Here is a 56508-nt window from a genome sequence, read left to right on the forward strand (position 1 = left end):
GCGATGGGCCCTAAAGCTCATGCACGAATTCAGCAGAGCTCACAGATTGATCCCCTCCATGAAGCCCTGAAATCGCTTAAGTGAACAGCATTACGGCACAGCCGGGCGAGAGGCCCTGAGGTCGCCCCCCGCTATTCCCCTACCCTTGCTGAGCGCCTTCCTGCACCACACGGATCACCCGCTGCGGGAACGGAATGTCGATGCCCGCCTCACGCAGGCGGTCGCGCACTTCGAGGTTCAAGCGGTTGGTAATCCCGCCCAGGTCGCCGGAATTCACCCACAGGCGCAATTGCAGCGTGATCGAACTGTCGCCCAGGGTGGTGACCACCGCCTCGGGGGCTGGGTCTTGCAGTACGCGGGGGTCCTGGGTGAAGGCCATCAGCACGTCGATGGCCTTTTGCAGGTCGGCGTCGTAGTCCACGCCCACGTTGTACATGATCTTGCGCGTGGCCTGGCGGCTGCTGTTGGTGATGATGCCGTTCGACAGCTGCCCGTTGGGGATGATCACCGTGCGGTTGTCGCCGGTGCGCAGCACCGTGTGGAAAATCTGAATCGCATCGACCGTGCCCGACGTGCTGGAGATTTCGATCCAGTCACCGATGCGGAACGGGCGGAACAGCAAGATCAGCACCCCGCCGGCGAAGTTCGCCAGGCTGCCTTGCAAGGCCAGGCCGATGGCCAGGCCGGCGGCGCCAAGGGCGGCGACGAACGAGGTGGTTTCGATGCCGATCATCGACGCCACGCTGATCACCAGCATCACCTTCAGGGCAATGTTGGCGATGCTGCTGATAAAGCCCTGCAGCGCCAGGTCAACGCTGCGCAGCGCCAGCAGCTTGCCCACCCGGTTGGTGAACTGGTTGATCAACCACCAGCCGATGGCCAGAGTGAACACCGCCAGCAGCACCCGGCTGCTGTACTGCATGATCATCGGGATCCAGCCTTGCGAGGTGCGTACCAGGTGGTCGACTTCGGCGTTCAGGTCCATTTACGTCTCCTTCAGAAAAACAAAAGGCCCATGTTAGCCCATGGGCCTTGGTTACAAACCGCTCCGACGCCGCCCTGCGGCGAGGGTTCCCGTCAATCGCGGAAGTTGTTGAACTGCAGCGGCATGCCGAAATCGTGGCCGCGCAGCTTGGCGATGGCCTCTTGCAGGTCGTCGCGCTTCTTGCCGGTGACCCGCACCTGCTCGCCCTGGATAGCCGCCTGCACCTTCAACTTGGCATCCTTGATATGGCCAACGATCTTCTTCGCCAGCTCTTTATCGATGCCCTCGCGCAGGGTGGCTTCCTGTTTCATTTCCTTGCCGGAGGCGTAGGCGTCCTTGACCTCCAGGCACTGCACGTCGATCTTGCGCTTGACCAGGCTCAGGCGAAGGATTTCCAGCATCGCCTCGAGCTGGAATTCCGCTTCGGCGGTGAGGGTCACGGTGAGTTCCTTGAACTCGAAACGGCCCTTGCCACGCAGGTCATAGCGGCGGTCGAGTTCCTTGATGGCGTTGTCTACCGCGTTGGTGACTTCGTGTTTGTCGAGTTCCGACACCACGTCGAACGAAGGCATTGAATTTCTCCTGATGATGAAGGTTAAAAGGTGCCGCTGGCCGCCCGAATCGACCATTGAGCGTTTCGCTGTTGCAGGCGGCTTGACGATACGAACACCGGCTCATTATAACGGGTGCCAGCATTACGATATGCCGGGGTTTCACGGCTCAGCGCGTGGACAGCGTCGTTTCCGAGTATTGCGGCGGTATTCTTCCATTCCTTGCGAGCACCACATGCCCACAGCCCACCTGAGCCTTTTGCTGGTCAACGACGACAAAGACTTCAACACCCCGATGGCTGCCGTGCTGTACAGCGGCGGGTATGAAGACATTCGCCACTGCGACCACAACGCCGCCGCCCGCCACCTCGAGCTGCGCGCCCCGGCCGTGGTGATCACCGCCGGCCGCCCGGGCCTGGCCCTGGCCGCGCAGATCCGCCAGCTCGACGAGCGCCACGACCGCTACACCTACGTGATCCTCATCGACGAGCGCTCGAGCAACGGCCTGCTCGACCCCGACTCTGACCTCGACATCGACGATGTGATCGCCCCCACGCAACTGGCCGACCAACTGCTGCCGCGGGTGCACGCCGCGGCCCGGCTGAGCAACGTACTGCAACGGCTGCAAGGCGAAAACCGCCTGCTGCGGGAAAACCTCGCCAGCCTCGAGCAGCGCAACCAGGTCGATGCCACCACCGGCCTGGGCAACGCCCGTTACCTCAAGCAGCGCCTGAACGACAGCCTGCGGCAGATCCAGGCCCGCGGCGGCGCGCTGTGCTACCTGTTGATCGGCCTGCGCAACGGCGAGCCGCTGCTGGCCGAGAACGGCCGCGCATTCTACGACGATTTGATGCAGTCGGTGGGGCGCCGCCTGCAACAAATGGTGCGGCCGCTCGACACACTCGTGCGCCTCGACGACCACCACTTCGTTCTGATGACCCTGCCACCAGACCTCCAGGAGTGCGCGCCGAGCAGCTTCAAGCGGTTGTACGAAGGCCTCAACCAGAAGGGCTTCCTGACCCAGGCCGGGGTGATCGACATCGAGGCCGGTATCGCCCTGGTCGGGGTAGACGCCGCCTGCCTGCCGCTGGAGCCGGGCCACCTGCAACGCGAAGCCGCGCAACTGCTGTGCCGTTCCCATGCCACCGGCGTGGTCACCGCCAAGCGCCTGGTGCCCAAGGGCTAAGCGATGAACGCCTGGCACGTGCTCGGCGCCGGCAGCCTGGGCAGCCTCTGGGCGTGCCGGCTGGCCGCCGCCGGGCTGCCGGTCACCCTGCTGCTGCGCAGCGCCGCGCGGCTGGCGCAGTACCACGCCGCCGGCGGGCTGGCCCTCGAAACCGCCAGCGGCACCCAGCGCCACGCGCTGCCCGCCGAAGCCCTCGCCAGCCCCGCGCCGATCAGCCACCTGCTGCTGGCCTGCAAAGCCTACGACGCCGAAGCCGCGGCCCGGGCCCTGGGCCCACGGCTGCAACCCGGCGCCCAGGTGCTCTTGCTGCAAAACGGCCTGGGCAGCCAGCAAGCGGTGCGCGCCGCGCTGCCCCAGGCGCGCTGCGTGGCGGTGTCGAGCACCGAAGGGGCGTTCCGCCGCGGTGACTGGCAGGTGGTGCAGGCCGGCGCCGGGCAAAACTGGCTGGGCGACGGCCGCGCCGCGCCCACCTGGCTGGCCGACCTGCAAACCGCTGGCATCCCCTGCCAATGGACCACCGCCATCAGCAGCCGGCTGTGGCGCAAGCTGGCGATCAACTGCGCGATCAACCCGCTCACCGTGCTGCTGGGCTGCCGCAACGGCGAGCTGGCGCACTACCCGGGCGAGGTCAATGGCCTCTGCGCGGAGCTGGCGCGGCTGCTGCAACGCTGTGGCCAGGCCGATGCAGCCCAGGGCCTGGCCACCGAGGTGTGGCAGGTGATCACCGCCACGGCGGCGAACTATTCGTCGATGTACCAGGACGTCGCCCGCGGCCAACGCACCGAAATCGCCTTCCTGCTCGGCTACGCGCACGCCCAGGCGCAAGCGCACGGCTTGCCACTGCCCCAGCTCGATGGCCTGCACCGCCGCTTGCTCACCCACCTCGGCGGCCTCGGCCTGCCGGTGAACTGACCCGCGCTTTTGTTACACTCAGTGCCTGCCATTTTTGCCTGCGGATACCCCGATGACCCTGCGCCAGCGCCTTGAAAACCTACCCGTAGGGCAAAAGCTGCTCGCCGCCCTGCTGGCGCTGATGGTCACCGTGCTGGTGGTGGCCAACCTCACGTTCATCAGCGCCGCGTACTGGATCTCCCAGGAGAGCATGGCGCCCCAGGCACTGCAGACCATCGGCCGGCTGAGCAGCAACCCGGCCCTGGCGCAGCGCGCCAGCCTCGACACCGACGCGGCCAACGCCCTGCTGCACGAACTCGACAGCTACGCCCCCCTGCGCGCCGCCGCGGTGTACGGCAGCAGCGGCGAGCGCCTGGCGCAACTGCAGCACGGCGCCAGGCTGAGCCTGCCGCAGCACCTGGGCGACGTCGACGCCTGGCGCACCACGGAATTTCGCAGCAACCAGTTGGTAAGCCTGCCCGGCAACGGCCACCTGCTGCTGGTGGCCAGCAGCGAGCTGCCGGTGGCGTTCTACACCGGCACCCTGACCGCCAGCCTGGGCATCCTGGTGTTCAGCGTGCTGTTGTGGATGGTCATCGCCCGGCAGATCCGCCGCCTGATCACCGCCCCCATCTACCAGCTCGAAGAGCTGTCGCGGCGGGTGACCCGCGAAGAGAACTACGCCCTGCGCGCCCTGCCCGGCAACCACGACGAAATCGGCAGCCTGGCCGAGGCGTTCAATACCATGCTGACCCGCATCGAAGCCCGCGAGCAGCAGCTCAAGCGCGCCCGCGACGACTCCCAGGCCGCGTTCAACGCCGCCCAGGGCCTGGCCGAGGAAACCCGCAACAGCAACCGCAAGCTGGAGCTGGAAGTGCAGGTGCGCAGCAAGATCGAGAAGAAACTCACCGGGTTCCAGAACTACCTCAACAGCATCATCGACTCGATGCCCTCGGCGTTGATCGCGCTCGACGAACAGCTTTACGTGACCCAGTGGAACCAGGAGGCCAGCGCGCTCTCCGGCACGCGCCTGGACGAAGCGCTGAACCAGCCGATCTTTCTCGCTTTCGAGCCGCTCAAGCCGTTCCTGCCGCAGCTCAAGGCCAGCGTGGAGCAACACAAGGTGGCGAAGATCGAGCGGGTGACCTGGCCGCGCGGCGAGCAGCCGCACCACTACGCCCTCACCTTCTACCCACTCACCGGCAGCGCCGGGCGCGGCGTGGTGATCCGCATCGACGACATCACTCAGCGGCTGTCGCTCGAAGACATGATGGTGCAGTCGGAGAAAATGCTCTCGGTTGGCGGCCTGGCCGCCGGCATGGCCCATGAGATCAACAACCCGCTGGGGGCGATCCTGCACAACGTGCAGAACATCCGCCGGCGGCTGTCGCCGGAGCTGCCGCGCAACCAGGAGGTGGCCAGCGAGGCCGGGGTGCCGCTGGCCCAGGTGAACCACTACCTGCTGCAGCGCGAGGTGCCGCAGTTGCTCGACGGCATCCACAGCGCCGGCGCGCGGGCGGCGAAGATCGTCACCCACATGCTCAGCTTCAGCCGCCGCAGCAACCGCCAGATGGCCCCCTGCGACCTGCCCGGGCTGATCGACCAGGCGCTGGAAATCGCCGGCAACGACTTCGACCTGGCGATCGGTTTCGACTTCAAGGGCCAGGCCATCGTGCGCCAGTTCGACCCGGCGCTGGGCCCGGTGATGGGCACCGCCAACGAGTTGGAACAGGTGCTGCTGAACCTGCTGAAAAACGCCGCCCAGGCCATCCACCAGCGCCCCGAGGGCAGCGAGCCAGGGCGCATCGTGCTGCGCACCCGGGCCCGCGGGCCGTGGGCGGAGATCCAGGTCGAAGACAACGGCGTGGGCATGCCCGAGGCGGTGCGCAAGCGCACCTTCGAGCCGTTCTTCACCACCAAGGACATCGGCCAGGGCACCGGCCTGGGGCTGTCGGTGTCTTATTTCATCATCACCAACAACCACAAGGGCCAAATGGAGGTGCACTCCACGCCGGGCGTGGGCACCTGCTTCACCCTGCGCCTGCCACTGCACCCGCCGGAGGCTGCGAGCAGCCTTCTGCCGAACCTGGCCAACTGACCGAACAGGGCACCACCATGGGCTTTCGCCTCTCGAAGATCTACACCCGCACCGGCGACCAGGGCCAGACCGGCCTGGGCGACGGCCGCCGCGTACCGAAAAGCCACCCCCGGGTCGACGCCATCGGCGAAGTCGACACCCTCAACAGCCAGCTCGGGGTACTGCTCGCGGGCCTGGCCGCAGAGCCGGCGCTGAGCGAGGTCAGCGCGGTGCTCGCGCCCTGCCAGCACCGGCTGTTCGACCTCGGTGGCGAGCTGGCGATGCCGGCCTACCAAGCGCTGAACCAGGCCGAAGTGGAGCGCCTGGAGGCCGCTATCGACCTGTGGAACGCCGAAGTCGGCCCGCTGGAAAACTTCATCCTGCCCGGTGGCAGCCTGCTGATCGCCCAGGCCCACCTGTGCCGCAGCCAGGCCCGCACCGCCGAACGCCGCTGCCAGGCGCTGCACGAGGTAGAGCCGCTGGGGCCGGTGGCGCTGGCGTATATCAACCGGGTATCGGACTTGCTGTTCGTCGCGGCGCGGATCATCGCCCGCCGCCAAGGGGTGGCGGAGGTGTTGTGGGAGGCAGAGGCAAGGGGCAAGCCGTAAGCGGTAAGCTGAAGCGCTGTGCACTTGCGGCTTGCTCTTTGCCCCTTGCAACTTCCTACGCCATCCCGCCGTTGACCCGCAGCACCTGGGCATTCACCCAACGCCCGTCAGGGCCGGCGAGGAACGCCACCGCGCTGGCGATTTCATCCGGCTGGCCGATGCGCTCCAGCGGCGCCAGCTTGGCGATCTGCGCCACGGTTTCCGGGCTTTTACCGTTGAGGAACAGCTCGGTTTCCACCGGCCCTGGCGCCACCGCGTTCACCGTGATGCCGCGCCCGCGCAGTTCGTTGGCCAGCACGTGCACCAGGCCTTCGACCCCGGCCTTGCTGGCGATATACGGCCCATAGGCGGGGAACGCCTTGGCGATCACGCTGCTCGACAGCGCGATGATCCGCCCGCCTTCGCGCAGCCGCTGGGCGGCCTCGGCCAGCACCAGGAACGCCCCGCGCAGGTTGACGGCGAGCATCTGGTCCAGCGCGGCGAGGTGCTCGCTGGCGATCGGCGCCATGCTCATTACCCCGGCGCTGTTGACCACCACCTGCAGCTCGCCCAAGGCTTGGGCGGCGTCGAACAGGCGCGCCACATCGGCTGGCTGGCTGATGTCGCCCTGGATTGCCTCGGCCTGGGCGCCGGCCGCCCGCAGGGCGCGAACGGCCTCTTCGGCCTTGGCGGCGTTGCCGGCGTAGTTCAACGCCACGCTGAAGCCATCCGCGGCCAAGCGCTGGGCGATGGCCAGGCCAATGCCGCGCGAGCCGCCGGTGACCAAGGCAACAGGGGAAGTAGAAGTGCTCATGGGCCTTACTCCTGAACGGTTTGAAGTTGAGACCATTCTGCAGGTTGCTTTTGGCTGGATAAACAGGCCTATTTGGCCAACTCTATTCAACAGGCATCAACAATCATGGACCGCCTCGCCACCCTCGAGCTGTTCACCCGCATCGTCGAAAGCGCCAGTTTCAGCCGCGCCGCGGCGGGCCTGAGCATTCCCCGTGCCACCGCCACCCATGCCATCAAGCAGTTGGAAAGCCACCTGGCCACCCGCTTGCTCGAGCGCACCACCCGCCACGTGCGCCCTACCCCGGAGGGCCAGGCGTTCTATGAGCGCTGCGTGTTCATTCTCGGCGAGCTGGCCGAAGCCGAAGGCAGCCTGCGCAACCTGGCGAGCAACCCCAGCGGCGCGCTGCGGGTCGACCTGAGCAGCACTCAGGCCGCGCGCATCGTGCTGCCGCACATCGATGACTTCCACCGGCGCTACCCCCGGGTGGCGCTGACGATCAGCTGCAGCGACCGGCTGGTCGACCTGGTCGGCGAAGGCATCGACCTGGTGATCCGCGCCGGCGTGCCGCGGGACTCAACCCTGATCGCCCGGCCGCTCGCACAGATGCCGCAGGTGGTCTGCGCCAGCCCGGCGTACCTGGCCGCCCACGGCACGCCACAGCGGCCCGAAGACCTCGCCGAGCACCAGGCGGTACGCTTCGTGGCCGCCAGCGGCCAGCTGGAGTACCCCTTCGAGCTGTGGGTCGAGGGCGAGCTCAAGCGCTTCCCGGCCAAGGGCTGGATGGCCGTGAACGACGCCGAAAGCTACGGCGTGTGCGCCCTGCGCGGCTGCGGGCTGGTGCAGATGCCGCGTTACCACGTCGAAGACGACCTGCGCGCCGGGCGGCTGGTGGAAGTGCTCAGCGGCTGGGCAAGCCCGGCGATGCCGGTGACGGCGCTGTACCCTTATCGCAAGCAGTTGTCGGCGCGGGTGCGGGTGTTCGTGGAGTGGGTGCAGGGGGTGTATGGGCTGAGGTTTGGGTAAGGCTTGCGGGCCCCTCGCCCGGCACAGCCGGCCTCCCACTGGCTTTGTATTGCCTCTTTAATCAATGACTTACACAAATCTGGTGGGAGGCCGTGGTCCGGCACTCCGGCTGTGCCGGGCGAGAGGCCCTGAAGCCCTACGGATAATTCGGCACCTCACCCAACCGCCTCAACCCATCGAAATGCCCTGGGTCTTCGAGGTAGCGCAGCAGCACCTGGCGCCAGGTGGGGTCGGCGAAGGTTTGCACGTGCCCGCCACGGGTGAGTTGCAGCACGCGCGGCGGCGGCAGGGCTTTGTACAGGGTGATGCCATTGGCCAGCGGCACGATGGGGTCGTCGAGGCTCTGGAACACCAGCTTGGGCACCTCGGTAAGGGCCGGGGCGCCGTGCACCGCGCTGTCGCCGTCGGGCACGGCCCAGGCCAGTGGCACCTGCAGTGGCCAGGTCAGCCAGGAGGTCGCCAGCGCGGTGCGGGCGGCGCCGCGGTAGCTGGCGGGGGCGTCATCGAGCACCAGGGCCTTGAACTGCCGCTGGCGCTCGGGGTGGCTGGCCAGGTAGTGCACCGCCAAGGCGCCGCCGATGCTCTGCCCCAGCAGCACCCGCGGGGTGCCTTGCACCTCGGGGGCGGCATCGAGCCAGGCCAGGGCAGCGTCGATGTCCTGATACAACGCCGGCAGCGTGGGCTCGCCCTCGGACTGCCCATAGCCGCGGTAATCGACCATCAGCACCTGGTAACCCTCGGCCGGCAACCAGTACACCCCGCCCAGGTGCCAGGCCATGTTGCCGCCGTTACCGTGCAACTGCAGCACCGTGCCCTTCACCGCCACCCCCGCCTTGGCTGGCAGCCACCAGCCGTGCAGGCGCAGGCCATCGGCGGTGGCCAGGGTGACGTCTCGGTACTCGAGCTTGGCCCGCGCTGGGGTTAGCGGCACCGCGCGTTCGGGGTAGAACAGCAGGCTGCTGCAGCCGCCCAGGCACAGCGCCAGGCTGAGCCAGAGGGCGTTAGAGAATATTCGCGTAGTCCGCTTCAATCCGGTCCAGGCTCAGGTGGTTGAGGAAGTTCGAGAAACACATCCACGCCGACAGCGCGTTCATGTCACGGAACTGCTGCGGCAAGTACTTCGGTGGCACCACCAGGCCCTCTTCGACCAGTTGGCGCAGGGTGCGCATGTCTTCGAGGGTGGTTTTACCGCAGAACAGCAACGGTATCTGCTCAAGCTTGCCTTTGCGCACCGCCAACTGAATGTAGTTGTAGATCATGATAAAGCCCTTCAGGTACGACAAATCCTTGGTGAAGGGCAGCCCGGTCGGGGTAGAGCCGCGGAACACCCGGCTGGCGTTGCTGTAGCTTTGCGCCATGTCGAAGCCTTGCTCGCGGAAGAACTCGAACACCTGAAGAAAATCCGCGCCTTGCTCGACCATGTGGATCGCCCGGGTGCGGTTGGTGAGCTTGCGCAGGCGGCTGGGGTAGGAGGCAAAGGCGATCACTTCCATCAGGATGGCCAGGCCTTCCTGGGTCACCGTCGACGACGGCGGGCCCTTGGCCAGGAAGGTGCAGATGGGCTGGTTCTGGCCGTTGAGGGTGGTGCCCACGTGCACCAGGCCTTCGTGTACTTCCAGCGCGCGCACGTCGCGCTCGTTGAACATCGCGTCGCTGCGCACCTTGATGTAGTCCGCGCCGGCGGCGGCGTCAGCGACGATGCCGTCGGACTCGAACACCCGGATGGTGTCTTCCGCTTCGCCAAAGGTGCGGTTCAGCCGGCTTTGCAGCATGGCCACGGCGTCTTTGGCGGTGAGGTTCTTGGGCTCGTCCTTGAGGTCGCCACGCCCGGCAATGTTGTTGAGGTAATCCGAGAGCATCAGGCCAAGGTCGGCCAGGGTCGGGTCACCGGCATGGAAGGCATCCGAGGCGGCGCCGTACAGCTCCTGGGAGATCAAGCCGAAGTCCTCGGTGCCGCGCGCCTCGAGCATGCGCACCACCATGCGGTACTCCTTGCACATGCGCCGCATGATCTGCCCCACCGGGTTGAACTGCCCCAACTGGCGGGTGATGTCGCGCTCGATGTTCTGGAATTCGAGCTTCACCGCCGGGCCGTCGAAGGCCAGCGGGCGGTTTTGATAATAGGCGCGGTCTACCTCGGGCAGTGCCTTGCCCGTGGCCTTTAGAAAGCCCTGCTTGATCTCATCGCCCCACTTCACCGCGTCGAGTACGCGGATCGGCGTTTGCGCCGCGACGATGCGGTCAGACAGGCTGCGCACGGTTTGCTGGTACTCGTCCACGTGGGGCTCCTTGTTTAATTGCGCCCGGCGCGGCGGTAGCGGGCGATTTCCGTGAAGGCATCGGAATGGGCGGGGTCATCGAGCCAGGCGAACACCTGGCCGGGGGCGCTGCGCACGGCCACGCCCTGGCCCTGGTCGGTGTCGAAGCGCTCGCCGGCCAGCTCGTGGGCGGCGATGGCTTGCTGCACGGTGGCGAGGTCCAGCGCGTAGATCACCAGTTCGCCCTGGGCGGTGAGTTCGAAGCCCACCAAGCCATGGCGGCCGCCCAGCGCCGCCGGCAGTGGCGCGCTGGCGTACCAGCGCTCGCCGTGGCGGCTGACGCGAAACAGTGCTTCGTCGCGCGGGCCCTGGGTGCCTTGTGGGTAACTGATGGCCGCGTAGTGCTGCGGCCCGGTGCGGCGCACTTCGAGGTTCAGGTGGTCGCCCCAGGCGTTGCGCGCGACCCAGCGGCCAAGCAAGCCAGGCGGGGCTTTTTCACCCTCGCCGAGCAGGTCATCGAAGGTGGCCAGGCAGCCGCTGAGCAGTACGCTGAGCAGCACGCCGATCAGCGCGGCGCGGGCCATTCGCCAGCCGGTCATCCGGGCCTCCTTGGGTGTGGGCGCTTCAGGCCGCCGCCAGGATCAGGTGCATGAAGCGGGTCAGGGTTGCCAGCAGCGGGTCTACCGCCGGGCCATCGCCGGCGGCGGGCAGCTCGGCGCCGAGCAAGGCCTGATATTCCATCCGGCCGATGATCGCCGTCAACACCTGGCCATCCTGCTCGGGTTGGCGCGAGCCCAACACCTGGAGGATGTGCACCGCGCCGCGCAGCAGAATACCTTCGTGGTCAGCCACCAGCGCCGCCAGCCGTGGGGTGAGCAAGGCCTCTTGGCGGAAGGCCTGCTCGGCCATCAGGTAATCGCGGCGGGTGAGCACTTGCTTGTGCACGTAGTCGGCGACCATCTGGGCGATGTCGTCGGCCAGCCGCGAGCGCGCCGCCGGGCTGCCGTCGCCTTCGGCGATCAGGTCGCGGAGGATGTCTTCGGTGGTCGCCCAGAGCTTGGCCAGATACGCCGCGCTGCGCTCCACGTAGCGGGCGAAGGTGTCGGCGAGGAGGTCTTCGATGTCTTTGAAATAGTAGGTGGTGGCCGACAACGGCACTCCGGCTTCGGCCGCCACCGCGCGGTGGCGCACGCCGCGTACGCCGTCGCGGACCACGATGCGCATGGCGGCATCGAGGATTTCCTGGCGGCGCTGCTCGCTGCCCTGGCGGCTGGCCTTGCGGCCGTGATAACGCACGCTGCTGGCGACAGCGCTGGCGATGTTGGCTGCGCCCGGTTGGGTTGCGACGTTCACGTTCCGATAGCCCCTGTGCTGTAGTGCCTGTCCATTTATGGCACTACGCCATTTTGCCACAGAAACCCGCCCCACGGGGCCTCAGGCCGGCCAGAACGCGCGGATCCCGGCCACCCCTTGGGCACCGGCGGCCCAGGCGCGCGCTTGGTCCTCCGGCCCTACCCCGCCGAGCAGGAACGCCGGCCGGTCGAAGCCGGCCAGCAACTGCTGCGCGGCATCCCAGCCCAGTGGCGTGGCCTCGGGGTGGGTCTGGGTGGGTTGCACTGGCGACAGGGTGACGAAGTCGACGTCCAACTGCCGCGCCAGTTGCAGCTCCTCGGCGTTGTGGCAGGAAGCCGCCAGCCAACGGTGCTTGGGGAACGGCCGGCCCAGCGGGGCGTACTTGCGCAGTTGCTCGGCGCTCAGGTGCCAGCCGGCGGCGGGGAAGTCCCCGGTCCATTCCAGCGGGCCCTTGAGCATCAGCAGCGCCTTGCCTGCGCACAGGCCCACGGCGTCGACCGCCATGTCGCGGTATTTAGGGTCGTACATGTTCGGCGCGCGCAACTGCACCAGGCCAATGCCATTGGCCAGGGCGGCTTGCAGGCCTTGCAGCAAGGCGGGCACTTCGAGCCCGTCTGGGGTGATCAGGTACTGCGCCGGCAAGGTGGCGGCGGCGATGATCGGCGCGTTGGCGGCCGGGAAGTCGTAGTTGGGCAGTTCTTTGGGCAGCACCCAGGCCAGCGGCTGGCCCTCGGCGCCGTGGGGCTCGCCGCTGAACGCGGTGACTTCCCAGACATCCAGCAGCACGTGCTTGTCGGGGTAATCGTGGGGGATGGTGATCAGTGGCCGCGCCTGCTCCACGCGGATGCCCAGCTCTTCGGCCAGCTCCCGCGCCAGGCCGGCGCGGGGGGCTTCATCGGCTTCGAGCTTGCCACCGGGGAATTCCCACAGGCCGCCCTGGTGTTGGCTTTCGGCGCGGCGGGCGATCAGGATGCGCCCGCCTTGGCCGCGGATCACCGCGGCCATGACATGAATGCGTTTCACACTTCCTCCAAGCCAGCTTGCCGCCAGGCCTGGAAGGCCGGCCACTGGTAGATGGTCTCAACATACGCCGCCGCCTCGGGCGGCAGCGCCACCTGGTAGGTGCGCAGGCGCACCGCGACCGGGGCAAAATAGGCGTCGGCCAGCGACAACTGGCCGAACAGCCACGGGCCGTCGCTGGTTTTCAGCGCGCGGCATTCGCCCCAGAGGGCGAGCATGCGCTCGATGTCGGCCTGTACGTCAGCCGGCATGGGCTCAAGCGCCTGGTCGCGGCGCAGGTCGAAGGGCATCGCCTGGCGCAGCGCCATGAAGCCGCTGTGCATCTGCTCGCAGGCCGAGCGGGCCTGGGCGCGGGCGGCCACGTCCCGCGGCCAGAGGCCGGGGTGGTGGTCCGCGAGGTATTCGGCAATCGCCAGGCTGTCGGCGATGGTGCCGTGCTCGGTCACGAGCACCGGTACCTTGCCGGCGGGCGAGTATTGAAGAATGCGCGCGCGAGTGCCGGGCTGGAACAGGCGTACCATCACCTCTTCGCAGGGCACCGCGGCCAGGCGCACGGCCAGCCAGCCACGCAAGGACCAGGACGAGTAACGTTTATCGGCGATGATCAGTTGCATGGCGGGCTCCTTGCGCGCGTGGGCTTACGTACGGTATTCGGCGTTGATTTTCACGTATTCGTGGGAAAGGTCCGTGGTCCAGATGGTCTCGGCGCAGTCGCCGCGGCCCAGCTCGATACGGATGCTGATCTCTTCACGGGCCATCACCGCCGCGCCTTGCGCTTCGGTGTAGCTGGCGGCGCGGCCGCCCTGCTCGGTGATGCACACATCACCCAGGAATACGTCGATTTTGCTCACGTCGAGGTTCGGCACCCCGGCACGGCCCACGGCGGCGAGGATGCGCCCCCAGTTCGGGTCCGAGGCGAACAATGCGGTCTTGATCAGCGGCGAGTGGGCCACGGCGTAGCCGACGTCCAGGCATTCCTGGTGGTTGCCGCCGCCGTTCACCTGCACGGTGACGAACTTGGTGGCGCCTTCGCCGTCACGCACGATGGCCTGGGCCACCTCCATGCACACCTCGAACACCGCTTGCTTGAGCGCGGCGAACAGCTCGCCACGGGCTTCGGTGACTTCCGGCAGGTTGGCCTGGCCGGTGGCGATCAACATGCAGCAGTCGTTGGTCGAGGTGTCGCCGTCGATGGTGATGCGGTTGAACGACTTGTTCGCGCCGTCGCGGATCAGGTCTTGCAGCACGCCTGGGGCGACCTTGGCGTCGGTGGCGATGTAACCGAGCATGGTCGCCATGTTCGGGCGGATCATCCCGGCGCCCTTGCTGATGCCGGTGACGGTTACGGTCACGCCGGCGTGGGTGAACTGCCGGCTGGCGCCCTTGGGCAGGGTGTCGGTGGTCATGATGCCGGTCGCGGCTTCGGCCCAGTGGTTTTCCGAGAGGTCGTCCAGGGCGGCCTGCAGGGCGCTTTCGATCTTCTCGACCGGCAGCGGCTCACCGATCACGCCGGTGGAGAACGGCAGCACGGCGCTGGCGTCTACGCCGGTCAGGGCGGCGAGGCTGGCGCAGGTGCGCTCGGCGGCGGCCATGCCTGGGGCGCCGGTGCCGGCGTTGGCATTGCCGGTGTTGGTCAGCAGGTAGCGCACGGTGCCGCTGGCGCGCTGTTTGGCGATGATCACCGGGGCCGCGCAAAAGGCGTTGGTGGTGAACACACCGGCCACGCTGGAGCCTTCGGCGCAGCGCATCACGACCACGTCTTTACGGCCTGGGCGCTTGATACCGGCCGAGGCGATACCGAGTTCGAAACCGGGGACCGGATGCAGGGTAGGCAGGGGGCCAAGACCGACAGCCATGGAAACGCTCCTCTGAAGCAGTGCTGATAATGGTAAAACGCCGCGGCGGCATAACCGGCGCGGCGCGATGATCAAGGCAAGGCCAGGCGCTTATTCGATGCGGCCGTGGCAGTGCTTGAATTTCTTGCCCGAGCCGCACCAGCATAACTCGTTGCGGCCGAGTTTCTGGTCATTGCGCACCGGCGCCGGGGCCAGCGCCGCGACCGCGGTGTCACCGCCCTCTTCCAGCGCTTCGGGCTGTTCCAGGCCGGGGGCTTCGGCGTGCTGGAACTGCATGCGCTGGGCCAGCTCTTCGGCTTCGCGGCGCAGCCGGGCTTCTTCTTCGGCAGGGTCTTCGCGGCGTACCTGCACGTGCGAGAGCACGCGGATGGTATCGCGCTTGATCGAGTCGAGCAGCTCCTGGAACAGCGCGAACGACTCGCGCTTGTACTCCTGCTTGGGGTTCTTCTGCGCGTAACCGCGCAGGTGAATGCCGTGGCGCAGGTGGTCCATGGTGGAGAGGTGGTCTTTCCACAGGTCGTCGAGCACGCGCAGCAGGATTTGCTTCTCGAAGGTACGCAGGGCGTCGGCGCTGGCTTGTTCTTCCTTCTCGTTGTAAGCAGCGAGAATTTCCACCAGCAGTTTTTCGCGCAGGGTTTCTTCGTAGAGCTTTTCGTCGTCGTCGAGCCATTGCTGGATCGGCAGCTTGACGGCGAAGTCGCTCAGCAGGGCAGCTTCGAGCCCGGCGATGTCCCACTGTTCAGGCAGCGACTGCGGCGGGATGTACTGGCCCACAGTGGTGTCGAGCACTTCCTGGCGGAAGCCTTCGATGGTGTCGCCGATGTTCTGCGCCGCCAGCAGGCTGTTGCGCATGTGGTAGATCACCTTGCGCTGCTCGTTGTTGACGTCGTCGTATTCGAGCAATTGCTTGCGGATGTCGAAGTTGCGCCCTTCGACCTTGCGCTGGGCCTTTTCGATGGCGTTGGTGACCATGCGGTGTTCGATGGCCTCGCCAGACTGCATGCCCAGGGCCTTCATGAAGTTCTTCACGCGGTCGGAGGCGAAGATGCGCATCAGCGGGTCTTCGAGCGACAGGTAGAAGCGGCTGGAGCCGGCGTCACCCTGGCGGCCGGCACGGCCACGCAGCTGGTTGTCGATACGCCGCGATTCGTGGCGCTCGGAGGCGATCACGTGCAGGCCACCGGCCTCGAGCACTTGCTGGTGGCGTTTTTGCCACTCGGCCTTGATCTGCGCGACCTGTTCGGCGCTGGGGTTTTCCAGCGCCGCCACTTCGACTTCCCAGTTGCCGCCGAGCAGGATGTCGGTACCACGGCCGGCCATGTTGGTGGCGATGGTCAGCGCGCCGGGGCGGCCGGCCTGGGCGATGATCTCGGCTTCCTTCTCGTGGAACTTGGCGTTGAGCACCTTGTGCTCGATGCCTTCCTGGCGCAGCAGCGCGGCCATGTGCTCGGAGGTTTCGATGGTGGCGGTACCCACCAGCACCGGCCGGCCCTTGGCCATGCTCTCTTTGATGTCGGCGACGATCGCGGTGTATTTCTCGTCGGCGGTCAGGTACACCAGGTCGTTGTGGTCCTTGCGCGCCAACGGCCGGTTCGGCGGCACCACCACCACCGGCAGGCTGTAGATTTGCTGGAATTCGAACGCTTCGGTGTCAGCCGTACCGGTCATGCCCGAGAGCTTGTTGTACAGGCGGAAGTAGTTCTGGAAGGTGGTCGAGGCCAGGGTCTGGCTCTCGGCCTGGATGTTGACGTTTTCCTTCGCCTCGATGGCCTGGTGCAGGCCCTCGGAGAGGCGGCGGCCCGGCATGGTGCGGCCGGTGTGTTCGTCGACCAGTACGATCTGGCCGTCTTGCACGATGTATTCGACGTTGCGGTTGAACAGCTTGTGCGCGCGCAGGGCGGCGTACACGTGGGTCAGCAGGCCCAGGTTGTGCGCCGAGTAGAGGCTCTCGCCCTCGGCCAGCAGGCCGACCTGGGTGAGCATTTCTTCGACGTACTGGTGGCCGGCTTCGTTGAGCTCGACCTGGCGGGACTTCTCGTCGATGGTGAAGTGGCCTTCGGCGGTCACCTGGCCTTCGACTTCCTCGACGTGCTGCTTCAGGCGCGGGATCAGCTTGTTGATCTCGATGTACAGCCGCGAGCTGTCTTCGGCCTGGCCGGAGATGATCAGCGGCGTGCGCGCTTCGTCGATGAGGATGGAGTCGACTTCGTCGATCACGGCGAAATTCAGCTCGCGCTGGAATTTGTCTTCCAGGCTGAAGGCCATGTTGTCGCGCAGGTAGTCGAAACCGAATTCGTTGTTGGTGCCGTAGGTGATGTCGCTGCCGTAGGCGGCGCGTTTTTCTTCCGGTGGCTGGAACGGCACGATGATGCCGACCGACAGGCCGAGGAATTCATACAGCGGGCGCATCCAGTTGGCGTCGCGGCGGGCCAGGTAATCGTTCACCGTGACCACGTGTACACCCTTGCCAGCCAAGGCGTTGAGGTACACCGCCAGGGTACCCACCAGGGTTTTACCTTCACCGGTGCGCATTTCGGCGATGTTGCCTTCGTGCAGCGTCATGCCGCCGATCAGCTGAACGTCGAAGTGGCGCATGCCCATCACGCGCTTGCCGGCCTCACGGCATACGGCGAAGGCTTCAGGCAGCAGTTGATCGAGGGTTTCACCCTTTGCCAGGCGCGCCCGGAATTCTTCGGTCTTGGCCCGAAGCTGTTCGTCCGACAGGGCCACCATCTTCTCTTCGAAGGCATTGACGGTGGCGACCGCCTTGAGCATGCGCTTGACCTCGCGCTCGTTCTTGCTCCCGAAAAGTTTCTTCAACAAAGGCGAAAACATATTGGCTGGATCTTCCACACATAGGGATGGAGGGCGGCCCCAAGAGTCGCCCGAGCAGCCCTCATGGCCGCACGCGAACGAGCATTCTACCCGGAAACGATGGTGAGGAAAGTGGTGATGTACCACGATACTGGCATAGCGCTTTTACGGGGCCGATACACAATAGGGGCATATTTTCCAACTTCAAGGCGGCTGAAACAATCGTCATGAAGCCCTGTTCAGGCTTGAGGGCGTGCCTGCGGTTTCTGTTACCATCGCCGGCACTCTCCCTGCTCCCCGAGCGCCCATGGCCTTTCGTCCTCATTTTGCCCGCGAGCCCCTGGTGGTGTTGCGCGAGGCCCGCCCGTTGAAGGCGTTGTTCAGCCAGACCGTGCGGCTGTCGCACCTGCAGCGGCTGCTCGATGGCCAACTGCAACCGGCGGCGCGGCCCCATTGCCGCCTGGCCAGTTGGCGCGAGGGCACGTTGTTGCTGGTTGTAACAGACAGCCAGTGGTCCACCCGCCTGCGCTACCAACAACGCCGCCTGCAGCGTGACCTTCAGGCCCTGCCGGAATTCGCCGGGCTGATGCGCATCCTGATCAAGGTCAAGCCTTCCCAGGAAGGGGCCACCCGCGCCCACACCGGCACGGTGTTGTCGGCCGAGGCGGCCGAGACGTTGCAGGCGACCGCCGAGGGGATCACCGACCCCGCGTTGCGGGCGGCGCTGGAGCGCTTGGCCCGGCATGGGAAGAAGTAGGCAAAGGGCAAAAAAGCCTGGCGCCATTTTCTGGCGCGCAAAATAAAAAAGGCCACCTTGCGGTGGCCTTGAATAATAGAGAAGAGACTGTTCGAACTTATACGGCTGCTACAGGCCGCATGTACGAGATCGGCGCGGTGCTCGCGTCTTCGAAAGTGACCACTTCATAGGCGTCCGGGTGCTCGATCAGCTTGCGCAGCAGCCGGTTGTTCAGCGCGTGGCCGGACTTGAAGCCGCGGTACTCGCCGATCAGGCTGTTGCCCAGCAGGTAGAGGTCGCCGATGGCGTCGAGGATCTTGTGTTTGACGAATTCGTCTTCGTAGCGAAGCCCGTCTTCGTTCAACACGCCTTCCTTGTCGACCACGATGGCGTTCTCGACGCTGCCGCCCAGCGCCCGGTTATGCTTGCGCATGTATTCCAGGTCACTCATGAAACCGAAGGTGCGGGCCCGGCTGACTTCCTTGACGAAGGAAGTGCTGGAGAAATCGACACTTGCGGTTTGGGTACGGTCCTTGAACACAGGGTGGTCAAAGAAGATCTCGAAACTGACCTTGAAGCCTTCGAACGGTACGAAGGTGGCGCGCTTGTCGCCCTCTTCCACCGTGACTTCACGCAGGATGCGGATGAACTTCTTCGGCGCGTCCTGTTCTTCGAGGCCTGCCGATTGAATCAGGAATACGAAGGGGCCGGCACTGCCGTCCATGATCGGTACTTCAGAGGCCGAGAGCTCGACGTAGGCGTTATCGATCCCAAGGCCTGCCATGGCCGACAGGAGATGCTCGACGGTGTCGACCTTCACGTCGCCGTTGAACAGCGTGGTCGACATGGTGGTTTCACCGACGTTCAGGGCATGGGCCGTTACCTTGACCACTGGGTCAAGGTCGGTCCGCAGGAACACGATGCCGGTATCCACGGGCGCGGGCTTGAGGGTGAGGTAGACCTTTTCCCCCGAGTGCAGGCCGACGCCGGTGGCACGGATGATGTTCTTCAGAGTGCGTTGTTTAATCATGGCAGTGGCCGCTTCAGCGCTGGTGCGAACTGGTATCAACAAAGGCTGGGGATCATAGCAGACCCCGCCTTTGCTGAACACCAATCACCCTAATACTCCTGATAAATAAAATTAATCAGCTTGGCGACGCAGGAATGCCGGGATGTCCAGGTAGTCCAGGTCGTCATGCGGATTCATTTTAGCGGCGGCCGCGGCACTGGCGTGGGCCTGGTTGCGCATCACCGTCGGGCGGTCGAGGTCACGGTAGTTCACCGCCGGTTGCTCGGGGCGCTGCGAGGCCGGAGCCTGGGCGGCCTGAGACGGCACGCTGGCGGTTTGCAGGGTGTTGTCGACCACCTTGGTGGGTTTTTCCAGGCGTGCGCCCAGGCCGGTGGCAACCACGGTCACGTGCAGCTCGTCGCGCATGTCGGGGTCGATCACGGTGCCGACCTTGACCATGGCCTGGTCGGAGGCGAACGCTTCGATGATGTTACCCACGTCGGAGTATTCACCCAGCGACAGGTCTGGGCCGGCGGTGATGTTCACCAGGATGCCGCGGGCGCCCTGCAGGTTCACATCTTCGAGCAGTGGGTTGCGGATGGCCGCTTCGGTGGCTTCGCGAGCACGGTTCGGGCCGCTGGCCGCGCCGGTGCCCATCATCGCCATGCCCATTTCGCTCATCACGGTGCGCACGTCGGCGAAGTCGACGTTGATCATGCCCGGGCGCTTGATGATGTCGGAGATCCCGCGCACGGCGCCGGCCAGCACGTCGTCAGCCTTGGCGAACGCCGACAGCAGGCTGGCGTCTTTGCCGAGGATGGTCAGCAGTTTTTCGTTCGGGATGGTGATCAGCGAGTCAACGCTGTCTTGCAGCGCGCGGATGCCTTCGTCGGCGATCTGCATGCGCTTGCGGCCCTCGAACGGGAACGGGCGGGTGACCACGGCCACGGTCAGGATGCCCATTTCCTTGGCGACTTCAGCGATGATCGGCGCCGCGCCGGTACCGGTACCGCCGCCCATGCCGGTGGTGATGAACACCATGTTGGTGCCCTGCAGCACTTCGGCGATGCGCTCGCGGTCTTCCATCGCCGCCTGGCGGCCGATTTCCGGGTTGGCGCCAGCGCCCAGGCCCTTGGTCACGCCGGTACCCAGTTGCAGAATGGTGCGCGCACCGATGTTTTTCAGGGCCTGAGCATCGGTGTTGGCGCAGATGAACTCAACGCCCTCGATGTTGCTCTTGACCATGTGGTTCACGGCATTGCCACCGCCACCGCCCACACCGATCACTTTGATGACCGGGCTTTGTGGAACGTTATCTACGAGCTCGAACATGTTCCCTCTCCTTATTTCTCTATTAGTTTTTCGCCTACTGCTACTGCTGAATCTGAATCAGAAATTGCCTTGCACCCAACGCTTGATCCGCTCGAACACCGGAGCCTTGGGTTCCTCGCTGGCGTAGTGATGGCTGTTACCGGTCAGGCCGGTGAGCGTCACGCCCTCGGATTGCTTCTGCAGGCCGTAGGTCAGAAGCCCTACGCCCGTCGAATAGATAGGGCTGCGGATCACGTCCTCGAGCCCACGCACGCTGTGCGGCACGCCCAGGCGCACCGGCATGTGGAAAATCTCTTCGGCCAACTCGACCGCGCCTTCCATTTTCGACGTGCCGCCGGTGAGCACGATGCCCGCCGGGATCAGGTCTTCGTAGCCGCTGCGGCGCAGCTCGGCCTGGATCAGCGTGAACAGTTCGTCGTAGCGCGGCTCGACCACTTCGGCCAGGGCCTGGCGCGACAGTTCGCGCGGTGGGCGGTCGCCCACGCTCGGGACCTTGATGGTTTCACCGGCGCCGGCCAGCTTGGCCAGGCAGCAGGCGTAACGCACCTTGATCTCTTCGGCGTACTGGGTCGGGGTGCGCAGCGCCATGGCGATGTCGTTGGTGACCTGGTCGCCGGCGATCGGGATCACCGCGGTGTGGCGGATCGCGCCTTCGGTGAAGATGGCGATGTCGGTGGTGCCGCCGCCGATATCGACCAGGCACACGCCCAGCTCTTTTTCGTCATCGGTGAGCACCGAGTAGGCCGAGGCCAGTTGCTCGAGGATGATGTCGTCGATTTCCAGGCCGCACCGGCGCACGCATTTCTCGATGTTCTGCGCGGCGTTTACCGCGCAGGTGACCACGTGCACCTTGGCTTCGAGGCGCACGCCCGACATCCCCAGCGGCTCGCGCACGCCCTCCTGGTTGTCGATCACGTAGTCCTGCGGCAGGGTGTGCAGCACCCGCTGGTCAGCCGGGATGGCCACGGCCTGGGCGGCGTCGAGCACGCGCTCGAGGTCGGCGGTGCTCACTTCGCGGTCGCGGATGGCGACGATGCCGTGGGAGTTCAGGCTGCGGATATGGTTACCGGCCACGCCGACGAACGCCGAGTGGATACGGCAGCCGGCCATCAGTTGGGCTTCTTCCACAGCCCGCTGGATCGATTGCACGGTGGATTCGATGTTCACCACCACGCCTTTTTTCAGGCCACGGGACGGGTGCGTACCGATCCCGACGATTTCCAGGGTGCCATCGGCCGCGACTTCGCCTACCAGCGCCACCACCTTGGAGGTGCCGATATCCAGCCCGACGATCATTTTGCCGCTTTGCGCGTTTGCCATTGTGCTGCCTCTTGTCAATTCTTCGCCACGGCCGCAGGGCCCGGCGCCGCCGCTGCCGGATCACGCCACCCCACGGCCAGGCCGTTGGAGTAGCGCAGATCGACGCGGGCAATATTCGTGATCTGGTCTTTCAGGGTTTTGTCGTAAATGGCAATGAACCGGCGCAACTTCTCCACCAGGCGATCACGCCCCAGCAGCAATTCGATCCCCGGGCCGGCGTTGGTCGCGCCGGTGGTCAGGAACCAGCTGCCGCGTTCACGCAATTCAAGCCGTGCGATGGAGAAGCCCAGGGGCCGAAGCATCTGGCTAAGCACTTGATACTGCTGCATGACCTGCTGTTGCGCCCGCTGCGGCCCGAACAGCTGCGGCAGGCGCTCATAGTTGGCCAACTCCCGTGGCGCGAACGCCTGGCCCTGGTTGTTCAACAATTGGTCGTCGCCCCAGCGCGCGACCGGCAGTTGCTCTTCCAGGCGGATCACCACCTGGTCGGGCCACACCCGCCGCACTTCGGCGTGGGCGATCCACGGCATGGTGGAAAGGTCCGTGGCCAGGCTGTTCAGGTCGATGCTGAAGAAACGCTGGTTCACGTACGGGCCGATGCGCTGCTGGATCGACTCCTGGCTGATGTAGCTGAGGTCGCCCTGCACGTTGATGCGGGTGATCGGGCGGTCGACGTACGGCATCGCGTACTGGGTGCCGTACCAGGTGCCCACGCCGAGGCCGACCAGCACCACCGGCCACAGCAGTTTTTTCAGCCAGCCGGTGCCCGGCTTGGGCAAGCGCACGGACAACGGCTCCTTGGCCACCATACGGCTGGCACCGCGCGGCGGTACCTTGCGGCTGGGGAGCGGTTGCTGATGACGGATCGACGCGCCACGCATGTCGTTAACCTCGGGCCGCTACGCTGGCGGCCAGGATGGAAAGCACCAGTTGTTGGAAATCCAGGCCGGCGGCACGTGCGGCCATCGGCACCAGGCTGTGATCGGTCATCCCCGGCGCGGTGTTCACTTCCAGCAGCCAGAAATCGCCCGCGGCGTCCTGCATCACGTCTACCCGGGCCCAGCCAGCGATGCCCAACGCATCGCAGGCGCGCTGGCACAGCGCGGCCAGGGCCTGCTCTTGCTCGGCGGGCAGGCCACAGGGGATGCGGTACTGGGTGTCGGAGGCCAGGTACTTGGCGTCGTAGTCGTAGAACGCGTGGGGGGTGCCCAGGGCAATCGCGGGCAGGGGCTGGTCACGCAGGGTGGCCACGGTGTACTCCGGGCCGCTGATCCACTGCTCGACCAACACTTGCGAATCGTAGGTGCTGGCGTCTTTCCAGGCGTCGACCAGTTGTTCAGCGCTGGTCACTTTCGCCATACCGATACTTGAACCTTCATGGGCCGGTTTGACGATCAAAGGGAAGCCCAGTTCCTCGGCCGCGGAAAAACAATCGGCGGCGCTGGCCAGCACCGCGTGGCGCGGGGTCGGGATGCCCAAACTCTGCCACACCTGCTTGGTGCGCAGCTTGTCCATCGCCAGCGCCGAGGCCAGCACGCCGCTGCCGGTGTAGGGGATGCCCAGCACCTCAAGCAGGCCCTGCATGCTGCCGTCTTCGCCGCCACGGCCGTGCAGCACGATGAACGCGCGGTCGATGTGTTCACGCTGCAGCACCGCCAGCAGGTCGTCGCCCACGTCGATGCCGAAGGCGTTCACACCCGCGGCCTGCAATGCGCCCAGCACCTGGGCGCCCGATTTCAGCGACACCTCGCGCTCGGCGCTCTTGCCGCCATACAGCACGGCCACGCGGCCGAAGTCCGAGGGCATCAGGGTGCTGCGCAGGCTGTCGTACTGGGCCATGTCAGTTCCCCTTGCCGCTGGTGAACAGCGGGCTTTTGATCAGTTGCGGGGCGATCGAGCCGACGTCGCCGGCACCCTGGCAGAGCAGGATGTCGCCGGCGCGCAGCAGCGGCTTGACCAGCGGCGCCAGCTCGGCGCCACGCTCCACGTAGATGGGGTCGAGCTTGCCGCGCTGGCGGATGCTGTGGCACAGCTGGCGGCTGTCGGCGCCCGGGATCGGCTCTTCGCCGGCCGGGTAGACTTCCATCAGCAGCAGCACATTGGCGTCGCCCAGCACCTGCACGAAATCGTCGTACAGGTCGCGGGTGCGGCTGAAGCGGTGCGGCTGGTAGACCATCACCAAACGGCGCTCCGGCCAGCCGCCACGAATGGCGTTGATCACCGCGGCGACTTCGCGCGGGTGGTGGCCGTAGTCGTCGACCAGCATCACCTCGCCGCCTTCGACCGGCAGCTCGCCATACACCTGGAAGCGCCGGCCCACGCCCTGGAAGCCCGACAGCCCCTGCACGATGGCTTCGTCGCTGATGCCCTCGTCGGTGGCGATGGCGATGGTGGCCAGGGCGTTGAGCACGTTGTGGTTGCCCGGCATGTTGACCGACACCTCCAACGGCTCGCGGTCAGGGCGCAGCACGGTGAAGAAGGTGCGCATGCCCTGCTGGCGGATGTTGATCGCGCGCACGTCGGCCGCTTCGCTGACGCCATAGGTGAGCGTGGGGCGGGCCACCTGCGGGAGGATCTCGCGCACCACCGGGTCATCCAGGCACACCACCGCCAGGCCGTAGAACGGCAGGTTGTGGAGGAACTCGACGAAGGTTTTCTTCAGTTTGTTGAAGTCCCCCTCGTAGGTGGCCATGTGGTCGGCGTCGATGTTGGTGACCACCGCGACCAGCGGCTGCAGGTGCAGGAAGCTGGCGTCGCTCTCGTCGGCTTCGGCGATCAGGTAGCGGCTGGTGCCCAACTGGGCGTTGGTACCGGCGGCGGTCAGGCGGCCACCGATCACGAAGGTCGGGTCCAGCCCGCCGGCGGCGAACACCGAGGCCAGCAGGCTGGTGGTAGTGGTTTTGCCATGGGTGCCGGCCACGGCGATGCCGTGGCGGTAGCGCATCAGCTCGGCGAGCATCTCGGCGCGCGGCACCACGGGGATGCGCCGCTCCAGGGCGGTGGCCACTTCCGGGTTGCTGGCGTTGACCGCGCTCGACACCACCAGCACATCGGCGGCGGCGGCGTTCTCGGCGCGGTGGCCGACGAAAATCTGCGCGCCGAAGCGCTGCAGGCGGTCGGTCACCGGCGAGGTTTTCAGGTCAGAGCCCGACACCTGGTAACCCAGGTTCAGCAGTACTTCGGCGATGCCGCACATGCCCACGCCGCCGATCCCGACGAAGTGAATGTGGCGGATACGGCGCATCTCCGGTTGCGGCATGGCCTTCTGGTTTTCAACCATGGGCCACCTCCAGGCAAACGTCGACCACCGTGCGCGTGGCATCGGGTTTGGCCAGGCGCCGCGCGGTGGCGGCCATGGCGCTGAGTTTTTCCGGTTGCATCAAAACCTCTTTCAGGCGCGCGGCCAGTTCCGTGGCGCCCGTCGTCGCTTGCGGCATCAGGAAGGCAGCGCCCTCCCGTGCCAGATAATCGGCATTGCGGGTCTGGTGGTCGTCGATCGCGTGCGGCAGCGGCACCAGCACCGACGGCAGGCCGGCGGCGGCCAGTTCGCTGACGGTGAGCGCGCCGGCGCGGCAGATCACCAAGTCGGCCCAGGCGTAGGCCTGGGCCATGTCATCGATGAACGGGGCGACCTTGGCCTCCACGTTCGCCTCGCTGTAACGCTGCTGGGTCACATCACCGTGCTGCTTGCCAGCTTGGTGGAACACCTCGGGGCGATACTCGCCGGGCACCTGTGCCAGCGCCTGCGGCACCAGCTTGTTCAACGGCTCCGAACCCAGGCTGCCGCCCATCACCAGCAGCCGGGTACGGCGGCCACCGAGCACTTGCCGTGGGGTTTCGAGGAACAGCTCCGGGCGCACCGGGTTGCCGGTGGTGCGGCGCTTGGCCAAGGCCTTGAAGGTATCGGGGAAAGCTTCGCAGACCCGGCTGGCCAAAGGCACCAGCAACCGATTGGCGGTACCGGCCACGGCGTTCTGTTCATGCACCACCACCGGCACCCCGGCCAACCGCGCGGCCAGGCCGCCGGGGCCGGTCACGTAGCCACCAAAGCCGACCACGCACACCGGTTGCAGCTCACGCATCAGCCGGCGCGCCTGGCGCAGGGCGTTAAGCAGCACGAACGGCGCCTTGAGCAACGCCGCCAGGCCCTTGCCGCGCAGGCCGCTGACGTTGATCAGGTGCAGCGGCAGGCCGGCGCGGGGCACCAGGTCGTTCTCGATGCCGCGCGGGGTGCCGAGCCAGTGCACGGTGTAGCCACGGGCCTGGAACTCGCGGGCGCACGCCAGCGCCGGGAACACATGGCCTCCGGTGCCGCCAGCCATGATCAGCACGTTAGCGCCCATGGTAGGCCTCCTCGGCGAAGTCGCTTTCGCTGAACTCCACCTCCTCGCTGCCCAGCGCATGGCGCGCCTCCCACTCGATGCGCAGGAGCAAGCCCAGGCAGGCGCAGCAGATCACCAGCGAGCTGCCGCCATAGCTGAGGAACGGCAGGGTCAGGCCCTTGGTCGGCAGCAGGCCGACGTTCACACCGATGTTGATCAGGAACTGGCCGATCCACAGGAACGACAGCCCATAGGCCACATAGGCGGAGAAATACTGCTTGGCGCGCTCGGCCCACATGCCGATGTACATCCCGCGGATGCACACGAACACGAACAGCGCCACGGTGCACAGCGAACCGATCACGCCGAGCTCTTCGGCCAGTACCGAGAAGACGAAGTCGGTGTGCGCTTCGGGCAGGTAGAACTGCTTCTGCACGCTGTTGCCCAGGCCCACGCCGAACCAGCCCCCACGGCCGAAGGCGATCAGCGCCTGGGTGAGCTGGTAGCCCGAGCCAAACTGGTCGGACCACGGGTCGGTGAAGGTTACCAAGCGGGCCATCCGGTAGGGCTGGGCATACACCAGCGCCACTACCGCGAACACCGCGCCGGCCACCAGCAGGCTGAAACGGAACAGGCCCACGCCACCGAGGAACAGCATGGCGCCGGCCGCGCCCATCATCACCACGGTGGCGCCGAAGTCGGGCTCCATCAACAACAGGAAGGCCATCGGCAGCAGCACGATCAGCGGCTTGAGAAAGCCCATCCAGCTTTCGCGCACTTCGGTTTGGCGGCGGATCAAGTAGCCACCGAGGAACATCACCACGAACACCTTGGCGATTTCCGAGGGCTGCACGTTGAACGCGCCAAAGCCGATCCAGCGCATCGAACCGTTGACCTCGCGGCCCAGCCCCGGCACCAGTACCGCCAGCAGCACGCCGAAGGCGCACAGCAACAGCCACGGGCCCAGGCGCTGCCAGGTGGCGATGGGGATCATCATGGTGATGCACGCCGCGCCCAGGCCGATCACCAGGTACACGATGTGGCGGATCATGTGGTAGAGCGGGTTGCCCATTTGCGCGGCGGCCACTTCCGAGGAGGCGGAAGTGATCATCACCAGGCCCAGGCCCAGCAGCGCCAGGCAGCCGGCCAGCATCGGGAAGTCGATATCGACGCCGCGGTTGCTGATCAGCGGCGACGGGAACGGCTTGATGACGTTGAAGATCATGGCAGCGCCCTCACCGCTTCGGCGAACAGGCGCCCGCGTTCTTCGTAGTTCTTGAACATGTCGAAACTGGCGCAGGCCGGCGACAGCAGCACCGCGTCGCCCGGCTCGGCGAGCTCGGCGCAACGGGCGATGGCCTCGGCCAGCGAGCCCACCCGCACGCGCGGCACGCCTTCGCCCAGGGCTTCGCCGATGGCCGGGCCGTCACGGCCGAGCAGCACCACCGCGCGGCAGTGCTTGGCCACGGCGTTTTTCAGCCCGGAGAAGTCCGCGCCCTTGCCGTCGCCGCCGGCGATCAGCACCAGCTTGCCGGCGATGTCGGCGCCCAGGCCTTCGATGGCGGCCAGCGCGGCGCCGACGTTGGTGGCCTTGGAGTCGTCGTACCAGGCCGCGCCGTTCAGCTCGCGCACCCACTGGCAGCGATGCACCAGCCCGGTGAATTCACGCAGGGCCTGCAGCATCGGCGCCATCGGCAGCCCGGCGGCGTGGCCGAGCGCCAGGGCGGCCAGGGCATTGGCCTGGTTGTGCGCGCCGCGCACCTTCAGTTCGCTCACCGGCAGCAGCAGCTCGAAGGCGCGCGCCAGGTATTTTTGCCCGCCGTCTTCACGCAGGCCAAAGGCGTTGAAGTCCGGCGCGTTGAGGCCGAACGTCCAGCACGGCACACCCTCGCCCAGCAACGGCCGCGACAGCGCGTCCTGGCGGTTGACCACCACCTGGCGGGCGCCGCGGAAAATCCGGTGCTTGGCCAGGTGGTAGGCCGGCATGCCGCTGTAGCGGTCCATGTGGTCTTCGCTGATGTTCAGCACCGTGGCCACCGCCGCGCCCAACTGGTGAGTGGTTTCAAGCTGGAAGCTCGACAGCTCGAGCACGTACAGCTCGGCGTCGTCGGCGAGCAGATCGAGCGCCGGGGTGCCCAGGTTGCCGCCTACCGCCACGCGCTTGCCGGCGGCCAGGGCCATCTCGCCGACCAGGGTGGTCACGGTGCTTTTGGCGTTGGAGCCGGTGATCGCCACGATCGGCGCGCGCGCGTGGCGCGTGAACAGCTCGATGTCTCCAGACAGCACCACGCCGCGCGCGGCCGCCTGCTGCAGCGCCGGGGTGGCCAGGGCCAGGCCGGGGCTCACGTACAGCTCGCTGGCGCGGCAGAGGAAATCGACGTCGAGCTCGCCGCAGCGCACCTCGACCTGCGGGTAGTCACGGCGCAGCGCCTCGAGTTCTGGCGGGTTCTCGCGGGTGTCGGCCACGGCAAAGGGCACGCCCCGGTTCGCCAGGAAGCGAACCAGGGACATGCCGCTCTTGCCGAGGCCGACAACGATGCGGAACTGGTCAGAAGCGATCAGGGACACGGCGCCTACCTCAGCTTCAGCGTGGCAAGGCCGATCAGCACGAGGATCACGGTAATGATCCAGAAGCGCACGATCACCCGGGGTTCGGGCCAGCCTTTGAGTTCGAAATGGTGGTGGATCGGCGCCATGCGGAACACCCGCCGGCCGGTCAGCTTGAACGACGCGACCTGGATCACCACCGACAGGGTTTCCATCACGAACACACCGCCCATGATGAACAACACGATTTCCTGGCGCACGATCACCGCGATGGTGCCCAGCGCGGCGCCCAGCGCCAGCGCGCCGACGTCGCCCATGAACACCTGGGCCGGGTAGGTGTTGAACCACAGGAAGCCCAGCCCGGCGCCGATCAGCGCGCCGCAGAACACGATCAACTCGCCGGCGCCCGGCACGTAGGGGATCAACAGGTATTCGGCGAACTTCACGTTACCCGACAGGTAGCAGAAGATCCCCAGCGCGCCGCCAACCATCACCGTGGGCATGATCGCCAGGCCATCGAGGCCGTCGGTGAGGTTGACCGCGTTGCTCGAACCGACGATCACCAGGTACGCCAGCACCATGAAGCCAGCGCCCAGGGGGATGCTGGCGTCCTTGAGCATCGGGATGATCAGCACGGTGTCGACCGGGCTGTTGGCGGTGACATACAGAAACACCGCGGCGCCCAGGCCAAACACCGACTGCCAGAAGTACTTCCAGCGGCTAGGCAGGCCACGGGAGTTCTTTTCGATCACCTTGCGGTAGTCGTCGACCCAACCGATGGCGCCGAACAGGAAGGTCACCACCAGCACGGTCCAGACATAGCGGTTGGTGAGGTCAGCCCAGAGCAGGGTGCTGATGCCGATGGCCGACAGGATGAGCGCGCCGCCCATGGTCGGGGTGCCGGATTTCGACAGGTGCGACTGCGGCCCGTCATTACGCACGGCCTGGCCGATCTGGCGAATCTGCAGGGTACGGATCATCCACGGCCCCAGCCACAGCGCGAGAACCAGCGCAGTCAGCACACCCAGGATCCCGCGCAGGGTCAGGTACTGGAAGACCGCGAAGCCCTTGTAGAACTGCTGCATGAATGTGGCCAACAGCAAAAGCATTAATGTTTCTCCCCGCCGGCACCGCAGAGTGCCGCCACGACGTGTTCCATCGCAGCGCTACGCGAGCCCTTGATCAAAATAGTGGTGTCACTGGCCAACTCGCCGCGAACGGCGTTGATCAGCTCAGCTTGGGTATCGAAATGGCGGGCCTGGGGGCCGAATGCGCTTACCGCGTTGGCCATCAGCGGGCCTACGGCGTACAACGCATCGACGCGGCCCCGGGCGTAGTCGCCCACCTCGCGGTGGCCGGCTTCAGCCCAGGCGCCCAATTCGCCGATGTCTCCGAGCACCAGGACGGTGCGGCCGGAAAAGCCGGCGAGTATATCAACGGCAGCGCGCACCGAGGAGGGGTTGGCGTTGTAAGTGTCGTCAATCACCCGGGTGCCTTCGGCGGTCAGGCTGGCCACGGTGCGGCCCTTGACCGGTTGCACCGCGTTCAGGCCGGCGGCGATCAGCGCCAGCGGCACGCCCAGCGCGCTGGCGGCGGCCGCCGCGGCGGTGGCGTTGGCCACGTTGTGGCGGCCCAGTACGTTCAGTTGCACGGCCACCGCGCCGGCGCCGCTGGCCAGCTCGAACGCCGGGCAGCCGCGGGCGTCGCTGCTGATGTTACGCGCGTAAAAGCTCGCCTCGGGGTTGCCGAGCGAGAAGCTCAGCACCCGGTGGGCGCCGGCGCGGGCCTTCCAGATCGGGAAGGCTTTATCGTCGAGGTTGAGCACGGCGGTACCGCCCTGCCCCAGGCCTTCGAGAATCTCGCCCTTGGCTTCGACGATTTTCTCCGGGCCGCCGAACTCGCCCACGTGGGCGGTGCCGGCGTTGTTGATCAGCACCACCTGCGGCGCGGCCAGGCCCACGGTGTAGCGGATCTCGCCAATGCGCGAGGCGCCCAGCTCGATCACCGCGTGCTGGTGCTCCGGCGCCAGTTCGAGCAGGGTCAGCGGGGCGCCGAGGTCGTTGTTCAGGTTGCCACGGGTGGCCAGCACCGGGCCTTGCTGGCGCAGGATGCTGGCGAGCATTTCCTTCACCGTGGTTTTGCCGCTGGAGCCGGTGATGGCCGCCACCGGCCTGGCGAAGCGGGCACGGTTGTAGGCGCCCAATTGGCCCAGCGCCAGGCGGGTGTCTGCGACCAACAGTTGCGGCAGCGGCGCACCCGGCACTTCACGTTGTACCAGCGCGGCCACCGCGCCCTTGGCGGCGACCTCGGCCAAATAGTCATGGCCGTCGAAACGCGGGCCGGCCAGGGCCACGAACAGTTGCCCGGCGCCGATCGCGCGGCTGTCGATGGCCACCCCGGTGAAGGTGGCGTCGGCGCCCAGCAGGCGGGCGTTGAGGGGGCTGGCGAGCTGGCTCAGCGAATAGGCTTCAAGCATGGGCCACCTCCCAGGTAGCCAGGGCCTTCTCGGCCTCTGCAACGTCGGAAAACGGCTGGCGCACGCCGTCGATCTCTTGGTAGTCCTCATGGCCCTTGCCGGCGATCACGATCAGGTCACCGGCGTTGGCGGCGGCCACCGCCTGGGCGATCGCCAGGCCACGGCCGGCCACGAAGCGCACGGCCTCGGGCTGGGCGAAGCCGGCGCGGATGTCGTCGAAAATGCCCTGCGGCGCTTCGCTGCGCGGGTTGTCGTCGGTAACCATCACGCGGTCAGCCAGGCGCTCGGCGATGGCGGCCATTTCCGGGCGCTTGCCGCGGTCGCGGTCGCCGCCGCAGCCGAACACGCAGAGCAGTTCGCCCTGGGTGTGGGGGCGCATGGCCTGGAGGATTTTTTCCAGCGCGTCAGGGGTGTGGGAATAGTCCACCACCACCAACGGCAGCTTGCCGCCGCCGACCTGCTGCACACGCCCGGCGGGGCCGTGGAAGCGCGCCACCACCTTGAGGGTTTCGTCCAGCGGGTGGCCCAGGGCAACCAGCACCGCGACCGCCGCGAGGATGTTGCTCAGGTTGAACGGGCCCAGCAGCGGGCTGCGCAGGGTGTATTCGCCTTGGCCGGTGACCAGCACCGCCTGGATGCCATGGTCGCCGAAGCGCGCATCGCGGCAGTACAGGGTGGCGCTGGGGTGTTCGCAACTGTAGGTGATCAGCCGCGAGCCGTGCTCGCGCCCGGCCAGTTCGCGGCCGAAGGCGTCGTCGAGGTTGATCACCCGGCAGGCCAGGCCCGGCCAGGCGAACAGGCGCGCCTTGGCCTCGCCATAGGCCTGCATGCTGCCGTGGTAGTCGAGGTGGTCGCGGGTGAGGTTGGTGAACACCGCGACGTCGAATTCCAGCGCCGCCACCCGGCCCTGCTCCAGCGCGTGAGACGACACTTCCATGGCCACGGCCTGGGCACCGGCCTTGCGCAGGTCGGTGAGGGTGGCTTGCACGGTGATCGCATCCGGCGTGGTCAGCTTGCCGGCGGCGATGGCGCCGACGAAGCCACTGCCGAGGGTACCGAGGGTGCCGCAGCGCTCGCCCAGCGCATCGAGGCCCTGGGCGATCAATTGGGTGGTGGTGGTTTTACCGTTGGTGCCGGTCACGCCGATCATCCGCAGCAGCCGGCTGGGCTCGCCATAAAAGCGCCCGGCGATCGCCGACAACTGGCTGGCCAGGTGCTTGACCGGGATCAGCGGCACGTCGGTGAGCGGCAGCACGGTGGCGCCTTCGGCTTCATAGGCGATGGCCGCGGCGCCGTGGGCCAGGGCGTCGTCCATGTGGTCGCGGCCGTCTACCCGGGCACCGGGCACCGCCAGGAACAGGTCGCCGGGGCGCACGTTGCGGCTGTCGAGGGTCAGCTCGCGGATCAGCGGGTCTTGGCTGGCCTGGGTGAACAGGCGGGTCAGGTTCGCGCTCATCAGCCGCGCCCTCCCTTGACCGGTACCGGGGTGTTCACTGCCTGCTGCTGCGGCGTGGCCTGGAGGTTATCCGGCGGCACGTTCATCAGGCGCAGGGTGCCCGACATCACTTTGCTGAACACCGGCGCCGAGACCAGGCCGCCGAAGTAACCGCCGGCGCTGGGCTCGTCGATCACCACCACCACCGCGTAGCGCGGGTCGCTCATCGGGCCGAAGCCGGCGAACAGCGAGCGGTAGGCGTTTTCGGTGTAACCACGCGAACCCACGGTGGCCTTACGCGCGGTACCCGACTTGCCCGCCACGTGGTAACCCGGCACCTGGGCACGGTACACACCGCGCGGCGCTTCGATCACTTGCTGGAGCATGCCCTGGATGGTGTCCGCCACGTTTTGCGGGATGACCTGAGTGCTGGCCGGCGGGCCGTCGACCTTGAGGATCGACAGCGGCACCAGCTTGCCGTGGTTGGCCAGGGTGGCGTAGGCGTGCACCAACTGCAGCGCGGTGACCGACAACCCGTAGCCGTAAGACAACGTCGCGGTTTCGGCCTTGTGCCACTCGCGGTGGTTAGGCAGGTTGCCCACGCGTTCGCCCGGGAAGCCCAGACCCGAATACTGGCCCAGGCCGACCGAGGCCATGACCCGGTAGATGTTTTCGCCACCCACGTCGAAGGCCACCTTGCTCATGCCGACGTTGGAGGAGTTGATCAGGATGCCGGTGAGGTCGAGCACCGGGCCCTCGGACTTGGACACGTCCTTGATGGTGTAGCGGCCCAGTTGCAACGAACCGGGGTACACCTCGACCTTGTCCGATGGCTTCCAGCGGCCGGTTTCCAGCGCGGCGCTCATCGACAGCGGCTTCATGGTCGAACCGGGCTCGAACACGTCGATGATCGCCCGGTTGCGCATGGCGGCGGGGATCATCGTGCGGCGGTTGTTGGGGTTGTAGGTGGGCATGTTGACCATGGCCAGCACTTCGCCGGTTTTCACGTCCATGATCACCAGGCTGCCAGCCTTGGCTTGCTGCTCCTGGATGGCCTTGCGCAGCTCGCGGGTGGCCAGGTATTGCAGGCGCAGGTCAATGGACAAGGCCAGGGTTTTCCCGGCCTTGGCATTCTTGGTCACCTGGATGTCGCGGATCAGATGGCCGCGCCGGTCCTTGAGCACCTGGCGCCGGCCGGGCACGCCAGCCAGCCAGTCTTCATAGGCCAGCTCGACCCCTTCGCGGCCGTGGTCGTCGAGGTCGGTGAAGCCGACCATGTGCGCGGTGGTGTCGCCGGCCGGGTAGAAGCGGCGGAATTCTTCGAGGCTGTACACGCCCGGGACTTTCAGGTCCATCACGCCCTGGCCTTGTTCAGGCGTCAGCCCGCGCACCAGGTAGATGAACTCCTTGCCGGCGTTGGCTTCAAGGCGCTCGCTGAGCTGGGCAGGGTCTTGCCCGAGGGCGCGGGCGAGGTCTGGCCAGCGGTTTTTGTCGCCTTGCATTTCCTTGGGGTTGGCCCACAGGGTGCTGACCGGGGTACTCACCGCCAGCGGCTCGCCGTTGCGGTCGGTGATCAGCCCGCGGTGCGCCGGGATCGGGATATGCCGCAGGCTGCGGGCGTCGCCCTGGCCCTTGAGGAAGTCGTCGTCGATCAACTGCAGGTAGATGATTTGCGCGCTGATGCCCAGCACCATCAGGCCGAGCAGGCCCAATACCAGGCGAAACCGCCAGGGGAAGAGTGCGCCGTCGAGCTTCATCATGGCTTCACCATGCGAATTTCAGCGGCGTCGGGCACGCGCATTTTCAACTGCTCGGAAGCCAGCGCCTCGATGCGGCTGTTGGCCGTCCAGGTGCTTTGCTCGAGGATCAACCGGCCCCATTCGGCCTGGGCCTTGTCGCGGTCGTTCAGCTCGGTGTACAGGCTGTTGAGCAGAGTGCGGTTCAAGTGCGCGCTGTAGGCCACGGCCACGGCCGAACCGAGCACGCCAACAAACAGCATCAACAGCAAGGTGCTGCCGGTAGGCAGTGGCTTGAAGAACAGCTTGCTCATCGCAGCTTCTCCGCCACGCGCATCACCGCGCTGCGCGCACGCGGGTTGGCCGCGAGCTCGGCGTCGGAGGCGAACTGCGCCTTGCCGAGGGTCTTGATCACCGGCTTGAACGGCTCGACCCGCACCGGCAGGTTGCGCGGCAGGTTGTCGGCTTCGCCCTTCTCGAGGCGGCGCATGAACAGCTTGACGATGCGGTCTTCGAGGGAGTGGAAGCTGATCACCACCAGCCGGCCGCCCACTTCGAGCACGTCGAGGGCGGCCGCCAGGCCTGCCTCGAGGTCGGCCAGTTCGTTGTTCACATGAATGCGCAGGCCCTGGAACGCACGGGTGGCTGGGTGCTTGTGTTTTTCCCAGGCGGGGTTGGCGTCTTTAAGAACCTGGGCGAGGTCGGCAGTGCGCTCGAACGGCTGTTGTTCGCGGCGCTGCACCACGGCGCGGGCCATGCGCTTGGCGAAGCGCTCTTCGCCGTAATCCTTGAATACCCGGGCGATCTCTTCTTCGCTGGCGCTGGCGATGAACGCCGCCGCGCTGACGCCGCGGGCCGGGTCCATACGCATGTCGAGCGGGCCGTCGTTGAGGAAGCTGAAACCGCGTTCCGGGTCGTCGAGTTGCGGCGACGACACGCCGAGGTCGAGCAGCACGCCCGCCACCTGCCCGGCCACGCCGGCCTCGGCGGCTTGCGCGGCCATCTCGGCAAAACTGCGCTGCACAATGACGAAGCGGCCGTCTTCGGCCGCCAGCGCTTGCCCGGTGGCAATGGCTTGGGGATCTTTGTCGAAGCCCTGCAGGCGGCCACCCGGCCCCAGCCGGGCGAGGATCGCACGGCTGTGTCCGCCGCGGCCGAAGGTGCCGTCCATATAGCAGCCATCAGCGCGCACAGCCAAGGCCTCGACGGCCTCGCCCAGCAGAACGGTGATGTGGTTAAAGCCGCTATTCATGGTCACAGGATCAAATCACGCAGTTCATCAGGCATCGCGCCCGGTTGTTTAATTGCTTCGAGGTCCTCGGCGCTCACGGCATTCCAGGTGTCCTCGTCCCACAGTTGAAACTTGTTCAACTGGCCCACGAGCATTGCCCGTTTGTCCAGCTTCGCGTAATCGCGCAAACGCGGCGGCACCAGGAAGCGACCGCTCGAGTCGAGTTCCAGATCCACCGCATTACCAATGAGCAAACGCTGCAGCCGCTTGACCTCGTCTCGCAACGAAGGCAGGGCACGCAGCTTGGTTTCGATGATTTCCCATTCGTCGAGCGGGTACACGTTCAGGCAGGGGTCGACCGTATCGATGGTGATGATCATTTGCCCGGAGCTACGCGAATTCAGCTCGTCACGGTACCGGCTCGGCATAGCGAGACGACCCTTGGCGTCGAGACTGATGGCATTGGCTCCGCGAAACACTCTGCGCTACCCCGATTAGGTTCCTGTTCTGCCTGTTTTTCCCACTTCGTGCCACTTTCCACCACTCGCGCACACTATAGGAACCCATTCCCTGCACCGTCAAGGCGCGTTCGTAAGGAAAAGCCTTATAGAACGGTGATTTAGGAGGGGAATACTGAGGAAAGGCCTGATAAAGGAGGGGCTTTGACTGGCAGACGGGCCGCAAGTCAATGAAATACGGAGAAAAGTTAAAGTAACTTCTGAGGATTAAGATTCTTTCGGTATTAAAAAAATGTTTCTGCTATCGAAGCAGCAGAAGGAAGGAGGTGGAGAGTCGATCTATAAGCCGGGTTCTGTCGAGGACAGTCATTCCTCTACGATGGCCATCACTGGACATCTTTAGCAACCTACCCGGTTCCAGCGCGGGCCACGCCCATGGAACCCTATTTGGTCTTGCTCCGAGTGGGGTTTACCTTGACCACGAACTGTTACCAGCCGCGCGGTGCGCTCTTACCGCACCTTTTCACCCTTACCGGCGCCGAAGCGCTTAGGCGGTTATTTTCTGTGGCACTTTCCGTAGGCTCGCGCCCCCCAGGCATTACCTGGCACCCTGCCCTATGGAGCCCGGACTTTCCTCCCCCGCTGTTTGCGGAACAAACGGCGGCAGCGACTGTCCGATCGACTCTCCGCCGGCAAGGTTACCGGATCCCCCCCGCTGCATCAACCGCCGGCCGGCTCTTTGCGCGCCAGGCCCGCCTGGTACAGCGCATTCTTGCGCTCGCCGGTAATGCTCGCGGCCAGCGCCGCGGCGCGCTTGAGCGGCATCTCTTCAAGGAGCAGGTCGAGCACCCGCAGGCCCTCGGCGCTCACCGCCTCGCCGCCTTCCGGCGCGGTGAAGCCGGCCACCAGCACCACGCACTCGCCGCGCTGCTGGTTGCTGTCCTGCTCAACGAACCCGCACAGCTCAGACAAAGGCAGGCCCTTGAGGGTTTCGAAGGTCTTGGTGATCTCCCGCGCCAACAGCGCCGGGCGCTCCGGGCCAAAGGCCGCGGCCATGTCGCGCAGGCTGTCGAGGATGCGGTGCGGGGCTTCATAGAAGATCAAGGTGCGTGGCTCTTCATTCAGCGCTTGCAGGCGCGCCTGGCGGCCGGCGGCTTTGGCCGGCAAGAAGCCCTCGAAGATGAAGCGATCGGACGGCAGGCCGGCGGCGGACAGCGCGGCGATCAAGGCGCAGGCCCCCGGCACCGGCACCACCCGGATACCGGCCTCGCGCGCTTGGCGCACCAAGTGGTAGCCAGGGTCGGAGATCAACGGCGTGCCAGCATCGGAGACCAGCGCGACGTCATCACCGCCGCGCAGCCGGGCGAGGAAGCGCCCGCCTTCTTCGCGCTCGTTGTGGTCGTGGCAGGCGGCCAGCGGCGTTTGAATACCGAAGTGCTGGAGCAGGCGCTGCGAGTGGCGGGTGTCTTCGGCGGCGATCAGGGCCACGTCTTTGAGCACCCGCAAGGCGCGCACGCTCATGTCGTCGAGGTTCCCGATAGGCGTGGCGACAACATAAAGTGTGCCAAAAGTTGAATCTGTAGCATCGGAAACAGTCACAGCACACACCTTGGGGTCAGCAAAAGCGGCCATTGTAACGCGCCTGCGGGCGCGGCATTGGTTTACCACCCTGCCGCGGCTTTCATGCCCTTGCCATCGCGCCGGCGCCCACCCTTGGTTACAATCCAATGCCAATGCTCTCGTATCAGGAAGATGTACATGACAGGTTGTTTGCGGCCGTTATGGGCCCTTTGCCTTGCCGTTCTGCTGGCTGCCTGCGCCAGCAGCCCCACTTCCCGGCTGGGCGAGCTGCCGCGAACGCCAGACGCCAGCGTCGAGCAACTGCTGCAGCAGGCCAGCAGCGCCGGCTCGCCGCAAGACGCCGCCCTGCTGCGGCTGAGCGCCGCCGATAAGGCCGCGCAGCAAAACGATGCCGCCCGCGCGTCGCAAATCCTTGCCCAGGTGCCGCTCGAGCAGCTCAAGCCCGCCCAGCAAGTGTTCGCCAGCACCCTGGCCGCCGAGCTGGCCCTGGGCCGCAACGACGCCAAGGGCGCCCTCAGCGCGCTGCAACACCCCAGCCTGCAACACCTGGGCGAGCTGCCGATGGACCAGCAAGTGCGCACCGGCAGCGTGCGCGCCCGCGCCCTCGAGGCCGACGGCCAGGCCCTGGCCGCCGCCCGCGAACGGGTGTTCTACGGGCCGATGCTCAGCCCGGAGCAAGCCCAGGCCAACAACGAGGCCATCTGGCAACTGGTGATGGGCCTGCCGGCCGACCAACTGCAACCCAGCGGCAATGACGACCTCGCCGGTTGGCTGAGCCTGGCCGCCACCGTCAAGACCGCCGGCACCCTCGAGCAACAAAAGGCCTCGATCAGCGCCTGGCAGGCCCAGCACCCGAACCACCCGGCCGCGCGCCAACTGCCCGAGCAGCTCACCCAACTGATGGCCCTGACCAGCCAGCCGCTCGACAAGATCGCCCTGCTGCTGCCGCAACAGGGGCAACTGGCGAGCGTCGCCAAGGCCCTGCGCGACGGCTTCATGGCCGCCCACTTCCAGGCCCTGCAAAGCGGCCAGAAGGCCCCGCAGATCCAGGTGTTCGACAGCTCGCGCATCACCAACATCGACGACTTCTACCGCCAGGCCCAGGCTGCTGGCGTGCAACTGGTGGTCGGCCCGCTGGAGAAAAACCTCGTCAAGCAGATCAGCAGCCGCCCGCAACTGCCCATCACCACCCTGGCGCTGAACTACAGCGACAACGCCCAGGCCGGCCCGGCACAACTGTTCCAGTTCGGCCTGGCCGCCGAAGACGAAGCCCACGAAGTGGCGCGCCGCGCCCGTGCCGATGGCTATACCCGCGCCGTGGCGCTGGTGCCCCGCGGCGAGTTCGGCGAGCGCGTGCTGGCGGCGTTCCGCCAGGCGTGGACCGCCGAGGGCGGCACTCTGGTGGGGTATGACCAGGTCGACCAGCCGGTGGCCATGGCCGCGCAGATCGGCAAGTTGCTGCAAGTGCGCCAGGGCGCCGACAACAGCCAGGGCAGCTATCGCCAGGATGTCGACTTCCTCTACCTCACCGCCACCCCGCAGCAGGCCCAGCAGATCAAGCCCACGCTGAACTACCAGTTCGCCGGCAAGCTGCCGGTGTACGCCACCTCCCACGTGTACAGCGCCACCGGCGACAGCGCCCAGTACAACGACATGAGCGGTATTCGCTTCTGCGAAACCCCGTGGCTGCTCAACCCTGGCGACCCGCTGCGCCAGGCCGTGGTCAAGCAGTGGCCACAGGCCGCTGGCAGCCTCGGCCGGCTCTACGCGATGGGCGCCGACGCCTACACCCTGGCGCCGCGCCTGGGCCAGCTGAAGGCCTTGCCGGATAACCGCGTGGAGGGTGAATCGGGCAGCCTGAGCATGAACGCCAACCAGCGTATCGAGCGGCAACTGCCGTGGGCCGAATTCAGCAACGGCCAGGTCAGCCGGCTGCCGGACACCGCCCGTTGAGCAGCGGCCCCAGCCATCTACGCGCCGGCCGCGAGGCCGAAGCCACCGCGCTGGCGCACCTGCGCCAGCACGGTTTGCAGCTGCTGGCGCAGAACTGGCGGTGCCGCGGTGGTGAACTCGATCTGGTCATGCTTGATAGCGATACAGTAGTATTCGCCGAAGTACGCTATCGCCAGCATCGGCAGTGGGGCGGCGCACTCGAAAGTATCGACCCGCGCAAACGCGACCGCCTGATCCTCGCCGCACAGCACTTCCTCCACGAACAACCGCGCTGGGCCGAACAGCCCTGCCGTTTCGACGTGATCGCCATTGAAGGCAACGACCCGGCACGCCCGGGCCTGAATTGGGTGAAGCATGCATTCGATAGCGATTGACCGCGCAGTTTTGCGGCGCCCCGCCCACGGGCGCCTTCAATCAAGGTTTTTCTGATGGACATGCAATCCCGTATCCGCCGCCTGTTCGAGGCCAGCATCGACACCAAGCTGCGAGCGATCGACGCCCTCGCCCCCCATATCGAGCTGGCGGCCCAGGTGATGGTCAATGCCATGCTCAGCGAGTGCAAGGTACTGGCCTGCGGCAACGGCGGCTCGGCCGGCGATGCCCAGCACTTTTCCTCGGAGATGCTCAACCGCTTCGAGCGCGAACGGCCGGGCCTGCCCGCCATCGCCCTGACCACCGACACCTCCACGCTCACCTCGATCGCCAACGATTACAGCTACAACGAGGTGTTCTCCAAGCAGATCCGCGCCATCGGCCACGAAGGCGACGTGCTGTTGGCGATTTCCACCAGCGGTAACTCGGCCAACGTGATCCAGGCCATCCAGGCGGCCCACGACCGCAACATGACCGTGGTCGCCCTCACCGGCCGCGACGGCGGTGGCATGGCCTCACTGCTGCTGCCAGAAGACGTAGAAATCCGCGTGCCTTCCCAGGTCACCGCACGCATCCAGGAAGTTCACCTGCTGGTGATCCACTGCCTGTGCGACCTGATCGACAGCCTTATTTTCGGGAGTGAAGAATGATCCCCAGCCGTTTTGGCCTCATGGCCCTGACCCTCTGCCTCGCCCTCGGTGGTTGCAGCTCGGTACTCACCGCAACCCGCGAAGACGGCATCACCGACGACCGCGGCACCCGCACCCTGGGCAGCAAGATCGACGACTCGTTGATCGAAACCAAGGTCTCGGTAAACATTTCCAAGGCCAGCCCGGACCTCGCCCAGGGTTCGCACATCGTGGTGACCAGCTTCAACGGCGTGGTGCTGGTAGCCGGGCAAACCCCGCGTGAAGACCTCAAGCAACTGGCCGGGCAAACCGCCTCGCAGGTGCAGAAGGTCAAGACCGTGCACAACGAAATCCAGGTGATCGAACCCTCCTCGTTGCTGGCGCGCAACAACGACGCCTGGCTGACCACCAAGATCAAATCGCAGATGTTCGCTGACAGCACCATCCCGGGGGCCCGCATCAAGGTGGTCACCGAGAACGGCATCGTTTACCTGCTGGGCCTGGTGACCCAACAGGAAGCCACCCGCGCCACCAACCTGGTGCAAGGCGTGGGCGGGGTGCAGCGGATTGTGAAGTTGTTCGAGTATATCAACTGAAGTTTCAAGCTTTCAGCTGCAAGCGGTAAAGCGGTAAGCGGCAAACAAAAAGGCCAGTCAGGTTAACTGACTGGCCTTTTTGTTTTGCCTGAACTTACTGCGGCTGCTGCCCCGGCTGGTTCTGGGTCAGCACCAGTTGGCCCTGCGGGTTCACCGGGATGCTCGAACCTGGGTCGTGGTCCATGCGCACCTGGCCAACCTGGCCATTCAACTGATACTTCACGTTGTAACCCACGACCTTGTCGCTGATGTCGTTCACAGTGTTGCAGCGAGTTTGGGTGGTCTGGTAAGTATCGTTGTTCTGCATGTGCTCCTGCACTTTGTTACCGGCGTAGCCACCGCCGACGGCGCCTGCCACGGTGGCGATCTTCTTGCCGCCACCGCCACCGATCTGGTTGCCCAGCAAGCCACCGGCCACCGCGCCGAGCACGCTGCCCACGATCTGGTGTTGATCCTGTACGGGGCGCTGGCGGGTCACGGTGACCTCACGGCATTCCTGCCGTGGGGTTTTGATCTGTTCCTTGATCGGCTCGGACGCCAGCACAACGGCATTCTCAGGGCCTTTTTTTACGAGGCTGTAGGTCGCGACAGCACCCCCGGCGGTCACACCGACAGCACCCAGCACTGCACCAATCAGCAACGATTTATTCACGTTTATGCTCTCCTGAATTCGGTCTCGCGCTAGCGCGTTAACCTCCTAGCCTTGGAGCAACAAAAAAGGCGCAAGTTCAATACTTGCGCCTTTTCAGCGGCTTAGCGGTAGGGCCCAGGCGTTACGGGCGGTCGTCTACCGTGTCTTTGGCCGCGGGCGGGATCAGGTCTTCGCTGTTCAGGTTCAGCCAGATCAGCACCACGTTGGCGATATAGATCGACGAGTAGGTACCGGCCATCACGCCGATGAACAGCGCCAGCGAGAAGCCGAACAGGTTGTCGCCACCAAACAGCAGCAGCGCGCCGATCGCCAGCAAGGTCGACACCGAAGTGGCGATGGTCCGCAGCAGGGTTTGCGTGGTCGAGACGTTGATGTTCTCGATCAGCGAGGCCTTGCGCATCACCCGGAAGTTCTCACGCACCCGGTCGAATACCACGATGGTGTCGTTGAGCGAGTAGCCGATGATCGCCAGCACCGCGGCCAGTACCGTGAGGTCGAAGGTGATCTGGAAGAACGACAGGATACCCATCGTCACCACCACGTCGTGGATCAGCGAGACGATGGCGCCCACGGCGAACTTCCACTGGAAGCGGAACGCCAGGTACACCAGCACCCCACCCAGGGCCAGCAGCATGCCCAGGCCGCCCTGGTCACGCAGCTCTTCACCGACCTGCGGGCCGACGAACTCGACGCGCTTGACGGTGGCCGGGTTGTCGCCGCCGAACTTCTGCAGGGCCGCGGCTACGTCGTTGCCCAGCTTGGCGTTGTCGCCCGGCATGCGCACCAGCAACTCGTTGGCCGCGCCGAAGCTCTGCACGATGGCCTCGTGGTAACCGGCCTTGGCCAGCTCTTCACGGACCATGCCCAGGTCAGCCGGCTTTTGGTAGGTCAGCTCGATCTGGGTACCGCCAGTGAAGTCCAGGCCGAAGTTGATGCCTTTATGGAACCAGCTGAACAGCGCCAGGATGGTGAGGAACACGGTCAGGGCAAACGCAACGTTGCGCACGCCCATGAAGTTGATCGTATTGAGTTTCATGGTTGCCCCTTAGATCCACAGCTTCTTGACGTCACGGCCGCCGTAGATCAGGTTGACGATCGCGCGAGTCACCATGATGGCCGTAAACATCGAGGTGAAAATACCGAGCGACATGGTCACTGCGAAGCCTTTGACCGGGCCGGTGCCCATGGCGAACAGGATGCCACCCACCAGCAGGCTGGTCAGGTTGGCGTCGATGATCGCGGTGTAGGCGCGGTTGAAACCTTCGTGGATGGCGCGCTGCACGGCCATGCCGGCGGCGATCTCTTCACGGATACGCGAGAAGATCAGCACGTTGGCGTCGACCGCCATGCCCATCGTCAGCACGATACCGGCGATGCCTGGCAGGGTGAGCGTGGCGCCGAGGATCGACATCAACGCCAGCAGCACGACCATGTTGAACGCCAGCGCAACGGTGGCGATCAGGCCGAAGAAGCGGTAGATGGCGATGATGAACAGCGACACGAACAACATGCCCCACAGCGAGGCGTCGATGCCCTTGTGGATGTTGTCGGCGCCCAGGCTCGGGCCGATGGTGCGTTCTTCGGCGAAGTACATCGGCGCGGCCAGGCCACCGGCGCGCAGCAGCAGGGCCAGTTCGGACGACTCACCCTGGCCGTTCAGGCCGGTGATGCGGAACTGGTTGCCCAGCGGCGACTGGATGGTCGCCAGGCTGATGATCTTCTTGTCTTCGGTGAAGGTCGGCACGGTGACGTCTTTTTCAACGCCATCGACCACCTGGCGCACCGTCTTGGTGGTTGGCTTCTGCTCGATGAAGATCACCGCCATGGAGCGGCCCACGTTGGAGCGGGTGGCGCGGCTCATCAGGTCGCCGCCGTGGCCGTCGAGCTTGATGTTCACTTGCGGGCGGCCGTGCTCGTCGTAGCTGGCCTGGGCGTCGGTGACCTGGTCACCGGTGATGATCAAACCACGCTCAACCGGTGCCGGCGGGCGGCTGCCATCACGGAACTCGAAGGTTTCGGTGCTGGCGCGGGTGTCGTCGGGGCCAGCGCCCAGGCGGAACTCGAGGTTGGCGGTTTTACCGAGGATGCGCTTGGCTTCGGCGGTGTCTTGCACGCCCGGCAGCTCGACCACGATACGGTTGGCGCCCTGGCGCTGCACCAGCGGTTCGGCCACGCCCAGTTCGTTGACGCGGTTGCGCACGGTGGTGAGGTTCTGCTTGATCGAGTACTCGCGGATTTCCGCGAGCTTGGCCTGAGTCAGCGCCAGGCGCAGCACCGACAGCTCGTTGCGGGTGCTGGTGGTGATGTCGAAATCGGTGAAGCTCTTGCGGATCAAGGCCTGGGCCTTGTCGCGGGAGTCGGTGTCGCTGAAGCCCAGCTGAATGGCGGCGCCATCCTGCGGCAGGCTGCGGTAGCGCAGTTGCTCTTTGCGCAGCGCGGTTTTGACTTCGCCTTCATACACCTGCAGGCGCGCGTCGACGGCTTTGTCCATGTCGACTTCGAGCAGGAAGTGCACGCCGCCGGAAAGGTCGAGGCCCAGCTTCATCGGGTGTGCACCCACCGAGCGCAGCCACTGCGGGGTGGTCGGGGCGAGGTTGAGCGCCACCACATAGTCGTCGCCCAAGGCGGTACGCACGATGTCTTTGGCCGGCAGTTGGTCTTCCTGTTTGACCAGGCGCAACAAACCGCCCTTGCCGTTTTCGGCAACGTTCGAGGCCTTGACCTGGATGCCCGCGGCAGTCAGTGCCTGGGTGGCCTTGGCCAGGTCGGCCGGGGTGACCTGCAGCGCGCTGCTGGCACCGGACACCTGGATGGCCGCGTCATCGGGATAAAGGTTGGGTGCGGAATAGATAAAACCGACCGCCAGCACCGCCACGATCAGAATGTACTTCCACAGAGGGTATTTGTTCAGCATCACGCCGCCCGTTCAAGACGCGGGGCGCGTTGCGCGCCCCGACGGTAAGGTAAAAAACTGCCGATCAGATCGCTTTGAGCGTGCCCTTTGGCAGGGTCGCCGCGACGGCGCCCTTCTGGAACTTGAGTTCGACGTTGTCAGACACTTCTACCACGATGAAATCGTCGGTCACCTTGGTGATCTTGCCGGCGATACCGCCGGTGGTGACCACTTCGTCGCCCTTCTGCAGGCCGCCGAGCAGGTTTTTCTGCTCTTTGGCGCGCTTGGCCTGTGGGCGCCAGATCATGAAGTAGAAAATGACCAGGAAGCCGACCAGGAAAACCCACTCGAAACCACCGCCCATCGGGCTGGCAGGTGCGGCGGCGTCGGCCGCTTGCGCGGTGGGGATCAGAAAGCTCAGCAAGCTCATGTAGCGCTCCAGTTGCTAATTATGTAATGAGGGAAAATCAGTCCAGAGGCGGCACGGGCAACCCGCGCTTGGCATAGAAGGCATCGACGAAGGCGGCCAATTTACCCTGTTGGATTGCCTCGCGCAAACCAGCCATCAAGCGCTGGTAATGGCGCAAGTTGTGGATGGTATTGAGCATGCTGCTGAGCATTTCGCCGCATTTGTCCAAATGATGGAGGTAGCCGCGGGAGAAATTCTGGCAGGTGTAGCAATCGCAGGTTGGGTCTAACGGTGAATCGTCATGGCGGTGCACCGCGTTGCGGATCTTCAGCACGCCGGTGTCGATGAACAAATGGCCGTTGCGCGCATTACGCGTGGGCATCACGCAGTCGAACATGTCGACCCCGCGGCGCACACCTTCCACAAGGTCTTCCGGCTTGCCAACACCCATAAGGTAACGAGGTTTGTCTGCGGGCATCAGGCCGGGCAGATAGTCGAGCACGCGGATCATTTCATCCTTCGGCTCGCCCACCGACAGCCCGCCAATGGCCAGGCCGTCGAAGCCGATCTCCTGCAGGCCATCGAGCGAGCGCTGGCGCAGGTCTTGGTGCATGCCGCCCTGAACGATGCCGAACAGCGCCGCGCTGCTGTCAGCGTGGGCGTTCTTCGAGCGCAGCGCCCAGCGCAGCGACAGTTCCATGGACTTGCGCGCGGTGTCGTGGTCGGCCGGGTACGGGGTGCACTCGTCGAAGATCATCACGATGTCCGAGCCCAGGTCGCGCTGCACCTGCATCGACTCTTCCGGGCCCATGAACACCTTGCTGCCGTCGACCGGCGAGGCGAAGGTCACGCCCTCTTCCTTGATTTTGCGCATCGCGCCCAGGCTGAACACCTGGAAGCCGCCGGAATCGGTGAGGATCGGCCCCTTCCACTGCATGAAGTCGTGCAGGTCGCCGTGGGCCTTGATCACCTCGGTGCCCGGGCGCAGCCACAGGTGGAAGGTGTTGCCCAGGATGATCTGCGCGCCGATGGCCTCGATGTCGCGCGGCAGCATGCCCTTGACCGTGCCATAGGTACCCACCGGCATGAACGCCGGGGTTTCGACCACGCCACGGGGGAAGGTCAGGCGGCCACGGCGGGCCTTGCCGTCGGTGGCCAACAGCTCGAATGCCATACGGCAGGTGCGACTCATGCAAGCTCCTCGGGCGCGCTGCTCGAGGGAGCCTCCGGCGCCGGATTGCGGGTGATGAACATGGCATCACCGTAACTGAAAAAGCGGTAGCCGTTGCCCACCGCCGCGGCATACGCGGCCATGGTTTGCGGGTAACCGGCAAACGCCGAGACCAGCATCAGCAGCGTGGACTCCGGCAAATGGAAATTGGTCACCAGGGCGTCGACCACGTGGAACGGCCGGCCCGGGTAGATGAAGATGTCGGTGTCGCCGCTGAACGGCTTGAGCACACCGCCACGCGCGGCGCTTTCGAGCGAACGCACGCTGGTGGTGCCCACCGCCACCACCCGGCCACCCCGGGCACGGCAGGCCTCGACCGCGGCGACCACTTCGGCGCTCACCTCGAGCCACTCCTTGTGCATGTGGTGGTCTTCGATGTTGTCGACCCGCACCGGCTGGAAGGTGCCGGCGCCCACGTGCAGGGTGACGAAGGCAGTCTCCACGCCCTTGGCGCGGATCGCCGCCAACAGCGGCTCATCGAAATGCAACCCGGCGGTCGGCGCGGCGACCGCGCCGGCACGCTCGGCGTACACGGTTTGATACCGCTCGCGGTCGGCGGCTTCGTCGGGGCGGTCTATATAAGGTGGCAGCGGCATGTGCCCGACCCGCTCCAGCAACGGCAGCACCGGCTCGGCAAAGCGCAGTTCGAACAGCGCCTCATGGCGGGCGACCATCTCGGCCTCGCCGCCGCCGTCGATCAGCAACCGAGTGCCGGCCTTCGGCGCCTTGCTGGCGCGCACATGGGCCAGCACCGCGTGGCTGCCGGTGACCCGCTCAACCAACACCTCGACCCGGCCGCCGCTGGCCTTTTGCCCGAACAGCCGCGCTGGGATCACCCGGGTGTTGTTGAACACCATCAGGTCACCGGGGCGCAGATACTCCAGCACATCGGCGAACTGCCGGTGCGCCAATGCCCCCGAAGGGCCGTCCAGCACCAGCAAACGGCTGCCCCGGCGTTCGGCCAGGGGGTGGCGGGCAATCAGGGAATCGGGCAGGCTGAAGGAGAAATCGGCGACGCGCATGATGGTTTCGGCTCAACAGGGCCGGAAATTCTAGCGGAAAATCAGCACATTGACTATGAAACCTGATTGACCGCCGCCCGGCGGCTCTCTATACTTCCGCGCCATTGCCCCGGTGGCGGAATCGGTAGACGCGGCGGATTCAAAATCCGTTTTCGAAAGGAGTGGGAGTTCGAGTCTCCCCCGGGGCACCAAACATGAAAAAGGCCCGCTGGTCTCTGACCAGCGGGCCTTTTTCATGTTTGGCCCGGCACTCCGGCTTGCGCGCGAAGGCGTATTCCAAGCCACCACCTGTGGTGCGCCTGGCCCTGTTGTTGCCCTTGGCACCTCCCCGCGCGCTTCTAACACCGCAAATTAATTTCCAGAAAATTCTCCATATTGCACCTTTGGATCCTGCTCATTACCTTCCTCGCGTCGCTGTAAAACCAGCGGCCAGGTTTGGCGACCTGAACAACCAAAGGCGCGTCAACTGCCCCACCTAGACTGCCGGCTCCCCTGCCAGCAGCCCAGTTTATGGCAGCGGTGCGTGGGAGACATTCGTGTCTGCCGGGTCCTTGGGTACCGGTTCGCCAACCTGCGCACAGCTCCCACCCTCTATCGTTTGGCGACGGTTTCTGGCAGCTCCGTGACCCAAGGAGCGTTGCGGCATGAACAATGAATTCGTTACCGCTGTGAACAGGTTTTGTCCGGTTGGGCCGGCGGCTCAGGAGCGGCCGCTGTTTCAGGTCGTGGAAGGTGTGAACGCGGCCGATGCGATCGGCCATGCGTCAGACTTGCTGGCTGAGGTGAATAGCCTGTTTACGAGGCGGCGATGGGGGATGGGTTGGTTGGACCGAGGGCGTGGTTGGTGTATCGGTCACTGGTGTGAAGGCGGTTGTGGATAGTTTGGGTGAGGCTAAGCACTCAAATGCCGGTGCTGCCGGCTCACTACAACAATCCATGGCATCAAAGGTGCTGAATTTGACAATCTGATCGCCTTATCCCTGCTTGATGGCATGGTTCCGCATCGGGCAGATCCCAAGCCGCTCGACAGCGCAAAGAAGCTTCTTTACGTCATATGTTCTAGGGCTAGGAAGAATCTATTTTTAATATCTGATACAGCTCGAGGAAAAGCAGCAACCCGCGAACTGGCGAGGACTAATTACTTATATGAAACCGTGCCTGAGCGTTGAGCTGATCGACTGCTGATTGTTGCTGGGGTACATCTGCAAACAATACTTATGGCCGGCGGAATGCCCACTGGATTCTTTGACAGGCTGACCGGCCGCGTTGGGTCCAGGCTGTGTTAAAACCCAAGCTTTACCTCGAAGAATGCGAGCGTACGTGAAATTTGTTAAAACATGGCTATTCATAGTTAGCGTAGAAGCGCGAAATTTTGATTGTTTTTAACCAGCCTCATCGCTTCGGAGGTTTTCACCCAATTTGGGTCGAAAGCGGCCGATCGCAGAGTGCCTGCTTTCGACCCATAGCGGATGCCATACTCATCAGAGATTGAGCCACCAAAGTGGACCTGAAGGCAGTACGACTGCGGCTACAACCAGTTCCTGTCTGGCAGGAGCCCAGGCAACTAAAAGTGGGAAGCTGTGCTGTTCAGGCGGTATCAGCCCGCTTGGTCAACAGCAGCATGCCCAAGGAGCGCCACGTCTGTCGTATCGGCAACCACCAGATCGGCATCGGTGATCAATCGCGTGTAGTCGAATCCGGCGAGTGTGACCTGAAAGGCGTGGCCATCGGGGCCTACCTCGTTACTACGCAGGTAGGTACGGTCGTTGACTTCATCATAGGCCATGCGCAAGGTGCCGTTACTGCCGTTGCCCAAACCGGTCACACCGAGCGCGGCGACATCGAGCTTGTCTTCGCCCCAGATGAAATCAGTGATCAGGTCGCTGCTGCCGGCATAGCTGTCGGCACTGCTCGTGAAGACGAAACGGTCATTGCCTGATCCGCCGGTGAGCTTATCGGCGCCCAACCCACCGGTCAGCACGTCATTGCCGGCGTTACCGTCGAGGGTGTCGTTTCCGGCGCCGCCGGCCAGGGTATCGTCGCCCCAATAGCCATAAAGGTGGTTGGCCTCATCATCGCCGGCCAAATTCACCGGGATGATCGGCTGCGGTGTGGTGACCGCTGTCGCGTCAATGGGCGGGGCAAACAGCACGCTGCTGGAGTTGAGCTCATTGACATGGTTCCCACTGAGCAGAATTTCGAAGCGGTTGCCATGGGTATCGGGCTCTAAGGATTTGAGCGCGGTAGCGTCGCCGGCAAGGTTTAGAACAACCTTCAGCGTACCGTTGTAACCATTACCCAGCCCGGTGAACCCCAATGCGGACACGTCAATCATGTCATGGCCGTTGCTACTGAAGTCGGTGATCAGGTCGCGGCTGCTGTAGCTGCCACTGGCATCGTTACGGTAGCTGTCGCTGAGCTGGGTATATACGAAGTTGTCGGCACCCGCGCCGCCGCTCAAGGTGTCGCCGCCCGCGCCGCCAAATAGGCGGTCATTCCCTGAACCGGCTTCGATAGTGTCGCGGCCCGCGCCGCCCTTGAGGGTTTCGCCGGCGTCGGTACCTGGCAGCAGATCGTCGTGCGAGGTGCCAGCGATCAGCGGTTGAAAGTTTGCATCGGTAATAAGGCCGCTGTTGGCTAAGAACTGCACGGCAAAACGTTGGCCGTTAGCATTCTGCTCGTAGCTTTCCAAAATGTATATGCCGCGCAGGGGCTCGCTGCGTATATGCAGGGTATCGCCATAGCCATTGCCTAAATGGCTATAGCCCAACGCCGACACGTCGAGGACATCATGTGCGGGATCAAAATAGTTGATGGCATCGGTGTACTCGCCTGAGGCTCTGATATAGCTGTCGCTGATTCGGTCGAACCGGAATACATCGCTGCCTGAGCCGCCGACCAAACTATCAGCTCCGGCACCGGGGACCAGCACATCGTTGCCACCCCCGCTGATTAGATAATCGTTACCGGCGCTGCCCATCAGCAGCTCATTGGCCAACCCACCGCGTAGGTAGTCGTTGCCGGGGCTGCCCTGCACGATGAGTTCGGCCGGGTTATTACTGACTTTGCTACCTGCGCTCGTGACCTGCAAATCGCCTAGCACCGTTTGATGGGTGATGTCTTGGGTGTCTGAAATCTGGGCCATGTCTGCTCCTTACCTACGGTCGGGCCAACGCGAGTGTGGTTCGCAGCAAATTAACGCCGCTTCGTTAATGGCAGTGGGCCTTGTCCGCTGAGAGGGCAGCTAAGCCGGTGCGATCCTGGGGATTTGATGCACATGTTGTGCGGGAGCTTTTGGCGTTCGCCATTCGGTGTGAAGGGCAATGCTGGGCATCGCTGGTAAGGATGCCGTATGGCAGTGGGTATGAGTGGCTATGCTTTACCAACGGCTGGAACCAATCAAACAGACTGCGCCGACCACCCAGGGTGTATCGCCCCCGTCAGCAGCCACCCACTACCACAGCCCTGGCCAACACCTGACCAAGGCCTATTACCCACCCAGCCCACAAAGCCGTTACCCCCCACTAGGGTCAATACAGCGTTAGGCCCAAAAAGGAGCCCGCCATGACCGTAGTCGATCGCCTCCGGTATCTGCGCGTAGTTCTAGTACTCGCCGGCCTCGCCTGCCTTGCGCTCTACCCCCTTATGCTGGTCTGGCCATCCGGCTGGGCGTGGCACACCGGCCACTCGGACTACCCGATGATGATCGTTGGCCTCTACGCCACACTGGGGGTGTTCTTGATCCGGGCCGCGCGTGACCCATTAGCCCACCTGAGCCTTATCTGGTTCACCGTGTGGTCCAGCGCCGTACACGGTGCAATCATGGCGGCCCAGGCGGTCACCCAGCCGGGGCAAATGGGGCATTTGATGGGTGACGTGCCGGCGCTGTTCATCGTGGCGGTTGCCTTGGCCATCGCCATTACCGCCCGGAAACCGCCATCCCCGGGGCGTCAGGCGCCGCGCTGAACCGCCACACACTTGATTTCAAGCAGCAGCGCCGGGTGCGCCAGGGCGCTGACGCCGATCGCCGTCCAGGCGCAGGTCGCCCTGGGGAACACCCGATCGCGGACTTTTTTATACAGCTCCATGTGCTCGGCGATATCCACGTGGTAGGTGGTCATCTCGACCACGTCGGCATAAGTGCAGCCGCCGGCATGCAAGACGATTTCAAGGTTTTTCCAGGCCGCGATGAATTGCTGTTCCGGGTCGACGATAACTTCCAGCTCAGCGGTCCGGCCTATTTGCCCCGAGCAAAACAGCAAGTTGCCGGCCTTCACTGCGGGGGCATAGCCGAGCCGCTCGGGGATCAACTTCATAGCTTCTGGAACGATGATTTCGCGATCTGGCATCAGGGTGCCCTCGAGCAACGGGTGGGTGAGCCCTATCATCATGCAGCCCGGCTATTCGTGAAAAGCACTGGCCGCCACCGCCGAGGAGGTATTCGAGTTTGCCAGCTTCCCAGGGTTTTGGCGGCCCCTCGCCAACCCTCTACGCTCCAGCTTGAGCGAAGCGAGAAAACCTCTCTTCAAACACGGCGATTGGCGGCAGTGCCAGTGCTACCAGATTGCCGCGGGGCGGCCGCATCGGTTTCGCGCAACAGGCAACGGCGAGACCCGCTACTTGCTTGTGCAGGGTGTAGGCGAATTCGACTTCATTCTCACGCAAGGCGAATAAACACGGCCCTAGTCCTGGTGGGGCCGGCCGTGCCGGGCGAAGGGCCGCTAAAGCCCTACACCGGCTTACTGCCCGACCATCAACCGCGCAGTCGCCAACCCCACCCCCAGCACCGCCACATACAGCCCCAGGCCAACCCAGGCACCTTGAACCAGCGCATTACGCATACACCCGCCTCCTCGAAACACGTTGATGTTCAGGATACGAAGCGCCACGGCACCGGTGAAATGGATAGGGGCAGTAGCGAGTATCACCGCGTTCGATGATCGACCTCAGGCGGTGGAGCCCAGGCCAGCATCATGGCATCATGCCACCTATCGCCGCTGCCCTGATGGCAGCCGCATTCCAGGAAGGAGCCGCAGTACATGAAGGCCGTTGTAGCGGGTTTGGCAGTTCTGAGCGTGGCCGTGTTGGGCGGCTGTACGGCGATTCAGGTCGAGCCACTGGGGGTGCGCCCCGCCAACATCTGCATTGAAAGCAACCCCAAGGTGCAGGTCAGTGATTTCGTCGACGTGATCCAGCGCGGCCTGGCCGCCCGTGGCATTACCTCCCAGGTGTATGCGCAGGTGCCGGCCAGCTGCGATTACCGCCTGACCTACGTGGCCTACCGCACCTGGGATGTGGTGCCGTACCTGAGCAGTGCGGACCTCGAAGTGTGGGACAGCGAACGCCGCCGAGTGGGCGCTGCCCATTACTACCTGCGCGGCAAGGGCGGGTTGTCGATGGCCAAGTGGCAAGGCACGCAGACCAAAATGGCGCCGGTGCTGGAGCAGTTGCTGAAGGATATGCCGGCGCGCTGAACGCGCGCCCTTGAGCGGCTTTATCGCGGGCTTGGCCACCCGCAACCCGCCTACCCCGGCCTTGATCCCAACCCGCCATCCATGTTACCCCTAAAAAGGCACTCTCATTTTCAGACAGGCCTTACACCACCCAATGCTCGGAACCACACGTATCCATCGCCCCTTCGGCCCATCGTCCGCCCCCCTGATCGCGGACCATGGGCCTGACCGACAAAACGGCCACCAAGCCGCCCCCGGGCTCACCCCTCTCCGCGCATCACCCCCCGCTTCGCCCCCAGGCTTTCCTAGCCCTCGCAACACCCCTGCCCTCACCGCTGGCCAGCCACCGAGCTGACCCGCTGCCGCTGCATTTGACTGGAACGCCACGCTGGCCCTGGCAGCCCCACCCAGCTTGCCGCCGTTCCCGCGACACAGGAGTCCACCCATGATTTTCTTTCAGGGAAAACGTATTTTCAGCGCCATCTTCGATATGGATGGCACCATGTTCGACACCGAGCGCCTGCGCTTCAAAACCCTCAAGCAGGCCTCTACGGAAATTTTCGGCAAGCCGCTCGCCGAGCACACCCTGGTCGGTTCGCTGGGCCTGAGCGCGAAAAAAGCCGAGGCCCTGGCCAAGGCGCACAACGGCGAACACTTCCCCTATGCGCAAATCCGCCAGCGCGCCGATGAGCTGGAACTGGAGTACGTGCGCAACCACGGCGTGCCGATCAAGGCCGGGCTGCTGGAGGTGCTCGAGCGCCTGCGCAAGTGCGGCCTGACCATGGCCGTGGCCACCTCCAGCCGGCGGGCGATCGCCGAGGAATACTTGATCAACGCCAATGTGCTGAAGTACTTCGACATCACCGTGTGCGGTGACGAAGTGAGCCAGGGCAAGCCGCACCCGGAGATCTTCCTCAAGGCCGCCAGCGCACTGAACTGCGAGCCGGGCCAGTGCTTCATGGTCGAGGATTCGGAGAACGGCATGCTCTCGGCGATCCGCGCCGAAGGCCAGCCGATCCTGATCGAAGACATCAAGCCACCGGCCGCCGAAGTGAAAGCTGGCGCGCTGAAGGCCTACACCAGCATGCGCGGGTTTCTCGCCGACCTCAGCGAGTGCATCCCCGCCCTTGGCATGCCGGAACTGGGCGAGCCGTTCCCGCAGTCACTGAACCAGTTCCGGGTGGGCATTCATGGTTTTGGCGCGATCGGCGGCGGTTACCTGACCCAGGTGTTCTCCCATTGGGACGGCTACACCCGCCCGTGTGAAATCATCGCCGCCAGCCGCTCGCGGATGCTCCGCGAAAGCGTTTCGGCGTTCGGCCGCTACAGCGTGCGCTACGGCGCCACCTCCTTCGACCAGACCATCGAGAACGTGCGGATGATCGACATGGACGACGCCACCGCGGTGGCGGCCATGTACGCCGACTCTGAAATCGTCGGCCTGAGCCTGCCCGAGCAAGCCATCCGTGACCAGGCCGAGACCATCGCCAAGGGCCTGCTGCGGCGCTTCGAGCGGCGCGGCCGCGAGCTGACGATCCTGATCGTGCTGAACAAGGTCGGCGGCGCGGCGTTTGTGCGCCGCCACGTGGAGGCGGAACTGGCGCTGCTGTGCCCCGCGGCCATTTGCGAGCAGATCATGGCCAAGACCCATTTCGCCGAAACGGTGGTCAGCCGGATCGTCTCCAAGCTCAGCAACGACGCGCTGCTGCGGCAGTTGCGGATCAAGTCGCAGATGTTCCAGAACAGCCTCGACGAAGAGCCGCCCACCCCGGCCAAAAGCACCCGCCCGGCGCCGGAGTACGAACGCCTGATCGGCCGCTTCCGGCCGTTTGCGCAGTCCAGCCACGCGCTCAGCCAGTTGCACTTGATCCTCTTCAACAGCGAGCCAGACATGCCCCTGTACGTGGAGCGTGGCAGCGACCTGCTCGAGCGCCTGCGCCAGGTGAAAACAGTCGATGACATCGGCCAGATCCAACTGATCAAGAACCGCCTGTGGAACGGCCCGCACGCGATCATCGCCTGGTACGCCAGCCTGCTTGGCTACTCGTGGGTAGGCCAGGGCATGGGCGACCCGCGGGTGAGCGCGCTCGCCGAACGGTTGATCCGCGAGGAGGTGGCCCCGGCGCTGCTGGCCGACAACGCGCAGATGAGCGAGGCGGTGGCGACCTTTGCGCAAACCTTTCTGGAGCGCTGCAAAACCTCGTTCAAAGACCCCTGCGCCCGAGTGGGCCGCGACCCACTGCGCAAGCTGCAGCGCAACGAGCGCATCCTCAGCAGCATCGACCTGGCCGGCAAGCACGCCATCGGCGCGCCGGCGCTGGCCTATGGCGCGGCTTTGGCGATCCACTACGCGCTGCGCTTCGCCAGCGCGAAAGACCCAGAAGCCGAGCGGGTGAAGCAGATTTACCACGACAGCGGCCACGTCAATGCCGTGCTCACCTACAGCGGCGACTACAACGGCCGCCCCTACCCGGGCATGGACCCGGTCAAGGACGCCGCGCTGATCGACAGCGTGGCCGAGCACTTCCACCGGCTGCAGCAGCCGGAGTCGAGCCACTGGGCCTGGCCGCTGACCAACGCCTGAGCCGGCGCGCGCCGCGGCCCGCCCGGGCCCGCGGCCGCCTGGCAGCCTCTCTGGCATCAAAGTGAACCGTTTCACCTGAAAAGGGGTCCACCCCTTACGGCGTCACATCACTGTGCCACCACCCCAGGAGCCCTCCCACCCTGCCTCCCTTGGTAAAGGAACCCGCATGTCTACCGCCAACCTTGCCTCCAGCACCTCGCTGAAGCCCCAAACCTACATGGCCGTGGTCGCCACCGTGGCCGCCATCGCCGGCGGCCTGTATGGCTACGACACCGGCATCATCTCTGGCGCCCTGCCGCAGATCGCCCATGACTTCCAGCTCGGCTACCGCGCCCAGGAACTGGTCACCGCGGCCATCCTGCTCGGCGCGGTGATCGGCGCCATCTGCTCCACGCGGCTGTCGGCCAGCCGCGGCCGGCGCACCACGATCATGATCGTCGCGGCGGTGTACTGCGTGGGGGTGGTGGCGGCGGCGTTGTCGCCCAACGTCTGGTGCCTGGCCGTGGCGCGGTTGGTGCTGGGCTTCGCGGTGGGCGGCTCGACGCAGATCGTGCCCACCTACATTGCCGAACTGGCCCCACCGGATAAACGCGGGCGGCTGGTGACCTACTTCAACGTGTCGATCGGCGTGGGCATCCTGATGGCGGCGGTGGTCGGCGTGGCCGGGCAGAACCTGTTCGACTGGCGCTGGATGATCGGCATCGCCCTGGTGCCATCGCTGCTGTTGCTGCTGGGCATGACCAAGCTGCCGGGCAGCCCGCGCTGGCTGGTGGAAAACGACCGCCGCCGCGACGCCGCCGCAGCCCTGGCGCTGGTGCGTGAAACCCGCCAGGAAGTGAAAGAAGAAATCGCCGACATCCAGGAAATCGTCGAACAGCGCGACCAGATGCCCAGCGTCGGCTGGGCGGCAATCAAGGAGCGCTGGGTGCGCCCGTCGCTGGTGGCCGGGCTCGGGGTGGCGGCGTTCACCCAGCTCAGCGGCATCGAGATGATGATCTACTACACGCCCACCTTCCTGAAAAACGCCGGCTTTGGCGCCTCGGCGGCGCTGTGGTCGGCACTGGGGGTGGCGGTCACCTACCTGGTGATGACCTTCATCGGCAAGCTGATCGTCGACCACACCGGCCGCCGCAG

The 56508-nt window shown here is 65.3% G+C and carries 51 protein-coding genes, 1 tRNA gene and 1 other RNA gene (1 of these 53 only partly in view); 16 read left to right on the plus strand and 37 right to left on the minus strand.

Annotated elements, in window-relative coordinates:
* Positions 1-139: 139 nt before the first annotated feature.
* A complete protein-coding gene (locus tag ACFZCE_RS00005; RefSeq protein WP_390934914.1) occupies positions 140-985 on the minus strand; it encodes a mechanosensitive ion channel domain-containing protein in 846 nt (281 codons plus the stop codon).
* A gap of 92 nt (positions 986-1077) precedes the next feature.
* Entirely contained in the window at positions 1078-1557 is a 480-nt protein-coding gene (locus ACFZCE_RS00010) for a YajQ family cyclic di-GMP-binding protein (protein ID WP_390934916.1), read from the minus strand.
* Between the two features lie 214 nt (positions 1558-1771).
* On the opposite strand from ACFZCE_RS00010, the gene ACFZCE_RS00015 reads away from it, so the two are divergent.
* The 4 genes from ACFZCE_RS00015 to ACFZCE_RS00030 are packed head-to-tail and all read left to right on the plus strand — an operon-like array spanning position 1772 to position 6298.
* On the plus strand, positions 1772-2722 hold the full coding sequence (locus tag ACFZCE_RS00015) for a diguanylate cyclase domain-containing protein (RefSeq protein WP_390934918.1): 951 nt from the start codon (positions 1772-1774) through the stop codon (positions 2720-2722).
* 3 nt (positions 2723-2725) lie between these two features.
* Positions 2726-3634 carry a putative 2-dehydropantoate 2-reductase gene (locus tag ACFZCE_RS00020; RefSeq protein ID WP_390934920.1) on the plus strand — a complete coding sequence of 303 codons (909 nt, stop codon included), beginning with the start codon at positions 2726-2728 and terminating at the stop codon, positions 3632-3634.
* 52 nt (positions 3635-3686) lie between these two features.
* Positions 3687-5711, plus strand: coding sequence for an ATP-binding protein (locus tag ACFZCE_RS00025; RefSeq protein ID WP_390934922.1), 2025 nt, complete (start codon positions 3687-3689; stop codon positions 5709-5711).
* 17 nt (positions 5712-5728) lie between these two features.
* Positions 5729-6298 (plus strand): cob(I)yrinic acid a,c-diamide adenosyltransferase, encoded by a 570-nt coding sequence (locus tag ACFZCE_RS00030; RefSeq protein ID WP_390934924.1) that lies wholly within the window; start codon positions 5729-5731, stop codon positions 6296-6298.
* A 55-nt stretch (positions 6299-6353) separates the two neighbouring features.
* On the opposite strand, the gene ACFZCE_RS00035 is transcribed toward ACFZCE_RS00030, so the two are convergent.
* Entirely contained in the window at positions 6354-7091 is a 738-nt protein-coding gene (locus ACFZCE_RS00035) for an SDR family oxidoreductase (protein ID WP_390934926.1), read from the minus strand.
* 105 nt (positions 7092-7196) lie between these two features.
* Here ACFZCE_RS00035 and ACFZCE_RS00040 point away from each other — a divergent pair, with 105 nt between their 5' ends.
* Positions 7197-8096: a LysR substrate-binding domain-containing protein gene (locus ACFZCE_RS00040; protein ID WP_390934928.1), complete on the plus strand. Its 900-nt coding sequence runs from the start codon at positions 7197-7199 to the stop codon at positions 8094-8096.
* 136 nt (positions 8097-8232) lie between these two features.
* On the opposite strand, the gene ACFZCE_RS00045 is transcribed toward ACFZCE_RS00040, so the two are convergent.
* The 8 genes from ACFZCE_RS00045 to secA form a co-directional block, all read right to left on the minus strand.
* Entirely contained in the window at positions 8233-9126 is an 894-nt protein-coding gene (locus ACFZCE_RS00045) for an alpha/beta fold hydrolase (RefSeq protein WP_390934929.1), read from the minus strand.
* Positions 9098-10375 carry a flavohemoglobin expression-modulating QEGLA motif protein gene (locus ACFZCE_RS00050; protein ID WP_390934930.1) on the minus strand — a complete coding sequence of 426 codons (1278 nt, stop codon included), beginning with the start codon at positions 10373-10375 and terminating at the stop codon, positions 9098-9100. The genes ACFZCE_RS00045 and ACFZCE_RS00050 overlap by 29 nt, the downstream gene beginning before the upstream one ends.
* Positions 10376-10389: 14 nt before the next feature.
* Positions 10390-10953: a hypothetical protein gene (locus ACFZCE_RS00055; protein WP_390934932.1), complete on the minus strand. Its 564-nt coding sequence runs from the start codon at positions 10951-10953 to the stop codon at positions 10390-10392.
* A 25-nt stretch (positions 10954-10978) separates the two neighbouring features.
* Positions 10979-11707 carry a TetR family transcriptional regulator gene (locus tag ACFZCE_RS00060; protein ID WP_390934934.1) on the minus strand — a complete coding sequence of 243 codons (729 nt, stop codon included), beginning with the start codon at positions 11705-11707 and terminating at the stop codon, positions 10979-10981.
* 81 nt (positions 11708-11788) lie between these two features.
* Positions 11789-12730 (minus strand): Nudix family hydrolase, encoded by a 942-nt coding sequence (locus ACFZCE_RS00065; protein ID WP_390934935.1) that lies wholly within the window; start codon positions 12728-12730, stop codon positions 11789-11791.
* Positions 12727-13341: a glutathione S-transferase N-terminal domain-containing protein gene (locus ACFZCE_RS00070; RefSeq protein WP_390934937.1), complete on the minus strand. Its 615-nt coding sequence runs from the start codon at positions 13339-13341 to the stop codon at positions 12727-12729. Before ACFZCE_RS00070 ends, ACFZCE_RS00065 begins: the two co-directional genes overlap by 4 nt.
* Before the next feature lie 24 nt (positions 13342-13365).
* Complete coding sequence (gene argJ, locus ACFZCE_RS00075; RefSeq protein ID WP_390934939.1) at positions 13366-14583, minus strand: bifunctional glutamate N-acetyltransferase/amino-acid acetyltransferase ArgJ; 1218 nt, start codon at positions 14581-14583, stop codon at positions 13366-13368.
* A gap of 90 nt (positions 14584-14673) precedes the next feature.
* The gene (secA, locus tag ACFZCE_RS00080) at positions 14674-17418 is read right to left on the minus strand and encodes a preprotein translocase subunit SecA (RefSeq protein ID WP_390934940.1); all 2745 of its coding nucleotides are present in this window, start codon (positions 17416-17418) and stop codon (positions 14674-14676) included.
* A 286-nt stretch (positions 17419-17704) separates the two neighbouring features.
* Here secA and ACFZCE_RS00085 point away from each other — a divergent pair, with 286 nt between their 5' ends.
* Complete coding sequence (locus tag ACFZCE_RS00085) at positions 17705-18154, plus strand: DciA family protein (protein WP_390934942.1); 450 nt, start codon at positions 17705-17707, stop codon at positions 18152-18154.
* A gap of 97 nt (positions 18155-18251) precedes the next feature.
* On the opposite strand, the gene lpxC is transcribed toward ACFZCE_RS00085, so the two are convergent.
* From lpxC to rsmI, 18 genes are all read right to left on the minus strand, one after another.
* Positions 18252-19163, minus strand: coding sequence for a UDP-3-O-acyl-N-acetylglucosamine deacetylase (gene lpxC, locus ACFZCE_RS00090; RefSeq protein WP_390934944.1), 912 nt, complete (start codon positions 19161-19163; stop codon positions 18252-18254).
* A gap of 111 nt (positions 19164-19274) precedes the next feature.
* Positions 19275-20474 carry a cell division protein FtsZ gene (ftsZ, locus tag ACFZCE_RS00095; RefSeq protein WP_390934946.1) on the minus strand — a complete coding sequence of 400 codons (1200 nt, stop codon included), beginning with the start codon at positions 20472-20474 and terminating at the stop codon, positions 19275-19277.
* A gap of 57 nt (positions 20475-20531) precedes the next feature.
* A complete protein-coding gene (gene ftsA, locus ACFZCE_RS00100) occupies positions 20532-21794 on the minus strand; it encodes a cell division protein FtsA (RefSeq protein ID WP_390934948.1) in 1263 nt (420 codons plus the stop codon).
* A 14-nt stretch (positions 21795-21808) separates the two neighbouring features.
* Positions 21809-22675, minus strand: coding sequence for a cell division protein FtsQ/DivIB (locus ACFZCE_RS00105; protein WP_390934949.1), 867 nt, complete (start codon positions 22673-22675; stop codon positions 21809-21811).
* Between the two features lie 4 nt (positions 22676-22679).
* Positions 22680-23633 carry a D-alanine--D-alanine ligase gene (locus ACFZCE_RS00110; protein WP_390934951.1) on the minus strand — a complete coding sequence of 318 codons (954 nt, stop codon included), beginning with the start codon at positions 23631-23633 and terminating at the stop codon, positions 22680-22682.
* A 1-nt stretch (position 23634) separates the two neighbouring features.
* Positions 23635-25074 carry a UDP-N-acetylmuramate--L-alanine ligase gene (gene murC / locus ACFZCE_RS00115; RefSeq protein ID WP_390934953.1) on the minus strand — a complete coding sequence of 480 codons (1440 nt, stop codon included), beginning with the start codon at positions 25072-25074 and terminating at the stop codon, positions 23635-23637.
* Positions 25067-26137 carry an undecaprenyldiphospho-muramoylpentapeptide beta-N-acetylglucosaminyltransferase gene (gene murG, locus ACFZCE_RS00120; RefSeq protein ID WP_390934954.1) on the minus strand — a complete coding sequence of 357 codons (1071 nt, stop codon included), beginning with the start codon at positions 26135-26137 and terminating at the stop codon, positions 25067-25069. The genes murC and murG overlap by 8 nt, the downstream gene beginning before the upstream one ends.
* The gene (gene ftsW, locus ACFZCE_RS00125; protein WP_390934955.1) at positions 26127-27341 is read right to left on the minus strand and encodes a putative lipid II flippase FtsW; all 1215 of its coding nucleotides are present in this window, start codon (positions 27339-27341) and stop codon (positions 26127-26129) included. Before ftsW ends, murG begins: the two co-directional genes overlap by 11 nt.
* Entirely contained in the window at positions 27338-28684 is a 1347-nt protein-coding gene (gene murD, locus ACFZCE_RS00130) for a UDP-N-acetylmuramoyl-L-alanine--D-glutamate ligase (RefSeq protein WP_390934957.1), read from the minus strand. The genes ftsW and murD overlap by 4 nt, the downstream gene beginning before the upstream one ends.
* A gap of 5 nt (positions 28685-28689) precedes the next feature.
* Positions 28690-29772 (minus strand): phospho-N-acetylmuramoyl-pentapeptide-transferase, encoded by a 1083-nt coding sequence (gene mraY, locus ACFZCE_RS00135; protein WP_390934959.1) that lies wholly within the window; start codon positions 29770-29772, stop codon positions 28690-28692.
* On the minus strand, positions 29772-31139 hold the full coding sequence (gene murF / locus ACFZCE_RS00140; protein WP_390934960.1) for a UDP-N-acetylmuramoyl-tripeptide--D-alanyl-D-alanine ligase: 1368 nt from the start codon (positions 31137-31139) through the stop codon (positions 29772-29774). Before murF ends, mraY begins: the two co-directional genes overlap by 1 nt.
* Positions 31132-32598 carry a UDP-N-acetylmuramoyl-L-alanyl-D-glutamate--2,6-diaminopimelate ligase gene (locus tag ACFZCE_RS00145; protein WP_390936412.1) on the minus strand — a complete coding sequence of 489 codons (1467 nt, stop codon included), beginning with the start codon at positions 32596-32598 and terminating at the stop codon, positions 31132-31134. Before ACFZCE_RS00145 ends, murF begins: the two co-directional genes overlap by 8 nt.
* Complete coding sequence (locus ACFZCE_RS00150; protein ID WP_390934962.1) at positions 32595-34334, minus strand: penicillin-binding transpeptidase domain-containing protein; 1740 nt, start codon at positions 34332-34334, stop codon at positions 32595-32597. The genes ACFZCE_RS00145 and ACFZCE_RS00150 overlap by 4 nt, the downstream gene beginning before the upstream one ends.
* Positions 34331-34624, minus strand: a complete 294-nt coding sequence (ftsL, locus tag ACFZCE_RS00155; RefSeq protein ID WP_390934964.1) for a cell division protein FtsL — start codon at positions 34622-34624, stop codon at positions 34331-34333. Before ftsL ends, ACFZCE_RS00150 begins: the two co-directional genes overlap by 4 nt.
* On the minus strand, positions 34621-35562 hold the full coding sequence (gene rsmH / locus ACFZCE_RS00160; protein WP_390934965.1) for a 16S rRNA (cytosine(1402)-N(4))-methyltransferase RsmH: 942 nt from the start codon (positions 35560-35562) through the stop codon (positions 34621-34623). Before rsmH ends, ftsL begins: the two co-directional genes overlap by 4 nt.
* A 2-nt stretch (positions 35563-35564) precedes the next feature.
* A complete protein-coding gene (gene mraZ, locus ACFZCE_RS00165) occupies positions 35565-36020 on the minus strand; it encodes a division/cell wall cluster transcriptional repressor MraZ (RefSeq protein WP_390934967.1) in 456 nt (151 codons plus the stop codon).
* 305 nt (positions 36021-36325) lie between these two features.
* An RNA gene (rnpB, locus tag ACFZCE_RS00170) (RNase P RNA component class A) lies at positions 36326-36685 on the minus strand.
* A 34-nt stretch (positions 36686-36719) separates the two neighbouring features.
* A complete protein-coding gene (gene rsmI / locus ACFZCE_RS00175; protein WP_390934969.1) occupies positions 36720-37631 on the minus strand; it encodes a 16S rRNA (cytidine(1402)-2'-O)-methyltransferase in 912 nt (303 codons plus the stop codon).
* Positions 37632-37757: 126 nt separating this feature from the next.
* Here rsmI and ACFZCE_RS00180 point away from each other — a divergent pair, with 126 nt between their 5' ends.
* The 4 genes from ACFZCE_RS00180 to ACFZCE_RS00195 are packed head-to-tail and all read left to right on the plus strand — an operon-like array spanning position 37758 to position 41130.
* The gene (locus ACFZCE_RS00180) at positions 37758-39533 is read left to right on the plus strand and encodes a penicillin-binding protein activator (RefSeq protein ID WP_390934971.1); all 1776 of its coding nucleotides are present in this window, start codon (positions 37758-37760) and stop codon (positions 39531-39533) included.
* Positions 39530-39907 (plus strand): YraN family protein, encoded by a 378-nt coding sequence (locus ACFZCE_RS00185; RefSeq protein ID WP_390934973.1) that lies wholly within the window; start codon positions 39530-39532, stop codon positions 39905-39907. Before ACFZCE_RS00180 ends, ACFZCE_RS00185 begins: the two co-directional genes overlap by 4 nt.
* Before the next feature lie 54 nt (positions 39908-39961).
* Complete coding sequence (locus tag ACFZCE_RS00190; protein ID WP_390934975.1) at positions 39962-40555, plus strand: phosphoheptose isomerase; 594 nt, start codon at positions 39962-39964, stop codon at positions 40553-40555.
* Entirely contained in the window at positions 40552-41130 is a 579-nt protein-coding gene (locus tag ACFZCE_RS00195; RefSeq protein ID WP_390934977.1) for a BON domain-containing protein, read from the plus strand. The genes ACFZCE_RS00190 and ACFZCE_RS00195 overlap by 4 nt, the downstream gene beginning before the upstream one ends.
* Positions 41131-41224: 94 nt before the next feature.
* Here the strand turns inward: ACFZCE_RS00195 and ACFZCE_RS00200 are convergent, their stop codons facing one another.
* From ACFZCE_RS00200 to queA, 6 genes are all read right to left on the minus strand, one after another.
* A complete protein-coding gene (locus ACFZCE_RS00200; protein WP_390934978.1) occupies positions 41225-41782 on the minus strand; it encodes a glycine zipper 2TM domain-containing protein in 558 nt (185 codons plus the stop codon).
* A 121-nt stretch (positions 41783-41903) separates the two neighbouring features.
* Positions 41904-42818 carry a protein translocase subunit SecF gene (gene secF / locus ACFZCE_RS00205; protein WP_390934979.1) on the minus strand — a complete coding sequence of 305 codons (915 nt, stop codon included), beginning with the start codon at positions 42816-42818 and terminating at the stop codon, positions 41904-41906.
* 9 nt (positions 42819-42827) lie between these two features.
* Positions 42828-44696 (minus strand): protein translocase subunit SecD, encoded by a 1869-nt coding sequence (secD, locus tag ACFZCE_RS00210; RefSeq protein WP_390934980.1) that lies wholly within the window; start codon positions 44694-44696, stop codon positions 42828-42830.
* Positions 44697-44760: 64 nt separating this feature from the next.
* Positions 44761-45096, minus strand: coding sequence for a preprotein translocase subunit YajC (yajC, locus tag ACFZCE_RS00215; protein WP_390936414.1), 336 nt, complete (start codon positions 45094-45096; stop codon positions 44761-44763).
* Between the two features lie 46 nt (positions 45097-45142).
* A complete protein-coding gene (tgt, locus tag ACFZCE_RS00220) occupies positions 45143-46258 on the minus strand; it encodes a tRNA guanosine(34) transglycosylase Tgt (protein ID WP_390936415.1) in 1116 nt (371 codons plus the stop codon).
* A gap of 14 nt (positions 46259-46272) precedes the next feature.
* Positions 46273-47337, minus strand: a complete 1065-nt coding sequence (gene queA, locus ACFZCE_RS00225) for a tRNA preQ1(34) S-adenosylmethionine ribosyltransferase-isomerase QueA (protein WP_390934982.1) — start codon at positions 47335-47337, stop codon at positions 46273-46275.
* A gap of 106 nt (positions 47338-47443) precedes the next feature.
* Between queA and ACFZCE_RS00230 the strand changes: the two genes are divergently transcribed.
* Positions 47444-47528: transfer RNA gene (locus ACFZCE_RS00230), tRNA-Leu, on the plus strand.
* Between the two features lie 741 nt (positions 47529-48269).
* Positions 48270-48506, plus strand: coding sequence for a 3'-5' exonuclease (locus ACFZCE_RS00235; protein WP_390936417.1), 237 nt, complete (start codon positions 48270-48272; stop codon positions 48504-48506).
* 428 nt (positions 48507-48934) lie between these two features.
* Here the strand turns inward: ACFZCE_RS00235 and ACFZCE_RS00240 are convergent, their stop codons facing one another.
* Positions 48935-50482, minus strand: a complete 1548-nt coding sequence (locus tag ACFZCE_RS00240; RefSeq protein WP_390934983.1) for a M10 family metallopeptidase C-terminal domain-containing protein — start codon at positions 50480-50482, stop codon at positions 48935-48937.
* Between the two features lie 419 nt (positions 50483-50901).
* Between ACFZCE_RS00240 and ACFZCE_RS00245 the strand changes: the two genes are divergently transcribed.
* Positions 50902-51303: a DUF6632 domain-containing protein gene (locus ACFZCE_RS00245; protein ID WP_390934985.1), complete on the plus strand. Its 402-nt coding sequence runs from the start codon at positions 50902-50904 to the stop codon at positions 51301-51303.
* Here the strand turns inward: ACFZCE_RS00245 and ACFZCE_RS00250 are convergent.
* Positions 51288-51686: a Rid family hydrolase gene (locus tag ACFZCE_RS00250; protein ID WP_390934987.1), complete on the minus strand. Its 399-nt coding sequence runs from the start codon at positions 51684-51686 to the stop codon at positions 51288-51290. The genes ACFZCE_RS00245 and ACFZCE_RS00250 overlap by 16 nt on opposite strands.
* A gap of 690 nt (positions 51687-52376) precedes the next feature.
* Here ACFZCE_RS00250 and ACFZCE_RS00255 point away from each other — a divergent pair.
* The 3 genes from ACFZCE_RS00255 to ACFZCE_RS00265 form a co-directional block, all read left to right on the plus strand.
* Positions 52377-52811, plus strand: a complete 435-nt coding sequence (locus ACFZCE_RS00255; RefSeq protein ID WP_390934989.1) for an Sbal_3080 family lipoprotein — start codon at positions 52377-52379, stop codon at positions 52809-52811.
* 424 nt (positions 52812-53235) lie between these two features.
* On the plus strand, positions 53236-55374 hold the full coding sequence (gene mtlD, locus ACFZCE_RS00260) for a bifunctional mannitol-1-phosphate dehydrogenase/phosphatase (RefSeq protein ID WP_390934991.1): 2139 nt from the start codon (positions 53236-53238) through the stop codon (positions 55372-55374).
* Positions 55375-55486: 112 nt separating this feature from the next.
* Positions 55487-56508: the 5' portion of a sugar porter family MFS transporter gene (locus ACFZCE_RS00265; protein WP_390934993.1), read on the plus strand. 439 nt of this gene lie beyond the right edge of the window; only the first 1022 of its 1461 coding nucleotides appear in the window; it begins with the start codon at positions 55487-55489; its stop codon lies beyond the right edge, outside the window.

It is taken from the genome of Pseudomonas sp. NPDC007930 (genome assembly GCF_042958985.1).
Taxonomy (GTDB): domain Bacteria; phylum Pseudomonadota; class Gammaproteobacteria; order Pseudomonadales; family Pseudomonadaceae; genus Aquipseudomonas.

Excerpts from the sequence above, each read along its gene's own strand:
- ACFZCE_RS00005 (WP_390934914.1), bottom strand. The coding sequence starts at position 985 with ATGGACCTGAACGCCGAAGTCGACCACCTGGTACGCACCTCGCAAGGC.
- ACFZCE_RS00010 (WP_390934916.1), bottom strand. The coding sequence starts at position 1,557 with ATGCCTTCGTTCGACGTGGTGTCGGAACTCGACAAACACGAAGTCACC.
- ACFZCE_RS00015 (WP_390934918.1), top strand. The coding sequence starts at position 1,772 with ATGCCCACAGCCCACCTGAGCCTTTTGCTGGTCAACGACGACAAAGAC.
- ACFZCE_RS00020 (WP_390934920.1), top strand. The coding sequence starts at position 2,726 with ATGAACGCCTGGCACGTGCTCGGCGCCGGCAGCCTGGGCAGCCTCTGG.
- ACFZCE_RS00025 (WP_390934922.1), top strand. The coding sequence starts at position 3,687 with ATGACCCTGCGCCAGCGCCTTGAAAACCTACCCGTAGGGCAAAAGCTG.
- ACFZCE_RS00030 (WP_390934924.1), top strand. The coding sequence starts at position 5,729 with ATGGGCTTTCGCCTCTCGAAGATCTACACCCGCACCGGCGACCAGGGC.
- ACFZCE_RS00035 (WP_390934926.1), bottom strand. The coding sequence starts at position 7,091 with ATGAGCACTTCTACTTCCCCTGTTGCCTTGGTCACCGGCGGCTCGCGC.
- ACFZCE_RS00040 (WP_390934928.1), top strand. The coding sequence starts at position 7,197 with ATGGACCGCCTCGCCACCCTCGAGCTGTTCACCCGCATCGTCGAAAGC.
- ACFZCE_RS00055 (WP_390934932.1), bottom strand. The coding sequence starts at position 10,953 with ATGACCGGCTGGCGAATGGCCCGCGCCGCGCTGATCGGCGTGCTGCTC.
- ACFZCE_RS00070 (WP_390934937.1), bottom strand. The coding sequence starts at position 13,341 with ATGCAACTGATCATCGCCGATAAACGTTACTCGTCCTGGTCCTTGCGT.
- argJ (WP_390934939.1), bottom strand. The coding sequence starts at position 14,583 with ATGGCTGTCGGTCTTGGCCCCCTGCCTACCCTGCATCCGGTCCCCGGT.
- secA (WP_390934940.1), bottom strand. The coding sequence starts at position 17,418 with ATGTTTTCGCCTTTGTTGAAGAAACTTTTCGGGAGCAAGAACGAGCGC.
- ACFZCE_RS00085 (WP_390934942.1), top strand. The coding sequence starts at position 17,705 with ATGGCCTTTCGTCCTCATTTTGCCCGCGAGCCCCTGGTGGTGTTGCGC.
- lpxC (WP_390934944.1), bottom strand. The coding sequence starts at position 19,163 with ATGATTAAACAACGCACTCTGAAGAACATCATCCGTGCCACCGGCGTC.
- ftsZ (WP_390934946.1), bottom strand. The coding sequence starts at position 20,474 with ATGTTCGAGCTCGTAGATAACGTTCCACAAAGCCCGGTCATCAAAGTG.
- ftsA (WP_390934948.1), bottom strand. The coding sequence starts at position 21,794 with ATGGCAAACGCGCAAAGCGGCAAAATGATCGTCGGGCTGGATATCGGC.
- ACFZCE_RS00105 (WP_390934949.1), bottom strand. The coding sequence starts at position 22,675 with ATGCGTGGCGCGTCGATCCGTCATCAGCAACCGCTCCCCAGCCGCAAG.
- ACFZCE_RS00110 (WP_390934951.1), bottom strand. The coding sequence starts at position 23,633 with ATGGCCCAGTACGACAGCCTGCGCAGCACCCTGATGCCCTCGGACTTC.
- murC (WP_390934953.1), bottom strand. The coding sequence starts at position 25,074 with ATGGTTGAAAACCAGAAGGCCATGCCGCAACCGGAGATGCGCCGTATC.
- murG (WP_390934954.1), bottom strand. The coding sequence starts at position 26,137 with ATGGGCGCTAACGTGCTGATCATGGCTGGCGGCACCGGAGGCCATGTG.
- ftsW (WP_390934955.1), bottom strand. The coding sequence starts at position 27,341 with ATGATCTTCAACGTCATCAAGCCGTTCCCGTCGCCGCTGATCAGCAAC.
- mraY (WP_390934959.1), bottom strand. The coding sequence starts at position 29,772 with ATGCTTTTGCTGTTGGCCACATTCATGCAGCAGTTCTACAAGGGCTTC.
- murF (WP_390934960.1), bottom strand. The coding sequence starts at position 31,139 with ATGCTTGAAGCCTATTCGCTGAGCCAGCTCGCCAGCCCCCTCAACGCC.
- ACFZCE_RS00150 (WP_390934962.1), bottom strand. The coding sequence starts at position 34,334 with ATGATGAAGCTCGACGGCGCACTCTTCCCCTGGCGGTTTCGCCTGGTA.
- ftsL (WP_390934964.1), bottom strand. The coding sequence starts at position 34,624 with ATGAGCAAGCTGTTCTTCAAGCCACTGCCTACCGGCAGCACCTTGCTG.
- rsmH (WP_390934965.1), bottom strand. The coding sequence starts at position 35,562 with ATGAATAGCGGCTTTAACCACATCACCGTTCTGCTGGGCGAGGCCGTC.
- rsmI (WP_390934969.1), bottom strand. The coding sequence starts at position 37,631 with ATGGCCGCTTTTGCTGACCCCAAGGTGTGTGCTGTGACTGTTTCCGAT.
- ACFZCE_RS00180 (WP_390934971.1), top strand. The coding sequence starts at position 37,758 with ATGACAGGTTGTTTGCGGCCGTTATGGGCCCTTTGCCTTGCCGTTCTG.
- ACFZCE_RS00190 (WP_390934975.1), top strand. The coding sequence starts at position 39,962 with ATGGACATGCAATCCCGTATCCGCCGCCTGTTCGAGGCCAGCATCGAC.
- ACFZCE_RS00195 (WP_390934977.1), top strand. The coding sequence starts at position 40,552 with ATGATCCCCAGCCGTTTTGGCCTCATGGCCCTGACCCTCTGCCTCGCC.
- secF (WP_390934979.1), bottom strand. The coding sequence starts at position 42,818 with ATGAAACTCAATACGATCAACTTCATGGGCGTGCGCAACGTTGCGTTT.
- secD (WP_390934980.1), bottom strand. The coding sequence starts at position 44,696 with ATGCTGAACAAATACCCTCTGTGGAAGTACATTCTGATCGTGGCGGTG.
- tgt (WP_390936415.1), bottom strand. The coding sequence starts at position 46,258 with ATGGCATTCGAGCTGTTGGCCACCGACGGCAAGGCCCGCCGTGGCCGC.
- queA (WP_390934982.1), bottom strand. The coding sequence starts at position 47,337 with ATGCGCGTCGCCGATTTCTCCTTCAGCCTGCCCGATTCCCTGATTGCC.
- ACFZCE_RS00240 (WP_390934983.1), bottom strand. The coding sequence starts at position 50,482 with ATGGCCCAGATTTCAGACACCCAAGACATCACCCATCAAACGGTGCTA.
- ACFZCE_RS00245 (WP_390934985.1), top strand. The coding sequence starts at position 50,902 with ATGACCGTAGTCGATCGCCTCCGGTATCTGCGCGTAGTTCTAGTACTC.
- ACFZCE_RS00250 (WP_390934987.1), bottom strand. The coding sequence starts at position 51,686 with ATGCCAGATCGCGAAATCATCGTTCCAGAAGCTATGAAGTTGATCCCC.
- ACFZCE_RS00255 (WP_390934989.1), top strand. The coding sequence starts at position 52,377 with ATGAAGGCCGTTGTAGCGGGTTTGGCAGTTCTGAGCGTGGCCGTGTTG.
- mtlD (WP_390934991.1), top strand. The coding sequence starts at position 53,236 with ATGATTTTCTTTCAGGGAAAACGTATTTTCAGCGCCATCTTCGATATG.